52 protein-coding genes, 1 tRNA gene and 1 other RNA gene (1 of these 54 cut by a window edge) are annotated in these 57,671 nt (G+C 61.4%); 22 read left to right on the top strand and 32 right to left on the bottom strand.

The genetic code is table 11. The features are described from left to right. Nucleotides 1-3,242, bottom strand: partial view of a type I polyketide synthase gene (locus tag PCS43_RS13120; RefSeq protein ID WP_209911034.1) — the 5' portion only. The gene continues 2,869 nt to the left of window position 1, outside the view; 3,242 of the gene's 6,111 nt are visible here — the first part of the coding sequence; its start codon is at nucleotides 3,240-3,242; its stop codon lies beyond the left edge, outside the window. 677 nt (nucleotides 3,243-3,919) lie between these two features. After that, the gene (locus PCS43_RS13115; RefSeq protein WP_209911012.1) at nucleotides 3,920-6,133 is read right to left on the bottom strand and encodes a DNA polymerase III subunit gamma and tau; all 2,214 of its coding nucleotides are present in this window, start codon (nucleotides 6,131-6,133) and stop codon (nucleotides 3,920-3,922) included. Between the two features lie 162 nt (nucleotides 6,134-6,295). On the opposite strand from PCS43_RS13115, the gene PCS43_RS13110 reads away from it, so the two are divergent. Further along, nucleotides 6,296-7,609 (top strand): ammonium transporter, encoded by a 1,314-nt coding sequence (locus tag PCS43_RS13110; protein ID WP_003943791.1) that lies wholly within the window; start codon nucleotides 6,296-6,298, stop codon nucleotides 7,607-7,609. Nucleotides 7,610-7,615: 6 nt separating this feature from the next. Here the strand turns inward: PCS43_RS13110 and PCS43_RS13105 are convergent, their stop codons facing one another. The 7 genes from PCS43_RS13105 to PCS43_RS13075 form a co-directional block, all read right to left on the bottom strand. Further along, nucleotides 7,616-7,987, bottom strand: coding sequence for a carboxymuconolactone decarboxylase family protein (locus PCS43_RS13105; protein ID WP_003943892.1), 372 nt, complete (start codon nucleotides 7,985-7,987; stop codon nucleotides 7,616-7,618). Between the two features lie 8 nt (nucleotides 7,988-7,995). Beyond that, nucleotides 7,996-9,585, bottom strand: coding sequence for a long-chain-fatty-acid--CoA ligase (locus tag PCS43_RS13100; RefSeq protein ID WP_209911009.1), 1,590 nt, complete (start codon nucleotides 9,583-9,585; stop codon nucleotides 7,996-7,998). Further along, nucleotides 9,578-10,201: an RBBP9/YdeN family alpha/beta hydrolase gene (locus tag PCS43_RS13095; protein ID WP_209911005.1), complete on the bottom strand. Its 624-nt coding sequence runs from the start codon at nucleotides 10,199-10,201 to the stop codon at nucleotides 9,578-9,580. Before PCS43_RS13095 ends, PCS43_RS13100 begins: the two co-directional genes overlap by 8 nt. Further along, nucleotides 10,201-11,562 (bottom strand): MFS transporter, encoded by a 1,362-nt coding sequence (locus PCS43_RS13090; RefSeq protein ID WP_064443008.1) that lies wholly within the window; start codon nucleotides 11,560-11,562, stop codon nucleotides 10,201-10,203. Before PCS43_RS13090 ends, PCS43_RS13095 begins: the two co-directional genes overlap by 1 nt. A 97-nt stretch (nucleotides 11,563-11,659) precedes the next feature. Beyond that, entirely contained in the window at nucleotides 11,660-12,712 is a 1,053-nt protein-coding gene (locus tag PCS43_RS13085) for a 3-keto-5-aminohexanoate cleavage protein (RefSeq protein WP_003943988.1), read from the bottom strand. A 52-nt stretch (nucleotides 12,713-12,764) separates the two neighbouring features. Next, complete coding sequence (locus PCS43_RS13080) at nucleotides 12,765-13,664, bottom strand: TauD/TfdA dioxygenase family protein (protein ID WP_007731564.1); 900 nt, start codon at nucleotides 13,662-13,664, stop codon at nucleotides 12,765-12,767. A gap of 30 nt (nucleotides 13,665-13,694) precedes the next feature. Continuing rightward, entirely contained in the window at nucleotides 13,695-14,669 is a 975-nt protein-coding gene (locus PCS43_RS13075; protein WP_007731568.1) for a quinone oxidoreductase family protein, read from the bottom strand. A 200-nt stretch (nucleotides 14,670-14,869) separates the two neighbouring features. On the opposite strand from PCS43_RS13075, the gene PCS43_RS13070 reads away from it, so the two are divergent. Then, a complete protein-coding gene (locus PCS43_RS13070) occupies nucleotides 14,870-15,874 on the top strand; it encodes an AraC family transcriptional regulator (protein WP_007731570.1) in 1,005 nt (334 codons plus the stop codon). On the opposite strand, the gene PCS43_RS13065 is transcribed toward PCS43_RS13070, so the two are convergent. After that, entirely contained in the window at nucleotides 15,867-16,913 is a 1,047-nt protein-coding gene (locus PCS43_RS13065; RefSeq protein ID WP_007731571.1) for a YeiH family protein, read from the bottom strand. The genes PCS43_RS13070 and PCS43_RS13065 overlap by 8 nt on opposite strands. A gap of 101 nt (nucleotides 16,914-17,014) precedes the next feature. Between PCS43_RS13065 and PCS43_RS13060 the strand changes: the two genes are divergently transcribed. Next, complete coding sequence (locus PCS43_RS13060) at nucleotides 17,015-17,923, top strand: LysR family transcriptional regulator (RefSeq protein WP_007731572.1); 909 nt, start codon at nucleotides 17,015-17,017, stop codon at nucleotides 17,921-17,923. 7 nt (nucleotides 17,924-17,930) lie between these two features. On the opposite strand, the gene PCS43_RS13055 is transcribed toward PCS43_RS13060, so the two are convergent. The 4 genes from PCS43_RS13055 to ffs form a co-directional block, all read right to left on the bottom strand. After that, complete coding sequence (locus tag PCS43_RS13055; protein ID WP_003943868.1) at nucleotides 17,931-18,512, bottom strand: HhH-GPD-type base excision DNA repair protein; 582 nt, start codon at nucleotides 18,510-18,512, stop codon at nucleotides 17,931-17,933. An 18-nt stretch (nucleotides 18,513-18,530) separates the two neighbouring features. After that, nucleotides 18,531-19,886, bottom strand: a complete 1,356-nt coding sequence (locus PCS43_RS13050; RefSeq protein ID WP_007731573.1) for a glycosyltransferase 87 family protein — start codon at nucleotides 19,884-19,886, stop codon at nucleotides 18,531-18,533. Between the two features lie 98 nt (nucleotides 19,887-19,984). After that, complete coding sequence (locus tag PCS43_RS13045) at nucleotides 19,985-21,277, bottom strand: aminotransferase class I/II-fold pyridoxal phosphate-dependent enzyme (protein WP_007731574.1); 1,293 nt, start codon at nucleotides 21,275-21,277, stop codon at nucleotides 19,985-19,987. Nucleotides 21,278-21,318: 41 nt separating this feature from the next. Then, nucleotides 21,319-21,418, bottom strand: an RNA gene (ffs, locus tag PCS43_RS13040) — signal recognition particle sRNA small type. 136 nt (nucleotides 21,419-21,554) lie between these two features. Here ffs and PCS43_RS13035 point away from each other — a divergent pair. From PCS43_RS13035 to PCS43_RS13020, 4 genes are all read left to right on the top strand, one after another. Continuing rightward, nucleotides 21,555-21,642: transfer RNA gene (locus tag PCS43_RS13035), tRNA-Ser, on the top strand. A 532-nt stretch (nucleotides 21,643-22,174) separates the two neighbouring features. After that, nucleotides 22,175-23,266, top strand: a complete 1,092-nt coding sequence (locus tag PCS43_RS13030; RefSeq protein WP_230359432.1) for a Fic family protein — start codon at nucleotides 22,175-22,177, stop codon at nucleotides 23,264-23,266. Between the two features lie 80 nt (nucleotides 23,267-23,346). Next, a complete protein-coding gene (locus tag PCS43_RS13025) occupies nucleotides 23,347-23,565 on the top strand; it encodes a hypothetical protein (protein ID WP_230359431.1) in 219 nt (72 codons plus the stop codon). Nucleotides 23,566-23,621: 56 nt separating this feature from the next. Further along, nucleotides 23,622-24,440 carry a pentapeptide repeat-containing protein gene (locus PCS43_RS13020; protein ID WP_209911002.1) on the top strand — a complete coding sequence of 273 codons (819 nt, stop codon included), beginning with the start codon at nucleotides 23,622-23,624 and terminating at the stop codon, nucleotides 24,438-24,440. Nucleotides 24,441-24,475: 35 nt separating this feature from the next. On the opposite strand, the gene PCS43_RS13015 is transcribed toward PCS43_RS13020, so the two are convergent. Further along, nucleotides 24,476-24,784 carry a DUF6191 domain-containing protein gene (locus tag PCS43_RS13015; RefSeq protein ID WP_007731580.1) on the bottom strand — a complete coding sequence of 103 codons (309 nt, stop codon included), beginning with the start codon at nucleotides 24,782-24,784 and terminating at the stop codon, nucleotides 24,476-24,478. Nucleotides 24,785-24,918: 134 nt separating this feature from the next. Here PCS43_RS13015 and PCS43_RS13010 point away from each other — a divergent pair, with 134 nt between their 5' ends. Both PCS43_RS13010 and PCS43_RS13005 read left to right on the top strand, forming a co-directional pair. Next, the gene (locus tag PCS43_RS13010; RefSeq protein ID WP_007731581.1) at nucleotides 24,919-25,590 is read left to right on the top strand and encodes a response regulator transcription factor; all 672 of its coding nucleotides are present in this window, start codon (nucleotides 24,919-24,921) and stop codon (nucleotides 25,588-25,590) included. Nucleotides 25,591-25,629: 39 nt separating this feature from the next. Continuing rightward, complete coding sequence (locus tag PCS43_RS13005) at nucleotides 25,630-26,409, top strand: helix-turn-helix domain-containing protein (protein WP_003943809.1); 780 nt, start codon at nucleotides 25,630-25,632, stop codon at nucleotides 26,407-26,409. 22 nt (nucleotides 26,410-26,431) lie between these two features. Here the strand turns inward: PCS43_RS13005 and PCS43_RS13000 are convergent, their stop codons facing one another. Both PCS43_RS13000 and argE read right to left on the bottom strand, forming a co-directional pair. Then, complete coding sequence (locus PCS43_RS13000; RefSeq protein ID WP_003943831.1) at nucleotides 26,432-27,721, bottom strand: MFS transporter; 1,290 nt, start codon at nucleotides 27,719-27,721, stop codon at nucleotides 26,432-26,434. A gap of 26 nt (nucleotides 27,722-27,747) precedes the next feature. Next, nucleotides 27,748-28,935, bottom strand: coding sequence for an acetylornithine deacetylase (argE, locus tag PCS43_RS12995; RefSeq protein WP_007731582.1), 1,188 nt, complete (start codon nucleotides 28,933-28,935; stop codon nucleotides 27,748-27,750). 111 nt (nucleotides 28,936-29,046) lie between these two features. Between argE and PCS43_RS12990 the strand changes: the two genes are divergently transcribed. From PCS43_RS12990 to PCS43_RS12970, 5 genes are all read left to right on the top strand, one after another. Then, nucleotides 29,047-30,114 carry an Lrp/AsnC family transcriptional regulator gene (locus PCS43_RS12990; protein ID WP_064073653.1) on the top strand — a complete coding sequence of 356 codons (1,068 nt, stop codon included), beginning with the start codon at nucleotides 29,047-29,049 and terminating at the stop codon, nucleotides 30,112-30,114. Between the two features lie 51 nt (nucleotides 30,115-30,165). After that, the gene (locus tag PCS43_RS12985; protein ID WP_007731584.1) at nucleotides 30,166-30,726 is read left to right on the top strand and encodes a TIGR03086 family metal-binding protein; all 561 of its coding nucleotides are present in this window, start codon (nucleotides 30,166-30,168) and stop codon (nucleotides 30,724-30,726) included. Nucleotides 30,727-30,777: 51 nt separating this feature from the next. After that, nucleotides 30,778-31,386: a TetR/AcrR family transcriptional regulator gene (locus tag PCS43_RS12980; protein ID WP_007731585.1), complete on the top strand. Its 609-nt coding sequence runs from the start codon at nucleotides 30,778-30,780 to the stop codon at nucleotides 31,384-31,386. 1 nt (nucleotide 31,387) lies between these two features. Next, nucleotides 31,388-32,284 carry a tRNA glutamyl-Q(34) synthetase GluQRS gene (gene gluQRS, locus PCS43_RS12975; RefSeq protein WP_007731586.1) on the top strand — a complete coding sequence of 299 codons (897 nt, stop codon included), beginning with the start codon at nucleotides 31,388-31,390 and terminating at the stop codon, nucleotides 32,282-32,284. Between the two features lie 255 nt (nucleotides 32,285-32,539). After that, a complete protein-coding gene (locus tag PCS43_RS12970) occupies nucleotides 32,540-33,280 on the top strand; it encodes an EAL domain-containing protein (RefSeq protein WP_209910994.1) in 741 nt (246 codons plus the stop codon). Between the two features lie 28 nt (nucleotides 33,281-33,308). Here the strand turns inward: PCS43_RS12970 and PCS43_RS12965 are convergent, their stop codons facing one another. Next, complete coding sequence (locus tag PCS43_RS12965; RefSeq protein WP_007731588.1) at nucleotides 33,309-33,962, bottom strand: DUF4190 domain-containing protein; 654 nt, start codon at nucleotides 33,960-33,962, stop codon at nucleotides 33,309-33,311. Nucleotides 33,963-34,092: 130 nt separating this feature from the next. On the opposite strand from PCS43_RS12965, the gene PCS43_RS33450 reads away from it, so the two are divergent. From PCS43_RS33450 to PCS43_RS12950, 3 genes are all read left to right on the top strand, one after another. After that, complete coding sequence (locus PCS43_RS33450) at nucleotides 34,093-34,803, top strand: RDD family protein (RefSeq protein WP_007731590.1); 711 nt, start codon at nucleotides 34,093-34,095, stop codon at nucleotides 34,801-34,803. An 8-nt stretch (nucleotides 34,804-34,811) separates the two neighbouring features. Continuing rightward, entirely contained in the window at nucleotides 34,812-35,777 is a 966-nt protein-coding gene (locus tag PCS43_RS12955; protein WP_207624207.1) for a hypothetical protein, read from the top strand. A 117-nt stretch (nucleotides 35,778-35,894) separates the two neighbouring features. Beyond that, complete coding sequence (locus PCS43_RS12950) at nucleotides 35,895-36,629, top strand: queuosine precursor transporter (RefSeq protein WP_030535741.1); 735 nt, start codon at nucleotides 35,895-35,897, stop codon at nucleotides 36,627-36,629. Here PCS43_RS12950 and tgt read toward each other — a convergent pair. After that, nucleotides 36,620-37,909, bottom strand: coding sequence for a tRNA guanosine(34) transglycosylase Tgt (gene tgt, locus PCS43_RS12945; RefSeq protein ID WP_007731594.1), 1,290 nt, complete (start codon nucleotides 37,907-37,909; stop codon nucleotides 36,620-36,622). The genes PCS43_RS12950 and tgt overlap by 10 nt on opposite strands. 192 nt (nucleotides 37,910-38,101) lie before the next feature. On the opposite strand from tgt, the gene PCS43_RS12940 reads away from it, so the two are divergent. The 5 genes from PCS43_RS12940 to PCS43_RS12920 all read left to right on the top strand — a co-directional run bounded on the left by PCS43_RS12940 (nucleotide 38,102) and on the right by PCS43_RS12920 (nucleotide 44,884). Further along, nucleotides 38,102-38,893: an enoyl-CoA hydratase/isomerase family protein gene (locus PCS43_RS12940; protein WP_007731595.1), complete on the top strand. Its 792-nt coding sequence runs from the start codon at nucleotides 38,102-38,104 to the stop codon at nucleotides 38,891-38,893. Nucleotides 38,894-38,919: 26 nt separating this feature from the next. Next, the gene (locus PCS43_RS12935; protein WP_007731596.1) at nucleotides 38,920-39,891 is read left to right on the top strand and encodes an ABC transporter substrate-binding protein; all 972 of its coding nucleotides are present in this window, start codon (nucleotides 38,920-38,922) and stop codon (nucleotides 39,889-39,891) included. Between the two features lie 119 nt (nucleotides 39,892-40,010). Beyond that, nucleotides 40,011-42,347, top strand: coding sequence for a CaiB/BaiF CoA-transferase family protein (locus tag PCS43_RS12930; protein WP_230359430.1), 2,337 nt, complete (start codon nucleotides 40,011-40,013; stop codon nucleotides 42,345-42,347). A 50-nt stretch (nucleotides 42,348-42,397) separates the two neighbouring features. Further along, entirely contained in the window at nucleotides 42,398-43,345 is a 948-nt protein-coding gene (locus tag PCS43_RS12925) for a quinone oxidoreductase family protein (protein WP_007731598.1), read from the top strand. 15 nt (nucleotides 43,346-43,360) lie between these two features. Beyond that, entirely contained in the window at nucleotides 43,361-44,884 is a 1,524-nt protein-coding gene (locus PCS43_RS12920; RefSeq protein ID WP_209910991.1) for an AMP-binding protein, read from the top strand. Between the two features lie 11 nt (nucleotides 44,885-44,895). Here PCS43_RS12920 and PCS43_RS12915 read toward each other — a convergent pair whose 3' ends face one another. The 13 genes from PCS43_RS12915 to PCS43_RS12855 all read right to left on the bottom strand — a co-directional run bounded on the left by PCS43_RS12915 (nucleotide 44,896) and on the right by PCS43_RS12855 (nucleotide 57,618). Next, nucleotides 44,896-45,798, bottom strand: a complete 903-nt coding sequence (locus tag PCS43_RS12915; RefSeq protein WP_007731601.1) for an IclR family transcriptional regulator — start codon at nucleotides 45,796-45,798, stop codon at nucleotides 44,896-44,898. Nucleotides 45,799-45,965: 167 nt separating this feature from the next. After that, entirely contained in the window at nucleotides 45,966-46,790 is an 825-nt protein-coding gene (locus tag PCS43_RS12910) for an alpha/beta fold hydrolase (protein WP_209910986.1), read from the bottom strand. Then, nucleotides 46,790-47,110, bottom strand: a complete 321-nt coding sequence (locus PCS43_RS12905) for a DUF362 domain-containing protein (protein WP_007731605.1) — start codon at nucleotides 47,108-47,110, stop codon at nucleotides 46,790-46,792. The genes PCS43_RS12910 and PCS43_RS12905 overlap by 1 nt, the downstream gene beginning before the upstream one ends. A 3-nt stretch (nucleotides 47,111-47,113) precedes the next feature. Continuing rightward, nucleotides 47,114-48,124: an NAD(P)/FAD-dependent oxidoreductase gene (locus tag PCS43_RS12900; RefSeq protein WP_209910983.1), complete on the bottom strand. Its 1,011-nt coding sequence runs from the start codon at nucleotides 48,122-48,124 to the stop codon at nucleotides 47,114-47,116. A 150-nt stretch (nucleotides 48,125-48,274) separates the two neighbouring features. Then, on the bottom strand, nucleotides 48,275-49,060 hold the full coding sequence (locus tag PCS43_RS12895) for a class II aldolase/adducin family protein (RefSeq protein ID WP_054188628.1): 786 nt from the start codon (nucleotides 49,058-49,060) through the stop codon (nucleotides 48,275-48,277). 13 nt (nucleotides 49,061-49,073) lie between these two features. Next, nucleotides 49,074-49,910, bottom strand: a complete 837-nt coding sequence (locus PCS43_RS12890; RefSeq protein WP_019746502.1) for an ABC transporter permease — start codon at nucleotides 49,908-49,910, stop codon at nucleotides 49,074-49,076. Further along, nucleotides 49,907-50,770 (bottom strand): ABC transporter ATP-binding protein, encoded by an 864-nt coding sequence (locus PCS43_RS12885; protein ID WP_007731623.1) that lies wholly within the window; start codon nucleotides 50,768-50,770, stop codon nucleotides 49,907-49,909. The genes PCS43_RS12890 and PCS43_RS12885 overlap by 4 nt, the downstream gene beginning before the upstream one ends. After that, complete coding sequence (locus PCS43_RS12880) at nucleotides 50,767-51,750, bottom strand: ABC transporter substrate-binding protein (RefSeq protein WP_007731624.1); 984 nt, start codon at nucleotides 51,748-51,750, stop codon at nucleotides 50,767-50,769. Before PCS43_RS12880 ends, PCS43_RS12885 begins: the two co-directional genes overlap by 4 nt. Nucleotides 51,751-51,937: 187 nt before the next feature. Then, on the bottom strand, nucleotides 51,938-52,894 hold the full coding sequence (locus tag PCS43_RS12875; RefSeq protein ID WP_019746501.1) for an NAD(P)-dependent oxidoreductase: 957 nt from the start codon (nucleotides 52,892-52,894) through the stop codon (nucleotides 51,938-51,940). 109 nt (nucleotides 52,895-53,003) lie between these two features. Then, nucleotides 53,004-53,876, bottom strand: coding sequence for an alpha/beta fold hydrolase (locus tag PCS43_RS12870; protein WP_019746500.1), 873 nt, complete (start codon nucleotides 53,874-53,876; stop codon nucleotides 53,004-53,006). Nucleotides 53,877-53,906: 30 nt separating this feature from the next. After that, the gene (locus PCS43_RS12865) at nucleotides 53,907-54,863 is read right to left on the bottom strand and encodes a 3-(2,3-dihydroxyphenyl)propionate dioxygenase (protein ID WP_007731630.1); all 957 of its coding nucleotides are present in this window, start codon (nucleotides 54,861-54,863) and stop codon (nucleotides 53,907-53,909) included. Next, nucleotides 54,863-56,206, bottom strand: a complete 1,344-nt coding sequence (locus PCS43_RS12860; protein WP_007731632.1) for a M20 family metallopeptidase — start codon at nucleotides 56,204-56,206, stop codon at nucleotides 54,863-54,865. Before PCS43_RS12860 ends, PCS43_RS12865 begins: the two co-directional genes overlap by 1 nt. Nucleotides 56,207-56,328: 122 nt before the next feature. Next, nucleotides 56,329-57,618, bottom strand: coding sequence for an aromatic ring-hydroxylating oxygenase subunit alpha (locus tag PCS43_RS12855; protein WP_007731634.1), 1,290 nt, complete (start codon nucleotides 57,616-57,618; stop codon nucleotides 56,329-56,331). Nucleotides 57,619-57,671: the final 53 nt, after the last annotated feature.

Below are 57,671 nucleotides of genomic sequence, written 5' to 3'. Positions count from 1 at the left end.
GAAATAGCCTCTGCCGCACTGATCGAGTCGAGATTCAGATCATCGAGCAGACGCAGATCCGTCGTGATCGACTCGGCGGGGAATCCCGTCGTATCGGCGAGGATCCTGATCAGCTCACTCTCCACGGACCCAGCGCCCGCGACAGCCGGCTCTTCGACTACCGGAGCCGAAACCGGCGAAGGAGCTTTCGCTGCCACGGATTCGTGGCCGTTGGTGACTGCCCGCGAAGTCGGAGCAGATGGAGAAGACGGAGAAGTCGCTCCACTGCCTACATCAGCACGAATCACGTCGACGAGGAAGGTCCCGCGTCGGCTCAGGTAATCGGCCAGCGCCGCAGCCGGATCCCCGCCGGACGTACCAAGTGCGAGCGGTTCGGGAGCAGAGGTAACCGTCAGCTTCGCCTCGGCCAGGTTCTCGATGAACACCTTCTGATCGGCAGGAACGAATTCGCGCACGAACCGGCCGTCGAAAAGTTCGTTCCATCGGACCTGAGCGCCGTGGACGTACATCGCGGCCAGTGCGACATTGAAGTCCTCGTCGCGTCCGGACTTGGACGCAACGGGGAAGCAGCGCACGCCGTCGGTCCCATTGATCGCCTTGGTGAGCCCGGTCAGCACACGGCCGGGTCCGACCTCGACGAGCAGGTCCACGTCCTGCGAGATTCCACTTACCGTCTTGACCCAGTCGACCGGTGAGACAACCTGTTTGGTGACCAATTCGCGAAGTGCCAGTGGCGTCTGTACGCGTTTCCCTTCGACGCAGGAATACACGGGGCAAGTCAGCGAATCGACTTGCTCGTCAACGGGCGCAGTGGACTTCAGCTCCCGCTCGGCCTCGTTCATCATCTCGGAGTGGAAAGCATTCGACACGGCAAGCGCCTGAGCCGACACTCCGCGCGTCTTCGCGATGGCAACCACATCGTCGACCGCGTCTTTGGTGCCCGAAACCACGGTCTGTGTAGGCGTATTCAGATTCGCGACGGTCGCGTAACCCTTTGTTTCCGCGATGATCGCCTCAGCCGTCGATCGGTCGCAGGTCAGGCTCGCCATCGCGCCGTTTCCACCACCACTGACAGCCATGGCCGCACCCTTCGCCGCAGCCAAGGTGATCAGCGTCTTCTGGTCGTAAGCTCCTGCCGCGTAGAGCGCGGTCAACTCGCCGAGACTGTGGCCGGCGACAGCACTGGGTGTGACACCCAATCGGCGGAGGTACTCGAACCAGAGCAGCGAAGCCAAAGCGACGGCAGGCTGGGTGAACTGCGTCTGGGCGAGATCCCGCTTCCACTTCGCCAATTCCGCAGCGTCAGCGCTCTTGACCGGGTTCCGCAGAATTCGAGGCGTGATCGCCTCCGCTCCAACTCCCTCCAACCAGCCGTCCGCCTCGGTCGCCAGTTCGCGTGCCCACTCGAAGCGCTCGATCAGCACGCGCGCCATCTCTAGTTGTTGGGATCCCTGTCCCGGGAACAGGAATCCGATGTCGTGGTGGACGGCGTTCGAGATCGAGATCTCGTTGCTCACGACCTTCACCTGACCGGATGCAGGAGCGGAGTTCTCGCAGATCACGGCAAGCTGACGCATGCGTTCGGCCAACTGCGCGGGACGTCCGGCCACCACTGCGGCACGGAAGGGCGCGGTCGGCGAGATCACTCGAGAGAGTTTCGCCGAAAAGTCCAGCAGCTCGGCAACACTCAACGGAACCGCCAGATCTGCAACATCCCGCGCTCGGGTCGCCAAGTCCACCGCGGAATCTGCAGAAAGTACGAAAACCTCGGTGTCCTGATACGACGCCATCATCGTGCGGACGTCTTGCGAGGGTGTCAGCTTGCTGGATGGTGCATCAGCCGATTCGATCGCGACGTGGCAGTTGATACCGCCGAAACCCATGGCTTGCGCACCGGCACGCATCTTCTCGGACGGATCTCTGATCTCACCGTTGACGAGCGGAAAGAGTGCCGGCGCTTCGGTTCCGAACGCCGGGTTCGGGTCGGTGCAACCGGCGAGCGGCGGAAGGATTCGTTGATTGACGGCCATGGTCGCCTTGATCAGCGCAAGGATGCCCGACGCCGCCTTCGTGTGCCCGATCAACGACTTCAGTGACGTCATGCCGATGCTACGAGCCTCGACGGGCCCGTCCGTCTGAGCGGCCTGCTGGACGCCGGCCAGTTCGACGGGGTCTCCGACGGGAGTACCAGTTCCGTGTCCTTCGACGAAGGCAACCTCGCTGGCCGCGAATCCCGCTCGCGAGTATGCGCGACGGATCATCTCGGCCTGAGTTTCGGCGCGGGGCTTGGTGATTCCACCCTTGCCATCGGTGGAGATGCCCCAGCCGCGAATCGTCGCGTACACGTAGTCGCCGTCCGCCCTGGCGTCCTCGAGTCGTTTCAAGGCCACGAATCCGCAACCTTCACCCGGGATGAATCCGCTTCGGCTTGCGTCGTACACGTTCATGTCGCCACGGGTCAGTGCACCCAAACGGGCGAATCCCACCAGTTCCAAAGGATCCAAGCTGACGTCGACTCCCCCTGCCAAGACGAAGTCGGCCGCGCCGGACGCCAGCTTTTCGGCTGCAGTCGCCACCGCGAGCATTCCGGACGCGCACGCACCGTCCACGACGTACCCGCCGCCGTTGAAGTCGAGATAATTGCAGATCCGGCCGGCAATCGTATTCGACAACATGCCGGCGAGAGTGTCTTCACTCGGCTCCACCAATGGGCCCTTGTAGACCTCTTCCATCGTCTCGGCGAGAGCATCAGCGACGGAACTGTCCAACTGGCGCGCTTCGGCTGCCACAGCGAGTGCGCGCTTGACATAAGGCCAACGCAAACGCATCGACCACATCCGGGATTCTTCACCGGTGAGGGAGTTGCCGACGATTGCGGCGCTGCGTCCAGTGGGTACCGATCCTCGGCTGTAGCCCGCGTCCGTCAAAGCCCCGAGTGCTGTTTCCAGAGCCAACCAGTGTGTGAGATCTGTCGACTTGAAGGTCCGCTCCGGTATCCGGCGACCGACCCAGTCGAATTCGAAACCATCCATGAACGCGCCGCGATCGGCGTATGTCTTGTCGACGTCGTCAGGGCTCGCGCTCCAGTAGTCGTCGAGGGACATCCGTGACTCCGGAAACTTTCGGAATTGCATCCGACGCGCGAGGACGTTCTCCCAAAATCCTTGCAGATCATGCGCACCGGGGGACCACATGCTCATCCCGACTATCGCAATCGCAGGATTAGTTGAATCTTCAGTCATCTTACACTTCCTATTTTCGCGCGCATCCACGGGAGACTCAATCGACCGAAGACTAACCACGCCCTCATCGGCGTGTAAAACGCAGATTCACCTCAAGGCATAAACAAATAACAAAGATTGTTCGGCGCAATGAACGTGATTCAGCAATTTGACAGCAATCGAGAGTTAGCTGTAACTCGGAGTTACCTATTTGCTTCGTAACCGGTCATGCTCCTGCTTGAACATCCGTACCGGATCCCGGTTTCACGGCCGCCATTTTCTCGCGATCGGCAAATATTCAGTTGAATATGCACCAAAATGCCGCGATGCCGAATATGTGGCCAATTCGCCGAATGTCCCAAATTGGTCGATCCCCGCAAATCAAACATCCGACAACTATCAATCTGAACATTCGTGACACACCGAAATTTAACAGCAGCACTCGAATGCCCATCAGACAACGAGAAATTCCAGATATTCTTCGGCGACCATCGTCCGAATCGACGTTTCGTTACACCGGAACTGAGCGAACGAATGTGCCAGCAAACCAGCCACATACAATTCAGCTTTGCGAGGCCGAGCCGGCGCGCTTTCGAGACGCGCGCGCACAAAGGGAACGGCACTTATAACAATTCGATCACACAGTGGTGCAGCTGGATTCCCACAGCTGTTTCACGCACACGGACCGACTCGGCAACTCAGCTTTCGAGGCGGCGAGCTCCGAGGACGTCCTTGAGGAGTTCCTTTGCAACATCCTCGGGATCACGTCTGGCAGTCGGATCAGCGGGCTCAGCCGCCTCCGCAAACATCTCTTCCTCGTCCTCCGGCGTTGCAGGCGGAGGAGTTGCCTCGTAGTCGACCTCAGGAGCAGGGGCCGGTCCAGGGTCTTCCGGATAGTCGGGGGCCTCGGGCGGCGGAATGTCGTCCGAATCTCCGCGCTGGGGCTGCGGGGCCTTGGGCTGCTGCGCTGCGCGCTCCTGACTGGGCCGCGAGAAGCGGGGCGCAGCGGCAGGGCGGCTCGGAGCTTCCGTCGCCTTGGTTGCGCTCGATACTGTCGGCGCTGTAGGCGCACCTTCTTGATACTCGACCTGCCAAGTGCCACCGAACATTTCGGCAAGGACCTCGCAAATGACCGCCGCGTTGTGTGGTTGCGTCACACGAGCACCCAGGACCGGTGAGCCGTGAGCGATGACAACGACATGTCCACGCACGTCGTGAACCGTCGCAGCGGACAGCATGGCCGGAAGAACCTTGTTTCGTTCACCGACCTTGTTGCGCAAGGTGTTCCACGATTCACGGAGAGTCTCGACTGTGGGGCCTGCCGAGACCGGCGCAGCTTCGGCAACCGCCGGCTCGTCGAACTCGGGCTCGGGCTCGTAGTCGGGTTCCGGCTCGGCAAGCCCGATCAGCTCTTCCGCCTCAACAGAAGCAGTAACCGGTGGTTCAACCACAGGAGCTTCAACTATTGGAGCTTCGGCAACCGGAGCTTCAACCACCGGAGCTTCGGCAACCGGCGGTTCCACGATCTCGACAGTGGGAGTCTCGACGACGGGAACTGCCGCTACCGGAGGTTCGACGACAGGAGCCTCCACAACCGGCGGCGCCGCAGCTGGAGCAGGCGCGGCTGGTTCCGGCCGTGCCTCAGGCTCGGCCTTGCGTTGAGAGGGCCGTTGGAACTTGGAAGCAATCTCCGGTTCGAGCGGCGGCACGGTGGGTGCCGGCGTTGCTGCCGCGCGAGGAGCAGCCGCGACTCCGGCAGCCGGAATACCTTGTTCCAGGCGCTCCAGCCGCTGCAATACAGCTGACTCGGTGTCGGAGGCCGACGGCAGCAGCATTCGCGCGCACATCACTTCGAGCAGCAGCCGCGGCGCCGTCGCACCACGCATTTCGCTGAGTCCGGCATGGACAGTCTCGGCGAAGCGGGTGAGCGTGGCCGGGCCGACTCGTTGAATCTGCTCACGCATCGTGACCAGCTCCGCTTCCGGAGCGTCGACCAATCCTCGTTCGCTGGCGTCGGAAACAGCCTGCATCAAGATGAGATCACGCAGGCGCTCGAGAAGATCGAGCGCGAATCGGCGTGGATCGTGACCGGCGTCCATCACGCGATCGACAGTGCCGAACAACGCGGCCCCGTCACTGGCAGACAGGGCGTCTACTGCTTCGTCGATGAGCGCGACGTCGGTGACTCCGAGAAGAGAGAGCGCGCGCGGATACGTGACACCTTCTTCTCCTGCGCCCGCGAGCAGCTGATCGAGGACACTCAACGAGTCACGAGGGGAACCGCCGCCGGCCTTGATGACCAGTGGATACACCGCAGGCTCGACCGGTACGCCCTCCTGGGCGCAGATCTTTTCCAGGAGTCCGCGCATGGTCGACGGCGCCAACAGGCGGAACGGGTAATGGTGTGTACGCGAACGGATGGTCGGGAGAACCTTTTCCGGTTCCGTCGTCGCAAAGATGAAGATGAGGTGTTCCGGCGGCTCTTCGACGATCTTGAGCAGCGCATTGAAACCCGCCGCCGTCACCATATGTGCCTCGTCGATGATGAAGACGCGGTAGCGAGATGCGGCGGGTGCGTGGAACGCCTTGTCTCGGAGTTCTCGGGTGTCGTCGACGCCACCGTGACTTGCGGCGTCGAGTTCCGTCACATCCAGGTTGCCTGTGCCGCCCGGGCCCAGCGAAACGCACGAGTCGCACACGTTGCACGGCGTCGACGTCGGTCCCTGCTCACAGTTCAGCGAACGCGCCAGGATTCGCGCCGACGACGTCTTTCCGCAGCCGCGCGGGCCGGAAAACAGGTAGGCATGGTTGATGCGTCCGGTGTCGAGGGCCGTGCTGAGCGGTGCGGTGACATGCTCCTGCCCCACCACCTCGGCGAAGGACGCGGGTCGATACTTCCGGTACAGGGCCACGCGCAAAGACTACCGGCGACCCACGACAGGTGGTCCGGTGCGGGTGCAACGCCGACTTCTCCAGAAACATGTTCGCAACACAATCGCAGTGCGGAGGAAACCGCACGCACTCATCGTGGGTTCCGTGCACGCGGGCTGGTCCGCGTGCGTGAGGAGAAAACTGTGCCCGCCACCATCGATGCCGGAGCGACTGCCTGGTTGCTCGTCAGTACTGCACTCGTACTTCTGATGACGCCAGGACTCGCACTGTTCTACGGCGGCATGGTCCGCTCGACGGGCGTACTCAACATGATCATGATGAGTTTCGTCTCGATCGCACTCGTCACGGTTGCGTGGTTGTTCGTGGGCTACAGCCTCGTGTTCGGCGACGATCACGGTGGCATCATCGGCGGACTCGAGCACATCGGCATGGCGGGCATCGACCCGTCGACGGTGCACGGGAATGTCCCGGAAGTGTTGTTCGCAACCTTCCAATTGACGTTCGCAATCCTTACTGCAGCGCTCATCAGTGGTGCGATCGCCGACCGCGCGAAGTTCTCCGCCTGGATGATCTTCGTCCCCATCTGGTCCTTGCTCGTCTATGTCCCCGTCGCTCACTGGGTGTGGAATCCGCAGGGATGGCTCGCCCAGATGGGCGCACTCGACTACGCCGGTGGCCTCGTGGTCGAAATCGTGTCCGGAGCGTCGGGTCTGGCATTGGCACTGGTCCTCGGCCAGCGGATGGGTTTCAAGGCCGAGTCGATGCGTCCGCACAATCTGCCGTTCGTCCTGCTCGGCGTAGGCCTGCTCTGGTTCGGTTGGTTCGGATTCAACGCCGGCTCGGCCCTTGCGGCCGACGGTATGGCCTCGCAGATCTTCCTCAACACACTCGTCGCCGGTTGCACCGGACTACTCGGCTGGCTGTTCGTCGAGCAGAATCGTGACGGACACCCCACGACGTTCGGCGCAGCTTCGGGCGTCGTCGCCGGTTTGGTCGCGATCACCCCGTCGTGCGGAACGGTGAACATGTTCGGTGCGCTCGTCATCGGTCTGATCGCCGGCATCGTCTGCTCGTACGCCGTGGGATGGAAGCACAAGCTCGGCTACGACGACTCCCTCGACGTCGTCGGCGTGCACCTCGTCGGTGGAATCGTCGGCTCGTTGCTGATCGGACTCCTCGCGACGGCCGTGATGACGGGCGGTCCGGAAGGTTTGTTCTTCGGCGGTGGATTCGCGCAGTTGGGCAAGCAGTTCGTCGGCGTCGTCGTGGTCGCGCTCTATGCCTTCGGTGTGACCTACGGTCTCGGGAAGCTCATCGACAAGACCTTCGGCTTCCGCATTTCGCGGGAAGACGAGGCCCGCGGAATCGACGTTGCCCTGCACGCGGAGTCGGCCTACGAGCACGGAGTCCTCGGCCACGGTCCGATCGGCGGACAGAACCCGAGCCCGTTCCTCCAGCGTCAGCGTGAGGAACGGGAGAACCGCGAGCGGGACTGACCGCCCTCACCGGTTCGCGATTTCCTCCATCAGGATCGGAACGCCGACATTGCAGGAATGAATCCCGACGACGGTGGTCAGTTTCAGCACCTCGAGAATCTCCTTCGGGGTCACTCCCATGTCGAGCGCGGCGCGAATATGGCGTCGTACGCCGGGTGCGTACATGTGTGTGCTCGCCGCATCGACGGCTATGCACAGCAACTGGATCACCTGAGGTGACAGCACCCCACTGTTCCAGGGCTGCATTGCTGTCTTCATGTACAGCTCGGTCCACTCGGGATCCAGCTCCGAAAGGCCGTCCCACAACGGATTCCAGCCACCCGAATCCTTCATGGCCTGGGTGACGGGAAATGCTTCATTTGCTCGAACGTCAGTCATCGATCTCCTCAGACCATCGAAAATGCTTGATTCAGTTCACGTTTGAGGATCTTTCCGGTTGCCGTCATCGGCAGCGACGGCACGAACTCGATGCGGCGCGGATATTTGTAGGCGGCCATCTGTTCCCGCGACCATTCCACGAGATCCGATTCGGAGATCTCTTCACTCGGCTCTCGGATCACGAACGCGACAACTTCTTCGCCGAGGCTCGTGTCCGGCACCCCGACGACGGCGACGAGTGAGACGGCTGGGTGAGTGAGCAGAACCTCTTCGATTTCGCGTGGGTAGACGTTGAATCCGCCCCGCACGATCATGTCCTTCGCGCGATCGACGATGTAGTAATTTCCGTCGGTATCGACCCGTGCCAAATCCCCGGTGCGAAACCATCCGTCGCACATGACTTCCGCCGTCGCCTCTGGTCGGTTGAAATAGCCCTTCATGACGTTGTGCCCGCGAATGGCCAACTCTCCCACTTCATCGGGGCCGGCGATCGTGTGCCAAGAGTCGTCGACAAGCCGCGCTTCGACGCCCCAGATCGGCACGCCGATCGAACCGGGCCGGGGGTCACTCTCCGGGGCACTGAACAAGGCCAGCGGAGAGGTCTCGGACAACCCGTACCCTTCGAGGATCTGAACACCGAAGCGTTCCCGGAACTGTGTCAATATTTCCACGGGAAGCGCTGCGCCACCCGAGATCGCGCACCGCATGTTCTGTGCAACGGTCTCGATATCCACCCCGGATTTCACTACCTCGTCCAGCACGCCGAGCAGTCCCCAATACATGGTCGGGACGCCCGCGAAGACCGAGATCTTTTCGTGTTCCATGATCTCGAGTGCCGCGGTCGCATCGAAGCGCGGCATCAACACCAAAGTGGCACCGACGCAGATTCCCGCATTCATGGTCACTGTCTGGCCGAACGAGTGGAACAACGGCAAAGTCAGGAGATAACGCTCATGCATGGACGGAACGCTCTCGAACAACCGGTTGGTCGACAGTGCATTCAAGACCATGTTGCAGTGAGTGAGTTCGGCGCCCTTGGGCTTTCCGGTAGTGCCGCTGGTGTAGAGAATGACCGCGGTGTCCGTCGGTTCACGAACAACCGCGGCTGCAGGCGTTTCCGTGCCGGACACGGATGCCAGTGCTTCGCCTAGAGTCTCGACTCCGAGGATCGACGACGGTGCACCCGGTTCGGCGCTGATCACGATCAGGGCCGAACAGGTCTCGCTCTGCTCGAACCCGGCGATGGCGTACTCGGCGATCGGTAATTCGGGACTTCCCTCGAAACAGAAGTACAGCTTCGCTTCGGAATCAGCCAGGTGATAGGCAATTTCGCGCCCCTTGAGCAGGATGTTCAGAGGAACGACGACGCCACCGGCCTTGAGAATGCCGTAGTAGACGATCGGGAACTCGAGAACGTTCGGGCAGGACAACGCCACCTTGTCACCTGGCTCGACACCCCGCGAGACGAGCAGATGGGCGATGCGATTCGCGTACGCGTCGAACTGCGCATACGTCAGCCTCGCTTCCCCGAGAACCAGCGCATCCCGTTCCGGGTACCGCCGGGCCGAGTCTTCCAGCAGAGCAGCAAGATCAAGCATGACTGTGTTCCTCCTGCGCATCGGAATCCGTGGCATGAGACGAGGCAGCGCGCGACACCGACTCGAGCAGTTCCAACACCAACGATTCCGCCCGCGGCCAATACCCGTATCCGGACGCCGGATTGAGATGTCCGACCTCACCCAGATCCAGCAACCGACTCCCCCATCCTTCAGCCAAACCCACAACTCGGCGATACCCGGCCAGCGGATCGTTCCGACTCGCCGCGACCGTGCTCGGAAACGGCAGACGCTGACGCGGTATCGGTAGCCACCCGTGTCGGTCGAGATCTTCGAGAGACGGATAAGACTCGGGCAGCGGAAGTTCGAGATCCGCCGGCGTGACCAGAAGTGCGCCCGCAACCTCTCGATGATTCGCCCTCGCCCAGTGAGCAACTGTCATGACTCCGGCGCTGTGCCCGACCAGGACCACCGGCCCGCAGACACTTGTCAGCACCTCGTTCAATGCCGCAACCCGCGCATCGCGGCTGAGCTTGTCGGTCTCGAGGGGAGGAACCGTCAGAACGTTGTCGAGCCTGCGCGCGAGGTGAGTCTGCCAATGATCTTCGACATGATCCCGCAGACCGGGAACCATTACTACCGTAGTTGATTCATTCATCATGAGCTCCGAACGTCTGTTACTTCAGTGGCGCCGAGGATCTCGGGCCGATTCTGCAACGTCGCCAGCCGCCTCATCCCGGCGGGATAGGCACGCTTGCCGGCTACCAACGCGAGGGCCGCGACGACATAGACGAAGGGCGAAAGCTGTAGAGCGCCGAGAAGACCCAGGTGATCGGCGAGGATGCCGACAACGAAGGGACCGAGCGCCAGCCCGAGAAGGTTGTTGGCGACGGTGAGCGTTCCCATGGCCGACGCTCGAATCGAGTGATGGGTAAGGTTCGCGACCATAGCTGCCGTCGGCCCCGACGAACCGGCGGAGAAGAATGCACCGATACCGAGCAACACGAGTTGTGCTGTCCCCGTGCCCAACCGGAGCCCGATGCTCAGCGTCACCAACGAGATGGCGCAGTAGACGATGGCGGTGGTCCATTTTCGCGCCGAATCGTCGCGGCTGAATCTATCTGTGATGAAACCGCAGACCACCATCCCGCTTCCGACCAGGAGGACGAACACGGAAGCCGTGACGCCGGCCTTGTCCGGGGCCAGATCGTAGTAACGATTGAAGAAGCTCGGCAACCACGCCAGAAGTACTGCGGCGGTGAACATCTGGAGACCACCACCGATGTAGGCGAACAACACGGCTGGATTGGTGAACAGCGAGGACACCGGCGCACGAAAACCGTCGTGTCTCACCGCTTCCCCGGCGGCATCCGGCGCGGCCTCGACGGCGTAAGCGGTGAGCTTCTTCTCGGTGACGAGGGCACGGAAGAGCGCGACCAGAATCAGACCGAAGATTGCCATGGCGGCAAAAGACCACCGCCAACTGAACTGGACTGCGATGAACCCACCGATTGCCACACCGATGACCGAACCGAACGATCCACCGGCCATGAAGGCACCTGCAAGAGCTGCGTGCACGCGGGGCGCAAACACACTGAGGACCACGGCGATACCCACGCTGCCGTACGCCGCTTCACCGACACCGACCAGGAACCGGGCGCCCAACATCTGTTCGTAGGTCTGAGCGATTGCGCACAGCAACGTCGCGACACTCCACAACACCGCCATCAAGATCAAGCTCTTGACGCGGCCCCAGCGGTCCGCGAGCAGCGACAACGGGAACGTCAACAGCCCGACCATCAATGCCACCACGCTGCTCAGGGAGGCGAGGTGCGAATCGGAGAGATCCCAGTCCGCTTTCAGGATCGGGAAGACTGCACTGAGCACCTGCCTCGACATGTAGTCCGAGAGCAGAAGACCGAAAGCCAGGGCGAAAACGATCCACGGGTATAACTTTCGTCGTCCGCCGATTCCGAGCGCGGTGTCCACACGTGGCGTGGCGGGAGCTTGCAGTCCCATGACTCTCCTAGGAAGTACTCGAGGTAGACGGGGGGATTCGGGGGTACGAACCGTCGCGGTTCGTACCCCCGGAACTGTTGTACGAGAGGGTGCGAACTCAGGCGTGCTGCGTGAATCCCAGCTGGCCGATCCGGCGGTTGGGCGCGTAACCCAGCTTCGCCAACGTCTCGTCGGTGTCGGCATACGTCTCACCGATCCGGTAGATGTCCCGAGCTTCCTTCGCGGTAGCCACCTCGCGGCCCAATTCGCCTGCAATGCGCACCAACTGCTCGATCTGCTGCACCGACGTCATCTTCTCGCCCTTGCGGCCCCAGATGGTGTCCTCGTTGCCGCAGCGAGCGTGCAAGCCCATCGCGATGGCCATCGTGTTCACCGGCAGGACGCTACGCATCAGCGTTTCCAGCGTCAGGCACGCACCGTCGGGAACACGCTGGACGAAGTTCATCATGTTGTACGGGTTGGGTCCGTCGAAGCCGCCGCCGATTGCGACCCACGTGAGGTTGACCGGACCCGTGTAGATGCCGCGTCGGATCAACCGCTCCACCGTTTCGAGCTGCGGAATACTGGACAACTGGAAATGCGGCTGGATTCCGGCGGCCTGCAACCGGCGCAGGTGCTCTGCCACCCACTCCGGACCGGCGGGCACAGTCATTTCCCGATACGTATCGGCCAATTCCGGACGCTGCATCGACGTACCCGCGATGTCGTCGTCGGTCATCAGTTCCATGATGTTCATCTGGCTGGTATTGATCGCGATCGTCACCTGATCGGGAGCCGGCTCCAATTCCGCCAGCATGTGACGCACGTCGTCGGACAACCACTTCGCATCGGCACCTTCCCCCTCCGGGGCAAACGAAATCGACCCGCCGACCTGCAGAATCATCTCGGGAACGGCCTCACGCAAGCGACCGAGAAGCTCGTTGAACTTCGACAGACGCTTCGAGCCCTTGCCGTCGAGTTCACGCACGTGGATGTGGAGAACTGTGGCACCGGCGTTGAAACAGTCGACGGCTTGCTGGACGTGCTCGTCCATCGACAGAGGGAGGTCTTCTGCAAAATCGTCCGGCTCCCACTCCGGTCCGTAGGGAGCAACGGTGATGACAAGCTTGTCCTGGGTTTCGGGGAAAAGTGAATCGTCGTGGAAATGCATAGCGTGACTCCGATCGAGTGAATGAATTTATCTTCGGGGCTGGGAAGAGAGATCAGAACGGTGCGTCGCCGATGATTCCGGCGCGCTCCATCTTTCGAACCGCGGGCCAGTAGTCCTGCACCGCGTAATGCTGTGTCGAACGGTTGTCCCAGATCGCGACGCTGTTTTCGGTCCAACGCCACCGAACCTGGTACTCGGGAATCTGAGCCTGGCTCGCCAGGTAAGTGAGCAGATTCCCGGCGCCGGGGGCGTAATCGATTCCATAGCGGACGTTCTCGGGCGTGTGATAGTTCACGAGGTGTGTGGCGAACGAATTGACGAAGAGAATCTTCTCGCCGGTCTCCGGATGTGTTCGTACCACGGGATGTTCGGCGTCGGGAAAGCGTTCCTTCAGCTGGTGCCGCTGTTCGATCGGCATCCGAGCGCCGAAGGTCGACTCGATACTGTGCCTGGCACGCAGATCCTTGATCTGCTCCTTGACCCGCGCCGGCAGATTCTCGTAGGCGAGTGCCATGTTCACCCAAATCGTGTCGCCGCCGACAGGAGGTGTTTCCACACAACGCAATACACATCCCATGGGCGGGTTAACGCGCCAGGTGGCGTCGCAGTGATATGCATTCTCGAAATGCTCCGGCGGGCTGTCCAGATCCTTGTAGATGCGGACCAGGCCCGGGTGGTCGGGGTCGCTGCCCAGAGCCGGATGATCCTCGAGTTCACCGAATCGCTGGGCAAGTTCTACGTGCTCGGCTTTGGAGAAGGTCTGGTCGCGAAAGAACAGAACCTTGTGTTCGAGCAACAATGCCTTGATTTCGGCGAAGAGTGCATCATCTCGCGCGACCTCGCCGAGATCCACCCCGGACAACTCTGCCCCGATCGAACAGGTCAATTTCTCGACGCGGATCGTATTCCTCGACGAGGGAAGGTTTTCTGTGAGCGTTGCGGTGTTGGTCATGACAATTCCTCTGGGAAGTGCTGTTTCGGTTCAGACGGAGAAGACGGAGGAACCGATACTGCGACCGGACTCCATGTCGTGGTGCGCACGCACCGCATCTTCGAGGGGGTACCGCTGGTTGATCTCGATCTTGATTCGCCCGGACTCGACGTGTGAGAACAGTTCGCCCGCCAGTTCGGCACGTTCTTCGGGATCCGCGATGTAATCGGCGAGAGCCGGACGTGTGAGGAAGAGTGATCCCTTGACTGCCAACTGCATTGCCTGAATCGGCGGAGTCGGTCCGGACGCCGTTCCGAAGCACACCAGCAGCCCCCGCCTGGCAAGGCAATCGAGAGAGATGTCGAACGTGGAATGCCCGATACTGTCGTAGACAACCGGCACGCCGACGCCCCCGGTGATCTCCTTGACACGCGCGACGACGTCCTCGCGGGTGTAGATGACGACTTCATCGCAACCGTGAGCTCGGGCAACGCTCGCCTTCTCGTCGCTCGACACCGTTCCGATCACATTGATTCCCAACAGTTTTGCCCACTGGGTGAAGATCAGTCCAACCCCGCCCGCCGCAGCATGTAGCAACACGGTGTCTCCCGCTTTCAATGGGTAGATGCGACGTAGAAGGTAGGCGGCAGTCAGTCCTCGCATGGTCATGGCGGCCGCGGTGTCGAAGGCGATGCCGTCGGGTAGCGCGATCAGGTCGGACGACGCCATGATCCGCTCGGTGGCGTACGCACCCAGCGGACTGCCGGTGTAGGTCACACGGTCCCCCACTGCAAAATCGACTACTCCCTCGCCGATCTCTTCGACCACACCCGCGCCCTCGACGCCCATCCCGGCAGGCAATTGCGCAGGATAGAGGCCACTTCGAAAGTAGGTGTCGGCGAAGTTCAACCCCACCGCTTCATGACGAACCCGAACCTCTCCGGCGCCCGGTCGTCCTACCTCGATCTCTTCCCAACGCATGACGGACGGTGTGCCGATCTCGTGGAACCGAATGGCGTTTGCCATCAATGCTCTCCAATTCTGTGGGCGGGCTCGACTCGATTACGGTCGAGCTGTATTCGTACGCAACAACTTCCAGAAGTCGGTGCTCGGCTTCGTGGTCGTGCCGAACTGATGTGAACAAAACTATGTGAGATCCGGCTCACATGCTTAACTTGACGAGACACACAACACAACATTTCGGGACATCGAGTAAAGGGGGACCTATGAAGCCACTCGCCCGCTACGCGTCACTGAACCGATACGTCGACCTGTGCCGAACAGTGGACGTGGACGCTGTGGCCCTCATGAGAAGTGTCGGCCTGAGCCCGGCAAGCCTGGCGAACCCCGACCAATGGGTACCGGCCGCCTCCATCGCATCGCTCCTGGAGCGATCGGCAGCGGAGTCCGGACACGAAGACTTCGGGCTTCTACTCGCCGGCCTGCGTCGACTGTCCAATCTCGGCCCCCTCAGCTTGGTCATCAGGGAAGAGCCAGACGTCAGGAGCGCACTCGACGTATTGATGCGATACGAGCACACGTACAACGAGTCATTACGCATTCGATTGAACGAGGTCAACGGACTCGCCACCCTGCGAATCTCGCTCGAGGTCGGCGAACCGGTCGACACCAGACAGAGCGTCGAACTCGCAGTCGGCGCGACACTGCAGATCCTGCGGAGTTTCCTGGGTTCTCGATGGCAACCGGTCAGCGTGGGATTCACGCACAATGCCCCGAAAGACACGAGCACGCATCGGCGAATCCTCGGCGAGACGGTGGAATTCGATCACGAGTTCACCGGTATCGTTTTCTTCGCCGCCGACCTGGATGCGGCTAACCAACTTTCCGACGAGTTACTCCGGCCGTACGCTCGCCAGTTCCTCGACTCGCTTCCCGCCTCGGAAACCTCCGATACCCTCAGCCGCACCAAGGAATTGATCGAAGTTCTGCTTCCGACCGGCCGCTGCTCTGTCGAGCAGGTGGCACGCAGTCTCGGATTCGACCGGCGGACACTGCACCGTCATCTCGCCGAATCCGGAGATACGTTCACGGCCGTTCTCAATTCGGTTCGAAGCTCCCTCGCGGAACGATTTGTCTCCAACCCTCGCTATTCGTTGACCGAAGTGGCTGTGCACCTCGGGTTTTCGACGCAGGGTAGTTTCTCGCGCTGGTTTCGCACTCAGTTCTCGATGAGCCCGAGCGCGTGGCGGACTCAGCGCTCGATCAGCTGACCAGCACGACTCCGACGTAGGCGATCGTTGCCACCCACACAGTGGAAATCGCGGCCAGCACGAATGGCCGGGCGCCAACTCCACGAATGACGCTCAACCGCACCCCCAGCCCGAGTGCGAACATCGCGGCCGCCAACAGCGCCGTCTGCACCGTCTTCGCCAGCCCCAGAAGCTCATCCGGCAAGATGCCCGTGGAGCGCAAGCCCGTACAGCCGATGAACGCCACGACGAAAAACGGAACCAACGGAGGACGCTTGGTGGCGGTGCTGTCGACCATCCTGCGTTGCCGGATACTCAGAAACGCCATGACCGGCGCCAACATCAACACGCGCGCAAGTTTCACCACGGTCGCGACACCCAACGCGGTGGCGCCGAGAGCGCTGCCGGCAGCCACCACTTGCGCCACTTCGTGGATCGACCCACCGGCCCACATGCCTGCACCGACCTCGTTCATACCGAAAGCGTTGGCCAACAGTGGGATTGTCGGAATCATCAGAGTTCCGAAGATCACCACCAACGCAACAGCGGTGAGCAACTCTTCCTCTCGCGCATTCACCACACCGTCCGCAGCAGCCACGGCGGCAGCGCCACAGATCGAGAAGCCGCAGGCAATCAGAATTCTCTGCGACCAACTCAATCCGAGAAGTTTTCCGGCATACATGGTCCCGGCGATACCGAGGAACACAATCGCCACCACAACGGCGATCACTCCCCAGCCCAAACCGACGATGTCGGAGAACATCAATTGCAGCCCGAGCAGAGCGATACCCACCCGAAGTAGCCGTTTCGCCGAGAATGCCAGGCCAGGTTGGAATTTCGCCGGCAAAGAGACGGTATTCGCCAACACCGCACCCGCCACGATCGCAATCAGCAACGGACTCACGGCGGAGGTGAACTGACCGGCTATCAGCGCGACCGTGGCCCCCAAGGCGCACAACGCAACTCCGGGCACCAATGCAGCCACACTGGACCACCGTCGTACTTCTGACGAAGGGGCGACTGCGGGTTTCTCGGCCACGGACTTCACATCACGGTTCACTCATCCAGCGTCCTTGAGCCACCATCGCTCCGGTAGGGCGATTTCTACCATCACGGCATATCAAATCGATATGAACGTGAAGTTCGGTATAGCCTGTTTGCATGACCAGACGGTGGCCCGACCTCACCACTCTCGAGCTACTCATCGGCATCGATGATCACGGAAGTCTCAGTGCGGCAAGCCGTTCAGCAAACATTGCGCAGCCGAATGCCAGCCGCGCCGTCAAAGCCCTCGAGCGGCAGCTCGGGATGCCACTCATACACCGAAGGTCGACGGGGGCGGCTTTGACTCCGCAGGGGACCGTCATCGTCCACTGGGCGCGCCGCGTCCTCGCCAACTCGAGGCAGCTTCTCGACGTCGCCGAAGGGATGCGGACCGAACGATCCGCGGAATTGACCGTGTGTGCCAGCATGACCGTCGCCGAACATCTGATTCCGGCCTGGCTCGGTATCTTTCGGTCACTACATCCTGGTGTCACCGTCCACCTTCAGGTCTACAACTCGACCCGCGTCCTCGAGGCTGTCGAGGTGGGAATGTGCGACCTCGGATTCGTCGAGTCACCGACCGTTCCGAAGAGCCTGTCCAGCGTCACCGTCGCGCGTGACTCGCTGGTCGTGGTCGTTCATCCGGATCATCCATGGGCGCGTCGACGAAAGCCGCTGACCGTCGCCGAACTGGCAGCGACGCCGCTGCTGGTGCGCGAGCCCGGATCGGGAACCAGAACGACTCTCGACCTGGCGTTACACGAATACGAGCGCGGTGCACCGTTGTTGGAACTGGGTAGTTCGGCCGCGATTCGAACCAGCGTGCTCGGTGGCGTCGGCCCGGCTGTACTGAGCACGCTGGCCGTCGAGGACCAGGTGAAGCAGGGAGAACTTCGGGTGGTAGCCGTCGAAGGCTTGGAACTCGACCGATCCCTGCGCGCAGTGTGGCGCCCGCCGCGTCAGCTCGAGGGTCCCGCAGGCGACCTGATGAAAGTAGTGCGTGCCAGCGGGTCCCGGAAATCCTGAAAGCGACTTACTTCTTGTCGGCCTTCGCTGCTGCCTTTGCGGCCTTCTTGAACTCGCGGACCTCGAGCAAAGACTGTTCGTCGACCACGTCTGCAATCGAGCGCCTCGAACCTTCGAGCCCGTAGTCGCCGGCCGCTTGGCGCCAACCTTTCGGCTCGACGCCGATCTGTTTTCCGAGCAACGCCAGGAAGATCCGGGCTTTCTGATCCCCGTAACCGGGTAGGGCTTTGAGCCGCTTCAGTACTTCCTTGCCGTCGGGATTTCCCGAAGTCCAGATCGCCGCGGTGTCGCCGTCGTAGTTCTCGACGATGAACTGGCACATGAGCTGGATACGCTCGCCCATCGACTTGGGGAATCGGTGCACAGCCGGAGGCTCGGCGCAGACGGCGATGAACTCGTCGGTGTCCATGTCGGCGATACGCCTGACGTCGATACCGCTGAGCCGATCCGCCAGCTTCTTCGGACCGAGGAAGGCCGTTTCCATCGGAACCTGTTGATCGAGAAGCATTCCGATCAACAACGCCAACGGGTCCTCGGCCAGGAGGGCATCAGCTTCGGGGTCACCGACAAGGTTCAGTTGAAGTGCCATGAGTCCGATACTGCCACGTCAGGCGGCAGTTGTGACCGGCGCCGACGCATCCGGGGCCGGAATCTTCCACTTCTTCCAGCCGAACAGAACCAACGTCGAGACCGCGGCAAGCGTGAAGACCCAGAGGTAGACGCCGACGGTCGGAATCCGCAGATACTCGGGCGGCACGAACATGAACAGGCCCATTCCGATGAAGCGATCCGTACCCGGAATGACCGACGGGTCCCACCAGGTGTGAGACCAGTTCAAGACCGGGAGCAGGAAAACGAACGGCGCCACCCACGCCCAGCGCTTCTTCGACACCATCGCGTAGTGCGCGGCGAGGACGACCAGCGGGACGAACCACACCCAGTGATGGCCCCACGAGAACGGCGAGACAGTGGTCGCAGTCAACCCCGTCATGGTGAGGCCGAGCAATTTCTGGCCGTGCCGGTGAGCAATCCACGCGGCACCGAGTCCGAGGCATACCGCCAGCGCACTGAAGACTAGGACCAGGACCCGCGACGGCGTCGGAGTGTGAGTGAGCTGAGCGATCAGACCGGACACGGACTGGTTGCTCGGAGCATCCGTCGGTCCGACGCGTTCGCTGTCGACAAGAGTGCCGGTCCAGTACTTGTACGCATCGTTATAGATCACGACGAAGCCGATCGCAACGGTCGCAACGAACGTCACGACGGCCGTCACCAACGCACGCCATTGACGAGTGATGAAGAGGTACGCCCAGAAGAAGGCCGGAGTGAGCTTCACGCCGGCGGCGATGCCTGCCCCGATTCCTCGGAGCCGACTCTTCTCGTCCCGACCGAGGTCCCACACGATCAAGAGCAGCAGGAAGATGTTGATCTGCCCGAGCCAGAGCGTCGTACGTATCGGTTCCATGAACAGAAAGATCGTCGTCGCCAACGCACTCACGGCGTACGCCTTCACGTCGAGCCGATAACCGAGATACTTCCAGCACAACACGATCACTGCGAACAACGCAGCGATGTTCAAACCCGTCCACACGACAATCGCCTGTTTGAACGAGAGCACCGCCCACACCGTGAACAGCAAAGCCGCAAACGGGGTGTACGTGAACATCATCCCGTCCAGGACTGGCCCGTCGTACAACGGAAGGCCCTGAACCACAACGCTGCCGCCGTGGCGGTAGACGTCGAGATCGAGGAAATTTTCGAAGATGCCCCAGTACCGCGTATTCATCGGCACGGCGAAAAGAACCATCAGCACGGACGCGACTGCCAGAACACCGAGTACAGAGAATCCGAGAACACCGACACGGAGGGTGCGTCGCGGTATGTCAGCTTCGATGACCGACTCTGATTTCGCGGTGTGCGCCTCGAAAGAAGGCCCATCCGAAGCGTTGATCGCGCCCGTCACTACAACCTCCGGGATTTACACCCTATGTCGGGAATTGATGCTCCGAACGGTACAAGACGAGACCGAAAAGTACCGACCGGGCACGCCGCTTCGAGAACTCAGATCTCGGAGAGACGCGATTCGGTAGCTGCGAGCAGGACACACGTAGCCACGCCGTCCATGGCAACTTCGAGTTCAGCCTTGGACGGGAAGCTCGGGGCCAACCGGATGTTCCGGTCGTCCGGATCCGTGCTGTACGGGAAAGCCGATCCGGCAGCGGTGAGCGCGATACCCGCGTTCTTCGCCAGTTCGATGACCCGCTTGGCCGTGCCGTCGACCACGTCGAGGCTGATGAAGTATCCGCCCTTCGGCTCGGTCCAAGACGCGACCTTCGATGCACCGAGACGATCCTCGAGGATCCGCAGTACGAGCTCGAACTTGGGCGCGAGGAACGCGCGATGCTTCTCCATGTGCGCACGAACGCCGTCGGCATTGCCGAAGAAACGCAGGTGGCGAAGCTGATTGACCTTGTCCGGTCCGATGCTCTTCTTGCCCAGGAACTTCTGGTACCAGGCAAGGTTTTCCGCAGAGCTACCGAAGAAGCTCACACCGGCGCCGGCGAAAGTGATCTTGGACGTCGACGCGAACACGAGCGGACGGTTGGGGTGTCCGGCCTCCGCTGCCATCGAGAGAATGTCGTAGGAAGGCGCAGTCTCGCCGACAAGCGGATGTACGGCGTACGCGTTGTCCCAGTACAGGCGGAAGTCGGGCGCGGCCGTCGGCATCGACGCGAGCGTACGGACAATTTCTTCGGAGTACACGGCACCGGTGGGGTTCGCGTAAACCGGAACCGCCCACATGCCCTTGATCTGCGGATCTGACGCAACAAGTTCGGCGATCTTGACGACATCCGGGCCGTCGTGGTTCATCGGCACCGCGATCATCTCGATGCCGAGGGACTCGGTGATCGCGAAGTGGCGGTCGTAGCCCGGTGCGGGGCAGAGAAACTTGATCTTCTCTTCCTGTGCCCACGGCCGGACCGAATCCGGAGTGCCGTGCAGCAGTGAGAACACGACGTTGTCGTGCATGATCTCGAGGCTCGCGTTGTTTCCGGCGAGAAGGTTCGCAACGGGGATACCCAGCAGCTCACCGAAGATGGCGCGCAGTTCCGGCAGACCGGTGAGTCCGCCGTAGTTACGGCAGTCGGTGCCGCTTCCGTCACGGAAATCACCGTCGCCGGGCAGCGTCAGCAGCTCTGCGGAAAGGTCGAGTTGTTCCGGGGAAGGCTTACCGCGGGTCAGATCGAGTGCGAGCTTCTGCGCCTGGAGCTGCGCGTACTTCGCGCTCTGGCTCTCATGCTCGGAGGTGAGTTCTTCATGGCTCATCAACCCGATCTGGGTTTGGATAGGCATCCGGAGCGGCCTTTCACCGACGAGGCGGGGTCGGGTATGTGAAAAAATAGAGGACCCCGCGCACCCGGCAGAGCCCGTTGACCCTTGCTGCCTTCCGGCCCTGGGGGAGTTCACAGGATGCGCGCCGCGCGGGATCCAATGAACAGTGTAGACGGCTTTCGCCGGCCGCTGCACACCACCTACCGGGGCCGAGATGCAAACCTCGAGTTCCACCGGTTCTTCGCAGGTCAGGTACCCGTTTAACGCTTCGCGCCCGCAATTGGGTATGCTGCTCCACGGAGGATTCGCCTAGTGGCCTATGGCGCTCGCCTGGAACGCGGGTTGGGTTAACGCCCTCAGGGGTTCAAATCCCCTATCCTCCGCCAAAGGAACCCCTGTGAACTGCTGAGAAGCGGTTCACAGGGGTTCTTTTCTGTCCTCATGCAACGAGTAATGCAACAGGGTCTCGGTTCAGCTCGATGTTCTGCGAGCTCAGACGGTCTGCCGACTCGTGGTGGTTTCGATCCCGCAGCGCGCCGAATCGGAATGCTGCTGCGTGACTTCGAGTGGCCCGCCGATGGCCTGAACCCGATTCGGGAAGCTATGGCCACATCTGCTCCTGCAGCCCGCGTTGGTCATGAAATGACACCCGCGCCGCAAGTCTTATTTATCCAAATCCCATTCTGGATAAGATAGGCATGGAAAGCAAGGCGGCAATATAGCGTGGATACAGGGAGAGACCAGATGGCGTACAGGACGTTGAAATCGATCTTTCACCAACGAGATCGTGCTGGTGCCGATGCTGAGGAGCGAGCGCGACGCGATTCTCCCGCCGCCGTCCACTGGGACCTACTGATCGGCGAACACTCGACGTTCGCACTGATGACACCCGAAGTCGCAGCGCTGATCGAACGGATCATGAGCTTCGAGCCGAAGATCCGGGCTGAGTGGAACGGGCTGCCGGCCCTCGCGCGCACCCACTACCTGCATCGCATGGTGATCGACGAGATCCAGGCAACGAACGAGATCGAACAGGTCCGCTCAACCCGGAAGGAGATCAGCGAGGCAATCGAGATGGTGTGGGCGGAGCAACCCCTCGCGAACAAGCGGTTCGCCGAGATGGTGCGGCTCTATCTCAATATCGGCAACGACCAGGCCGAGAGTCCACAGACGCTCGACGACATCCGAGACGTCTACGACGCGGTAACTCGGGGCGAGATTCGCGACGAGGACGCCCCCGATGGGAAGCGGTTCCGGCAAGGGCCAGTATCGATCACGTCAGGAATCAAGGTCGTGCACACCGGTGTGGTACCCGAGTCAGCGATCGACGACGCGCTGACCCTCATGCTGAGCCAGGGGGGCGACGACTCGATTCCACGACTGATCAGGGCAGTGGTCGCGCACTTCATCTTCGAGTACACGCACCCGTTCTACGACGGCAACGGCCGAACCGGACGCTACCTTCTCGCGCTGGACCTTCGACAGGTGTTGGCTCCGTATGCGAGCCTGGCATTGTCGGCGACCGTCGCCGACAACAAGGATCGTTACTACAAAGCATTCTCTGACGCGGAGAATCCATTGAACCGCGGAGATCTGACGCCCTACCTGATCGATATGCTGGAGATCATCGCCGAGGCGCAACATCGACTGCTGCTCGACCTCTCCGAGAGGCGGCATAAGATCGACACACTCGAGGCGCGTATCCGCGTTCTGGTGGAGGATGAGGAATTTCCGCTGAACTTGGGACTCGATCGCGAGTCGACGCCGCCGGTTGATAGCAACCACATCGGCGCAGTCCTGTTCACCCTGGGTCAGGCCCACTGCTTCGAGGCGAACCGCGCCATCAAGTTGAACACCCTGGTCGAGGTGGTGGGTCGATCCAGCCAGTTCGCCCGCCCGCGACTTCAGCGCCTGGACGATGCCGGGATCATTGAGACGGTTACGAAGAGACCGCTGCGCTTCCGGCTCACGGCACGGGGGGTATCGCTCCTCGATCTGGATGGGGCGTGATTTTCGCCAGGTCGCAGATGGGCTAGGTGGCGATTGGGCGCACGATCGACGTTTCCATTCCCACTCGCGAATGGAGTGCAGTGGCCGCAACATTTGTGGTCTTCGTCGGCGCACTGGTTCTGCCGCCGGGTACCGCACGGCGATTGGTTGCAGCGAGCTGGGCCGTCCACCCGATTTTCGACCTACTTCACGAGCGTGGTCCAGAATCACGTCTGCCGGATTGGTACCCCGCAATTTGCGCGGGATACGACCTCGGAGCCGCTGGACTTCTTGCTGCCGAACCACGCAATTTCGTTTGACAGACTCACAAACCCGAGGACAGACTTTCCGTCCAACCCAACCATCGGGAGTACGCGTGATTGCCGGCCAGACCAATCTGCTCGCAGATTGCAGCAGTTGCTTCGGTCTGTGCTGCGTCGCACTCCCCTTTTCCAAGTCCTCCGACTTCGCGACCAACAAGAATGCCGGCGACCCCTGCAAGAACCTGCAGCAGGATTTCCGTTGCGGCATTCACACCGGATTGCGAAAGAAGGGCTTCACCGGTTGCACCGTCTACGACTGTTTCGGTGCGGGACAGAAGGTTTCACAGCAGACCTACGACGGCGTCAGCTGGCGTGATGCCCCGGAGACCGCGTCAGACATGTTCGAAACCTTCCCTGTCATACGCCAGTTGCACGAACTGCTCTGGTATCTCGCCGAAGCCCGCTCGCTGAAGCAAACCCACTCGATACGAAAGGAACTCGACGCTGCACTCGTAGAGACGGAAAGCCTGACCAACGGCACACCTTCGCAGATTCGAGCCGTCGACGTCTCAGCACACCGAGCGGCAGTCAACACACTGCTCTTGCAGACGAGTAACCTTGTGCGCTCACCGATCTCAACCAAGAAGGGTCGAAAACTCGACCACCGCGGCGCAGACCTCATCGGCGCCAAATTTCGTGGTTCCGATCTACGTGGGGCCAACTTTCGCGGGAGTTACCTGATCGGTGCAGACCTCCGCGACTGCGAACTCGATCGAGCCGATCTGATCGGTGCAGACTTACGCGGCACCGACATTCGCGGCACAAAACTCCGCGGCAGTATCTTTCTCACGCAGTTCCAGATCAACGCGGCGATCGGCGATTCGGCTACCACGCTGCCCGATTCACTGACCCGCCCCAGCCACTGGGCCTGAACCCGACTGTCAACTCCGTCGTCTGTCGGCGACTGTCAACTCCGTCGACGGAGAACGACCTTGTTAGCTTCCGGATCGACAGACACCCACGGCGGGTCACCGTCCGTTCCGTCCTCACGATGCATCAATGCGCTCTGACGCTGTTCGAATTCATGATGCTTGGACCCCTGAAACAGGGCAGCAACCTCTTCGAAGCCCGCGGCCGAGACCGGACGAGTCGTACGTCCCCGAGTCCACGGCAGTGCCCGGCCGCCGGTGAGCCGGTTCCAGAGAGTCTCGGCGAAAGCGAACAGGACCAGCAGCACGAGCAAGCCTGGCAGCGTCAACGCGAACAGAGTGCCCATGAAAGAAGTCTAGCGACGAACGCCCCCGGTCCCCTCGACTTCCGATCGGCCGCCCTATGTCTGGTCCCGCGGTCGATGATCTGCCAGAATGCAAGCTGTTACGACTAGTAACACCTTCGGGGGGAGGATTTCACATGAGCTTGATACTTGCAGCTACCGACCGTTCGGAGCTTGCCCAGACACTCGGTACCGAATTAATACATTTCGGGCACCAGATACAGCTCGTCCGCACCGGGCGCCGCCTACTCGATGACCTGGACACCGACAGTTTCGATATCGCCGTGATCGATCTCCTGTTGCCGGACATCGACGGCTACGAGATCGCACGGCAGATCCGCTTGCGCAGTTCGATGCCGATCATGATGCTGGTGGATACCTACGAGGACATCGACGAAGCACCACATCGCGCTGTCTCGGACTTTGTGCTGAACCCGATCGATTCTCACGCGCTCGATCTTCGGGTCACCGCAATCCTTCGTGAAACCGCACATCCCGCCCCCGGCAAACACCAACGTCACGGTGACCTGCTCCTCGATCGACGTGCGATGACGGCGACGATGGGCGGAAAGCTGCTGGTCCTCAGCCGGACAGAATGGCGGGTGCTCCTGGAGCTGTCGACCGAGCCTGGGCGCGTGTACTCACGTGATCACCTGATCCGAAACGTGTGGGGTTCCGACCACGAAAGGACGCGTGTAGTCGATGCAACCATTCTCAGCCTGCGGTCCAAACTCGAATCCGATCCCGCGAAACCGAAGTACATCAAAACCATCAGGGGATTCGGATACCGCTTCGGCCCGGTCGACTGAAGTCGCCTTCGTGTCGGTGCCGCTCGATAAGCTCTTGTCATGGGTTGGTACACACCACAATCGGTCGCCCCGGATCTCTCCGACATCCTGGTGTGTGGCTGGACGGCGTGCGCAGAAGGAGAACACCTCCTCGTGCCCGATGCTTGCATGGACGTGCTGTGGATACGCGGCGTCGGCATACGCGTCTGTGGCCCCGAAACCGCTGCATGGTCATTCACTCTTCCGCCCGGAACACGCTCCGTGGGTGTTCGATTCCGCCCTGGATCGGCATCGCCGATGTTGCGAACCTCGGCGTCCGAGCTTCGGGATTCTCGCGCCGATCTCAGCGATGTAACCGACGCACGCACGGAACGAATACTGTTGAACCGCTTGGAAAATTCCGAAGACCACGAACAGGTCTCCATCCTCGAAAGCGCTGTTCGGAGTTGGGTAAGTTCGAGTTTCCGTCACGATCCGGTGATCAACCACGTTCGCACCGCACTGTCCGAACATTCGTGGAATGTCAGCTCTCTCGCCGACGCGGCGGCACTGACTTCGCGCCAACTCCAACGTCGATGCAACGACGCCTTCGGATACGGCCCGGCAACGCTGCGCTCGATCCTGCGCCTCCAGCGCTTCATGGCGCTCGCTCGCAGTCGACCCGCGCTGGGACTCGCTGAATCCGCAGCGCACTGCGGATTCAGCGATCAGGCCCACTTGACCCGTGAATGCCGCCGAATCTCGTCGCTGACCCCGGCGGCTCTACTCCGCACCCAAGCCCCCGACTGGCACGGGTCGGATACCGTTGTCGCGCTGGCGGAGGGAGACGCGGTCGCGTAATCCCGACCGCGCTCCCCCGCCGTCACTTCTGGCTGAAAAGCGTCCTTGCCGACCACAGCCCACCGAGGGAAAGAACTGCGACCGTCATGTAGTAGTAACTGGGGGCGTCGAGCGAGCCTGTTGTACTGATCAACCAGGTCAAGACCAACGGCGCGATTCCGCCGAGCAAAGTCACTCCGAGGTTGTACGACAATGACATGCCGGTAGCCCGGATCTCTGCCGGGAACAGCGAACTCATCAGGGCGGGCAAGGGACCGAAGGCAAACGCCATGATGACACCCAGGACCGAAACAACCAGGACGAGGGTCAGAGTCGACGGGTGATCGACCATCAATTTGAAGAGCGGCCAGGCCAAGACGATTGCCGCAACGGCGGCCCAGGTCATAACTCTCGCCGGTCCGACCCGGTCTGCAAGATGCCCGATCAACGGCACGGTGATCAAGGTGACCAGTCCGGCGACGATGCCGCCGAGATAGCCGGCCGAGGCGGAAACTCCGAGGTTCTTCACGGCAAACGTCGGCATGTACAAGATGAGGTAGATCGAGATAGTCGCGACGCCCACTACTGCGGCACCGGTCAGCACCCGGCCGAGATGCCTGGTCAGCGTCGTCTTCAGCGGAGCCTTTTCCGGAACGCTCGTCTTGAAATCGTCCGTTTCGTCAAGCTTGGCACGGATGTAGAGTCCGACCGGCCCGACGATGATGCCGAAGAAGAACGGAACGCGCCAGCCCCACGAGTAGAGCGCTTCATGCGAAAGGTGAGTGTTGAGCACGTATCCGAACAGCGATGCCAGGAAAACCGAGGCACCCTGGCTGGCAACTTGCCAGGAAGAGTAGAACGCCTTCTTGTGTGGCGCAGTCTCCACGAGGAAGGTTGTAGCAGTACCGAATTCACCGCCGGCGGAGAATCCTTGAATGAGACGTGAGACAAGGATGACGACGCCGGCCCACGGTCCGATCATCGAGGTCGTCGGCGCCACGGCCATGATGAGCGTGCCGATCATCATCAGCATCATCGTCAACGTCAAGGCGTTCTTGCGCCCGCGACGATCGGCGTAGCTACCGAGAACCATCCCGCCAAGCGGCCGGATGACGTACGAGATCGCGAACGTCGCGAACGTCAGTATCAAACCGAGCGTGTTGTCGCCGCCGGGAAAGAAATTATGGGCGATCACCACTGCGAATGATGCGTAGACGATGACGTCGAACCATTCGAGCGCAGCGCCGAGCGAACTGCTGATCACCGCCTTGCGAGCAGCGGCCAGGCGTTCCGGGGTGACTGTTCCGGAGGTTGGCGTAGTTGCCGTGGACATGGTTTTCCTTAGGGGGTCAGGGTGGGTCAGGCGCGGGCGTGAGCGATGACGTTCCGAACGAACTGCTCGCACTGTGCCAATTGGTCAAGTGTCACGTACTCGTCAGGTGCATGCGCCTGAGTGATGCTTCCCGGCCCACACACGACAGTGGGGATACCGATAGTCGCGAACATCCCGGCCTCGGTGGCGTACGCGACCTTTTCGTCCGAGGCCCGACCACCCCATTGTTCGACCAGTGCGGCCGCCGAAGCATTCGCATCCGTCTCCAGGGGAGGGACCGAGGCCGACACGTGCATCGTCACGGAGGCTGACGGGTTTTCTTCCCGCATCAGGTTCTCGATCCGATTCGTCTCGGCGGCAAAGCGTTCGAGCAAATCTGCGGCGCCAGCTGAGCTGATGCTCCTGAACTCGAAAGTGATGGAGCAATCCTCGGGGACAGTGTTCACTGCGATCCCGCCGGATACGAGATTGACCGAACACGTCGTCCAGGCCACGTCGAATGCGTCGTCGTACGGGCCGGACGCACGGAGTTCGTCGGCCGCGCTTCTGACGAATCGAATCAACTCGGCGCCGTATTCGATCGCGTTGACTCCTTGCGGAGTGAGCGACGAGTGCGCCGAAACACCATGCAGATCAACACGTATGACGTTCATCGACTTGTGTGCGCGAATGACCCGCATCTCCGACGGCTCTCCGACGACGCACACATCAGGGCGCAGGTTCCGGGAAACAACCTCCTCGACCAACCCGGCCGCACCGATGCAGCCGACTTCCTCGTCGTAGGAGAATGCAAAGTGAATCGGCTTCGCCAGCGGCCGAGCAACGATGTCGGGGATCGCAGCGACGACGATCCCGATGAACGACTTCATGTCGCACGTGCCACGTCCGTACAGGCTTCCGTCGCGAACGTCGGGCGTGAAAGGCTCGCTACTCCAGTCTTGATCGTCGACCGGCACTACGTCTGTATGGCCGGAGAACATCACGCCGCCGGCAGTACTTCCGTCAGGAGGAGTGAACGTTGCCAACAAGTTGAGCTTCGTTCCCTCGTCATCGGCAACAAGTACCGGCTCGACCCCATGGCGACGTAGTTCCGCCGCAATGAGATCGATCAACGGTCGATTGCTCACGGCACTCGTCGTATCGATTCCGATGAGGCGTTGCACCCACTCGAGGCTTCTCTCGGTCGGAACAGCGGGCAACGTGGTCGATGACATCTGGTTTCTCCTTTCACAGCGTGAACGCGGTGGGCACTCGCCACCGCGTTCTGCCCTTCGAGCATGAATGAAGTGATCCCAGACACAATGAAGATGCACGATACTTGCACCATGATCGAAGAAACGCAGGATTCCGCCGTACTGGACGACGTCGACCTCGCCCTGATCAATTGCCTGCAACTCGACCCGCGAGCGTCGTGGCGCACGGTTGGCGACGCGCTCAAAGTGGATCCGGTTACCGTGGCTCGCCGCTGGCAGCGGTTACAGGATTCCGGCACCGCTTGGGTCTCTGCCAGGGCAACCGGCCATGGCCGTCCGGAATCGTGTCTGGCTTTTGTCGAAGTCGACTGCACGACTTCGAACGCGTTGACGATTGCAGAACGACTTGCCCGCTGGCCGCACGTACTGAGCGTCGAACACACAAGCGGCCCAGGCGACTTGACACTTCTCGTCGAGGTCAGAGACATGGCTTTCCTGTCGCGCTTCCTGCTTCGGTCGCTCGCGTCGGTACCCGGGATCGTCAGTTCGCGTGCACACCTCGTCACCGAGGTCTTCGCGATCGGAGACGACTGGAAATTGCAGGTACTCGATGCCGCGCAGCGAGCGACGATGACAGACCGGCCTGTGCGATACAAATACGCGCCGACGGATCAGCGCCATCACGGGAAGACGTTCGACGCTGTCGACCGACAATTGATATTGAAGCTGGGCGAGGACGGTCGATCCTCGATTGCCGAGCTCACGGTCGGTACCGGCCTCAGCGAAAGTACGGTCAGGCGGCGACTTGCCGAATTGACGTCGCGCAACCAGATCGTGTTCCGCTGCGACGTGTCTCTGCCACTGTCCGGCTGGCCCCTCGTGACCTGGGTGTGGGGATATGTCGATCCCACGGACCGGTCGACGATTCGTGCCCTGGTGGAGCGAGTGCCGGGAACGCGGGTGTGCATGCGGATATCCGGTGGACGCGCCAACACACTGCTCGCGATCGCCGCACACTCCCTTCGCGAAACTCCCATTACCGAAGTACAACTCGCACAAGAGGCACCGGGCCTGGTGGTGCTGAACAGGTCAGTGGTGCTGCGATCGATGAAGAGGGTGGGCCGACTTCTCGACGACGAGGGCAAGAGTGCCGGGGTTGTACCGATGGACATCTGGGCGGAAGCCCCGGAGATCGAGTGAATGTCCGAAATAATCAATCACGATGCGCTGTGGCGGTGAAGGATTGTTGTCATGACTTCAACAGAGATCTCCCCCGCCCAGCGTTATCGGGATCTGGCCGCCGGATTCACGGCCCGGATCGACGCCGTACCCGCCGACCGCTGGGACGACGATTCCCCCTGCGAGGGCTGGACCGCCCGCGACGTGGTGAGACACGTGCTCGACAGCGAACGAGACATGGTCAAGGTAGTCGGCCTGGAATTGGCACCCGGTCCGTCGGTCGACGACGACCCGTCGGCAGCCTGGGCGGCCGTCCGCGATTCGATGCAGGAAATTCTGGACGATCCGGCAAAGTCCACCCTGGAATACGACGGACACTTCGGCAGGACCAACCTCGGGGCCACGGTCGAAGGGTTCTTGTGTTTCGATCTGGTCATCCACGGTTGGGACCTCGCGGCCGCAACCGGCACCGATACGACGATGCGAGACGCGGACGTGGAGTGGGTGTCGGAGATCGCCGCGGGCCTGGGCGAGTCGATCCGCATGAGCGGTGTGTGCGGCCCGGAAATACAGGTTCCGGACAACGCTGACAAAGCGACGAAACTCCTTGCCTTCCTCGGCCGGAAGGCGTGAAAAAGCACCCCTGACGTGGGCATTACTTCCATACGCATGTAATGTCGCGGTATGCCGGAACGCCGAAAATCCTCCACGAGTCCAGACCTGCTTGCGGCGGCATTGTTCGATGTCGCCGCGGAATCCGGACTGGAAAATGCCAGCGTTCGCGAGGTCGCAAAACGGGCGGGTGTCTCGATCGGCGCAGTGCAACATCATTTCTCGACCAAGGACGAGATGTTCGCATTCGCACTGCGAACACTCGTCGATCGATTGTTGACGCGACTGGCCGAATCGTCCGCCGACGCGGACCCGCATACCGCCCTGTTCCAGGCGCTCTCGCAACTCCTGCCCCTCGACGAGCAACGCACGCGTGAGGCGCATGTGCTCGCCGCGTTTGCCGTGCGCGCCGCAACCAGTGAGTCACTCTCCGAAATCCGCCGGACAACCCTGTTCACAATCCGCACCGGCATCTCGACAGTTCTGATCGGCATCGGAACTCCGGAAGCGGAAACCAGAGCGGCACTTCTGCTTTCAACCGTCAATGGATTGGCACTCGACGCACTCGGATGCCCCGCCATGTATCCGCCGCAGTACCTCGATCACGCTTTGGAAACCCAGATCCGCCTCACCCTGCACGACGCCGAGAACCCGCTCGCCTCCGTCGGGCTCGCCAGCTGACGTGGAAGGAGCAGGGCGTTTCGCGCCGAGTCCGTCCGGCGATCTCCATCTGGGAAACCTCCGGACTGCCCTCCTGGCCTGGCTTTTCGCCCGCACCAGCGGGCGCGACTTCCTCATTCGGGTAGAGGATCTCGACCGTGTCCGCCCCGGCGCGATGGAACGACAACTCGACGATCTGCGCAGGCTCGGCCTCACGTGGGACGGCCCAGCCGTATTGCAGTCACACCGTCTTCCCTTGTACCACAAGGCTATCGACCAATTGCGCGAGCGTGACCTGGCCTATCCCTGCTTCTGCACACGCAAGGAGATCCTGCAGGCACCGTCAGCGCCCCATGCTCCAGACGGCGCCTACCCCGGCACGTGTCGGAACCTTTCGGAGGCCGAACGCGCCGAGAAATCGGCAAGTGGCCGATCTCCCGCGCTGAGGCTACGGGCCGGCATCGACTCGTTCACCGTCCATGACGAACTGTTCGGCGAGGTGACGGGACCAGTCGACGACGTCGTCCTGCTCCGCGGAGACGGGGTGCCCGCTTACAACCTTGCCGTTGTCGTCGACGACGGTGCACAGAACATCGACCAGGTGGTTCGCGGCGACGACCTCCTGACCTCGGCTCCACGTCAGGCATACCTTGCCCAGCTGCTCGACATCGAACCACCGTCGTACGCCCACGTTCCTCTTGCCTTGAACAGTGAAGGCAAGCGACTCGCGAAGCGCGACGGCGCAGTGACTCTGGCAGATCAACTCGAGGCCGGACGCAGTACCGAGCAGGTTCTGACGATGATCGCGTCGAGCATCGGTCTCGCCGAACCCGGCGAGGTTGTCACACCACCCCAATTGGCGGATCGATTCGACTCTCGCAAGATCCCCCGGACCCCGTGGGTTTTCCCGGCGAAGTAAGTGACGTATCAATCGGTGCCTCGTCGGAACAAAACTACGATTGTCCGATATGACAAAGCCGTCCGCAATAGCTATTCGTTGGCAATTCTCGAATAGTGAAGTACGGTCGAGACTGGCGAAGGAAATTCAGGGCGAGTTGTTCCTGCAAAACCACGCCCGGGATCTGAACCTGGAATCCGACCACAGTACCCACTTGCAGCATCCACGCTGACACGCACGTGCGGCACGGGCGACTCAGGACGAAAAGGAATACGCATGGTCCGCGAGCTTCGCGAGGCACTCGACGACCATCAATTCGAGGTGTTGTATCAACCCCAGGTCAATCTGAACTCGTCAGCAATTATCAGCTATGAAGCTCTTTTGCGTTGGCGCCATCCGCTGCGAGGGTTGATCGAACCTCAAGATTTCATGCGCTCCGCCGAATCCTCTGGGCTCATCATTCCCATCGGGCTACAAGCTCTGGAAATTATTTGTGCCCAAACAGCGTCGTGGCCTGAGCACATGATGGTCGCGGTCAACTTTTCGCCTCGCCAACTCGCTACCCCGCACGCCGCTCACGAGATCCTCGGAGCCCTCGACAGTTCACAAACGCCACTGAGCAGAATAATCGTGGAAGTCACCGAGCTCGGCGTCGTAGGCCGGCATGCCGCCGAGACTCTTCACGTCTTGCACAACGAGGGAATTCGAATCGCGCTGGATGATTTCGGGGCGGGCTTCGCGTCTTTCTCCGCATTGTCGGAATTGCCGCTCGATATTCTCAAGATCGACCAATCCTTGACCTGGGCCGTCAGCGCAGCGGGTCGTGCTGGAGACCGTGCCTGCATGGTCATGGAGTCCATCGCCGACATCGCTCGGAAGCTAGGGCTTGATTCGATCGCAGAGGGCGTCGAAACCGCGGAACACGCAGCCAACGTCTTGCGGGCCGGCTGCGACATGGGCCAGGGCTATTACTTCGGCAAGCCACTTCCTGCGTCGTCCGTCGTCACTCCCGTGTGAGCGCTCGCCACTTCAGCACGACGACACTTCAGTACGACGACGATGCACTCGCTATGAGTGCGACCACGAGAATCACGGCAAAAATTGCCAAGAAGGCCGCGCCGACCGCAATTCCGGCTATCGCAAGCCCGCGCCCCTGTTGACCTGTCTGCTTGATCTGATTGAGCGCGACAATTCCCAGAATGATTCCGACGATTCCGCCGAGACTGTAGAAGCAACCACCCGCAAGCGATACAACCAGCGATGCAATTGCGAGACCATTGGTGCCGACCGGCTGCATCGGCGGTGCGTACCCACCCGCGAATTGATTCGGTTGACCGTACGCATTCGGCGGCTGAGCGTACTGAGCCTGTCCGTATTGAGCTTGTCCGTATTGTCCGGGTTGCTGATATTGATTCTGCTGATATTGATTCTGCGGTCCGAAATTTTGCGGCGGCAGGTACGGGTTCGGTTCACCGATTCCGCCCGGCTGGGGGTTATTACCGGGCGGGTTGTACGACGGCGGTGGATAACCCGGGTACTGCTCGTTGGGAGTGGTATATCCGGGAACTTCAGGTGAAGACTGCGTTTCGGACGGGGACACGCCGTACCCCTCAGGAGGCAGGCTCGGAAATTCTCCGTACCCAGGTTTTGCCTGGTAATCGCTCGAAGAATCGTCGTTGTTGCCCCCGGAACTCGTCATACAACGCAGCCTAAACCACAGGTGACCTCCGAATCCAAGTGAGCAGATGTCATCCACATCGCTCTTTGATCCCAGTAGGGTCATATCCACTGTCACACTCGAGCGCGATATTTACGACTGAGGGGAACACATGACAACCGGTGGGTACGACCCCAACCAGAATCCAGAAGGCGGGAAGCAATTCCCACCCCAGGATCCATATGGCCAGCAGGGAACACCTCCTCCCGGAAGTTACCCCCCTCCCGCCGGCCCCCCGCAAGGCGGAAGCTACCCGCCCCCGCAGGGCGGAAACTTCCCGCCCCCTCAGGGTGGCAACTACCCGCCTCCCGGTGGATACCCGCCGCCGCCCCAGGGAGGAAACTTCCCGCCGCCTCCGCAGTTCAACGACCAAGGTGCGTACGGCGGAGGAAACCGGCTGCCTTCGGGTGCCGAAGCCGGTGGACTGGGTATTCGATTCGGCGCTCGCCTTATCGACTACATCATCCTCGGCCTAGTGGTCGGGCTCCTGATCATCTTCGTCGACTCGGGATACTGGATAACAGGCCTGCTGACTGCCCTTCTGACATTCGCATATTTCGTTGGGTTCGAGGTCACACAAGGTTGGACCCCAGGCAAGAAGCTCCTTGGGCTGTCGGTGAAGGCCCCGGGAGGCGCGGGCCTTCCCACTCCGCAGCAGTCCGCAATTCGCAACGCATTCAACCTCTTGTCGATCATTCCGATCATCGGAGGACTTCTCTCGCTCGTTGCGTACATCGTCATCGCGGTCACCATCAACAACAGCCCCACCAAGCAGGGCAAGCATGACGAGCTCGCTGGTGGAACTCAGGTAGTCAAGGGTTAGGTGCGCATATGACAACCGGTGGGCACGACCCCAACCAGAATCCCGAGGACGGAAAGCAATTCCCGCCCCAGGATCCCTACGGCCAGCAGGGAACGCCTCCTCCTGGGAGCTATCCCCCGCCGGCGGGGCCTCCGCAGGGCGGAAGCTACCCGCCGCCTGGTGGATACCCCCCACCTCCTCAAGGTGGCAATTACCCGCCGCCAGGTGGATATCCGCCGCCTCCGCAGGGTGGAAGCTATCCCCCTCCCGGAGGCAACTACCCACCGCCCGGTGGATACCCGCCACCTCCCGGAGGCGGTAACTTCCCACCGCCGCCCGCCAACGACTACGGCGCAGGATTCGGTGGACCGCAGCTTTCTGTGGGTGCGGCAATTACCTACGGCTGGAACAAGTTCAAAGACAACGCATTGGTTTGGATCGGAATCTCGATCATCGCGTTCTTGATCGCCGGACTGATCCAGGGCGCTTTCAACGGCTTCGACTACACCAACACAGAGTTCAGCGCGCTGTCCATTGTGGGTGGATTGGTCACCGCTATCGTCGGCTACATCATCCAAGCCGCATTCCTCCGCGGAGCATTGAGCGAATTGGACGGAATCAAGCCGGCTTTCGGCACCTTCTTCCAATTCACGAACATCGGTGCAGTTGTACTCGGCGGTTTCCTCGTAGCCGTAGCCACTTACGTCGGTTTGGCCCTCTGCATCATTCCCGGCATCATCGCGGCGTTCCTGCTCTACTACACGCTGACCTTCATCGTGGACAAGAACCAGGATGCGATTTCGGGAATCAAATCGAGTTACGCATTGACCTCGTCGAACGTCGGAACGTTGGTCCTGCTGGCGCTCGCTCTGATCGGTATCAACATCATCGGCGCGCTGCTGTGTGGAATCGGTCTTCTGGTGACGGCGCCCGTCGCACTGATCGCCAGCACCTACGCATACCGCGTGCTGACCGGCGGTCATGTAGCTGCCTGATCAGTTCGTTTGCATCACCGAAGGCCCTGCGGTTCCACGTGAAACCGCAGGGCCTTCGGTGTGTTCTGCGCAACTGGACGGTCGCCAACTCGCATCCGAGCGCCTTGTGGTGCTTGGATGACGGACGTGACAGCTCAGGATCAGCAAGACGAATCGACCCACGAAACCAAATTTGCGCACGTCAGCCGGGGTTATTACCCGACGATCGTCGCGCTCTTCACCGCAACGCTGCTGATCTCGAACGTGGCGGCGACCAAGGGGGTCGCCTTCTTTGCGGATTCCGACTTCTCGCTCGGTCCCTTGCAGATTCTGCCCATCATCACCGATGGTGGATTCTTCTTGTTCCCGCTCGCCTACGTCCTCGGTGACGTGCTCAGCGAGGTCTACGGCTTCAAAGCGACCCGACGCGCGATCTACCTGGGCTTCGGCGCACTGATTCTTGCCGCTGCGTGCTTCTGGATTGCAGTGCAACTCCCGTCGGCAGAGTTCTACGAGAACCAGGCCGCCCTCGAAACCGTGGTCGGTGTCATTCCCCGACTCCTGGTCGCAGGCTTGGCCGCCTACCTCGTCGGACAGCTACTGAACTCACTGGTCCTGGTCATGATGAAAAAGCGCATGCAGGAGAAGCATCTGTGGGCGCGGCTGATCGGCTCGACCGTCGTCGGCGAATTCGCCGATACCCTCATCTTCTGTTCCATCGCGGCCGGTGTCATCGGCATCAGCACATGGGAAGACTTCATCAACTACGTGCTGGTCGGCTTCCTGTGGAAGACGCTTGTCGAGGTTCTGGTCATGCCGATCACCTACCGCGTCATCGCATACGTGAAGAAGCGCGAACCGACCTACGCCTGAGGTGCAGGCGTCTTCGCCGCGTAGAACTTTCCGAGCATGTCTGCCTTGAAGTCGTGGAAATACCCACCTTCGATGCTGGCTCGGATATCGTCGACCAACTTCACGGTGAATCGCTCGTTGTGGATGGTGCAAAGCGTCGACGCGAGCATTTCCTTCGCCTTGAAGAGGTGATGGATGTACGCGCGGGTGTAATTGGCGCACGTGTAGCAGTCGCACTCGTCGTCGATAGGCGTGAAGTCACGACGGAATCGGCTGGTGTTGATGTTGAACCTGCCGGAGCGGACGTAAATCGCAGCATTGCGAGCAACACGCGACGGGTTGACGCAGTCGAAAGTGTCCGCGCCGTTCTCGATTGCGACGAAGAAGTCGTCCGGTTCACTGATGCCGAGCATATGACGCGGCTTGTTCTCGGGTAGTTCCTCGTTACACCAACGCACGATCGTTCCGAGGTTCTGCTTCTCGAGGGCGCCGCCGATGCCATAGCCGTCGAAGCCGTATCCGTTCTCGCCTTCGATCGACTCGAGTCCGCGGCAGGCTTGACGACGTAGATCTTCGTATTGCGCGCCTTGAATCACGCCGAAGAGAGCCTGATAGGGCTTGTCAGCGCGTTCGGCGGTGAGCTTCTCGTGTTCATTGATACAGCGGATCGCCCAGGCCTGCGTACGCTCGACCGATCGCTCCTGATAGCCGCGGGTGTTGAGCAACGTGGTGAGCTCGTCGAACGCGAACATGATGTCGGCGCCGAGCTGATGCTGAATCTGCATCGACACCTCGGGGGTGAAGCGATGCTTGCTGCCGTCGAGGTGCGATTTGAACGTCACGCCCTCGTCGTCGACCGTCGCCAGACGCTCTTTGCCCTTTGCGATGACGTCGTCGGACTGCACGCCGACGGCCTCCATCGCGAGCACCTTCTTGAACCCGACGCCAAGAGACATCACCTGGAAGCCGCCGCTGTCGGTGAAGGTGGGGCCGTCCCAGTTCATGAACTTGCCCAGCCCCCCGGCCTCGTCGACGATGTCGGGGCCCGGCTGCAGGTACAGGTGGTACGCATTGGCGAGCAACGACTGCGCACCGAGTTCCTTCATGGACTCGGGCAGCACGGCCTTGACCGTGGCCTTGGTTCCGACAGCCACGAACGACGGCGTCGCGATATCGCCGTGCGGTGTGTGGATGGTTCCGGTTCGTCCGAGCCGGTCCTCGAGCCTGGTCCCAATGGTGAAAATCGACTCGGGACGCTTGTCGACGGAGGGCGCGGGCGGTGTCGGTACTGCAGAAGTCACGGGCTCAATCCTGTCACAGGAGCAAATATCGCCGTGATCACAGCGAAGAAAGTTCCTACGCGATCAGCATCCGACATTGGTCTACTGACCGAACCCGAGCGGTACCGCCGCGTGAGGGTCCCCACCATACTTCCCACTACACATCCCCCGGCTCGACCGGTTTACCCCGCCAACCCGCTGACAGGAGCTCACTTGACGAGACAGACCGGCCAGACCTACAACTTCGTCACCGTCGACGTCACAGACTCGATTGCCACCGTGACTATCGACAAACCTCCAGCCAACGCATTCAACCCCAGCATGATCGCCGAGCTTCTGGAGATACTGCCGGTACTCGCGTCGGACCAGACCGTCCGCGCCATTGTAGTGACGGGCACTGGACGGTTCTTCGTCGCCGGTGCGGACATCACCGTGATGCGCGAGCTGACGGAAGAAACTCAGCGCGCGATGCGCCCGTGGGTCGACGTACAGCGGATCCTCGAGTCGGCTCCCAAACCTGTCGTCGCGAAGATCAACGGGCACGCACTCGGCGGCGGAGCAGAACTGACGTTGGCCTGCGACTTCCGCATCATGGCGCAGTCGGCGACCATCGGCTTCCCCGAGATCGGACTTGGGCTTTTTCCGGGTGCCGGTGGCAGCCAGCGACTTCCACGCCTCATCGGTGCTCACCGAGCCAAAGTGCTCATGATCGAAGGCAAGCGCCTCAGCGCCGAGCATGCACTCGATATCGGCCTGGTCGACACCGTCGTTGCGGACGCCGACCTCGATGCGCATTGCGCTGACCTCGCACGCGAACTCGCGACGAAACCCACTGCCACCATCGGAATGATCAAACGCATTGTCGACGAGGGCATGTCGTTGCCGCTCGATCAAGCGCTGGATCTCGAATTCGAGGCAGTGCTCGACCTGATCAAGACGGACGACGCTGCTGAGGGACTTCAGTCATTCCTCGACAAGCGGTCCCCCACCTTCACGGGACGCTGACAGCTCCCATTTACCGAGAGGCCATCATGCTCAACAAATTTCAGAAGAAATGGGTGGGCGCAGTCGCTTCTCTCGCCGCCCTGACGATCGCCGTCAGCGGATGCACCCGCCCCGCTACCGACAACTCCGCCGAAAGTGGTGGCCTGGTACGGATCGCGGTTGGTGTAGACCCGTCGTACGCCCCGATTTTCCTGGCCGACCACGAGGGCATGTTCGAGGCCGCCGGCCTCGACGTCCAGGTCATCCAGACGGAAGGCGGGGCGGCGGGCGCCCAGAACGTCGTAGCCGGAACTTCGGAACTCTCCGGCAATGCCGACTCGACGGCACTGTCCGTCATGGCCGCCAATCCGAGCCTGCGGGCGCTGGGCGTATTTCAGGAATCCGACCGGTACTTCCAGGTTGTACTGAGGAACGGCGTCGAACCGAAGTCGATCAAGACCATGGGCGTCTTCCCCGGCATCGGTCTCTACTTCACGAACCAGTACCTGGCCAGTCTCGGCATCGACCCCACGACGGTCACACTCGTGAGCACAAGCCCGCCCGAACAGCCTGCTTTGCTGGCGCGCGGTGACATCGACGGCTTCCTGTCCTTCGACCCCTGGGTGACGCAGAGTGTCAATACCGGCGGGCGCGTTGTTGCCACGACCGGCGACTTCGGCGCCAAGTACGCCCAATGGATCATCGCTTCGGACAACTGGTTGTCCGCGAACGAAGAAACCGCAGGCAAGGTGTTCAAGGTGATCTCGGAAGCGTCGGCAATCGTGAACTCGGATCCGGATCGGGCTGCAACCGCAATTGCCGCGTCTATCCAGATGGACCCGGCCGAGGCCGCAGACCGGGTGACCCAAATCGATTTCGGTGGACGCGGATTCACCGAGGACGACGTGGAGCGCGCAAACGAACTTGTTGCATTCTTCCGCGAGCAGGGCAAGATCTCCGCGGACATCGATCCGTCCGCTGTCCTCCTCTCGGGATGGTTCGAGCAGAACGCCGCCTGAGCGGAGAGTGAGAACGGGTCCGGTGGGCAGACCGAAATCATGTCGCCCACCGGGCCGCAGAACTACGTTCGACACCAGTCGGTTCGGCGATATCTTTCGATTGAAACGGAGTAGTTGTGGTGCATCCCCCGGTACGGGTCGTAGAGATTTCCAGTCCGTTTGCGCGATTCGCCGGGCGCATCCTGGTCGGGCTGGGTTTCGAAGTCATTCTGGTAGAACCACCCACCGGTGACCCCAGTCGCACCGAGTCCCAGGGTGATTCGTACTTGCATTGGCACGCGGGCAAGAAGTCCGTTGTCCTCGATATCGACGACAGCAACGATCGCCTCGCTTTCGAAGCACTGCTGCGCAGTGCCGACGTCCTGCTCGACGGCAGCGCGACCGGCGCTCTACGCGACAACCGAGGATCTCTCGTTCACGTACGAGTGACACCCTTCGGCACAACCGGACCGCGAAGTGACTGGAAGGCAACAAATCTGACCGTCGCGGCACTCGGCGGGATGATGGCCCAGGTCGGCGATCCCGAGCACCCTCCACTGCTGCTCCCCGAACTCCAGGCTGAGCAGCTCGCCGGAATCAATGCCGCAATCGGCGTGCTTCTCGGACTGCGTTCGCGATCCAAGGGCCACAACCCGTTGCTGGAGATCAGCGCTCAGGAATGTGTTGCCGCCGCGCTGGAAGCGGGCACTCTTGCCTACATTCACGAGGACCGCGTCCCGCCGCGTCCGGGCCGGGTACATCCGCTCGTTCCGCACGGACTGTTCCAGGCCGCCGACGGTTATGTCGGTGGCGGCCTCGGCGGTAGCCCCCGCATGTGGGACGGCATGTTGGCCTGGCTGATCGACAACGATGCTCAGGACGATCTCGATCAACCGGAGTGGTCCGACGCGGTCTACCGAAAGACGCATCAGGAACACATTTTCGACGTTCTGTCCGCCTTCATCGCGAAGTGGCCGAAGGAAGAATTCGCGGTCAGCGCGCAGTCACGCAAGTTGCCGTGGGCAGCGGTCGACCGGCCCGAAGAACTGCTGCGTAACCCGCAACTCAACGACCGGGACTTCTTCACCGACGTGACCGGAGATCACGGTACCTACCGCGATCTCGGGTTCGGCTTCGCTTTCCCCGAAGGCCGGCGCATCGGAACGCTCGAGGCTGCCCGGTTGGGCCAGCATCAGGAACTCTTGAAGGCCACCTCGCCTGTGGCAGTGAACGAAACCCACGAGTTCAGCGGTGGCAGCACGCCCAGCCTCGAAGGTGTCCGCGTCCTGGATCTCACGTGGGTGTTGGCGGGCCCGTACGGCACCAGAATCCTTGCCGACCACGGTGCCGATGTCATCAAGGTCGAATCGATCGGACGCCCGGACCCGACTCGCTTTGCACCGTTCATGCATCTCTCGCGAGGACCGCACGACAATCCGAACACCAGCGGGTACTTCAACGACGTCAACCGCAACAAGCGCAGCATCACACTCGATACCCGATCCGCAGAGGGCCTTTCGGTACTGCGCGACCTGATCAGGAACTCCGACGTCGTGGTCGAGAATTTCAGCTCGTCGGTCATGGACAAGATGGGGCTCGGCTACGAACAACTCCGGGAGCTCAACCCGGACATCATCTACGTGTCGATGTCCGGGATGGGTCACACCGGTCCTCGCAAGGACTGGGTGTCGTATGCCGACATCGTTTCGGCAAGTACCGGTTTGACCGCACTGACCGGCTGGAACGCCGATGACGTTGTCGGAGTCATCTACGGCCATGGCGACATCGTCGCCGGACTGCAAGCCGGCGTCGCGATGCTGGCAGCCCTCGACTACCGCGACCGGACCGGCCGGGGACAGCACGTAGACCTGTCACAACTCGAAGCCATGGCAGCGCACATGGGTACCAGCGTTCTCCGAGCCGCCCGGTCACAGTCCCCCGATCCGATCGGCAACAGCCATCACGAACTGGCACCACACGGCGTGTACCCGTGCCTCGGCAGCGACCGGTGGTGCTCGATTGCCGTTCGCGATACCACGGAATGGAATGCATTGTGCCGCATCATCGAAGCAGAGAAATGGATCGGCAATCCTGACTTCGCGAGTGCAGAAAGCCGCCAAGCCGATCACGAACGTATCGACGACGCCATCGCCGACTGGACCAGGACTCTGTCACCCGAAACCGTCATGGAACGCTTGCAATCGGCGGGTATCGCGGCCGGCACCGTCCAGGACGGACGCGACCTGGTCGAGAGCGATCCACATCTTCGGGCACGCAGTTTCTATTCGGCACAGGAACATCCCCTCGCCGGAACATTCCTCCACGAAGGCATCCCCGTTCGCCGGAACTCCGAACCCGGCTCGATCCGACGCGCTGCGCCGGTGCTGGGCGCGGACACCGACGACGTCCTCGAGTCGGTGCTCGGATACAGCGACGAACTGATCGCCGGACTTCGCGACCAGTCGATCCTGTCCTGACCGCACTCATATTCAGTACATCCATTCACAGATCGCTACTAGGAGACACAATGCGCGCGGCCCGACTCCATCAGTTCGGCACTTCACCGGTCATCGACGACATCGACATTCCCACACGTGAATCCGGTCAGACGCTCGTGCGCATCGACGCTGCCGCGCTCGGCCATCTCGACATCACCGTCGCGAGCGGAAACTTCGGAGTCAAGCCGAACCTGCCACATATCGGTGGAACAGACGGAGCGGCGACGGTAATCGAATCCGACACCTATGAGCCTGGCACCCGCCTTCTGGTCCGAGGCGGCGGAGTCGGCCTGTTCAAGAACGGTTGCTGGGCTGAGTATCTGGTAGCGGCAGACAAGGCGTTCACACCCTTTGATCCCGCACTGTCGCCGGCCGTCGCCGCAACCTTCTTCCTGCCCAGCACAACCGGCTATGTTGCCGTCAACGACATTGCAGCCGTCGCTCCCGGCGAACGAGTTGTTGTCGCCGGAGCATCCGGCGCTGTCGGATCGATGGCAGCACAGTTCGCTCTGCTTGCCGGAGCGTCCGAGGTAATCGGTGTTGTACCGCGCGAAGATCAGGCTGCCTTGCTTCCGGAGGGTGTGCGTCCCGTCGTCGGGCAAGGCGACGAACTTGCCGGAGTGGTGGGATCCGAGCCTTCCGTCGACGCCGTGATCGACACGCTTGGCGGCGACGGCTTGCCGCACCTTCTGGCGAGTGTTGTCCCCGGTGGCCGGGCTGCCCTGATCGGATATACCTTGGGTAAGAGCCTCACCCTGGACTTACCGAACTGGTTGCTCAGCGATGTCCGGATCCTGCCCGTCAACATGATTCGCAAGACTGCCCGGCAAGCCGAACTGGCACCTGAAATGATCCGGCTGCTCATCGAAGGCAAGATTTCCGTTGCAGTGCAGGAGTTTCCGCTGGATGACATCGCAACGGCACTGCAGTTGATGGGTGAGGGCAAGGTTGCCGGCCGGGCCGTCGTCGTACCCTGAGGGATACAATTACCCATGCACCACGACGCACATGCCATTCCGCGCTCGCTTCCGGATTTGATCCGGAGGCGAGCTTTGGAGCGTCCGGAGCACCCGGCGCTCGTCGTCGACGGGATCACGGTCACCTACCGCGAATTGCGGGATCGTGCAGCGTCGATGGGGGCGGATCTCCATAATCACGGTGTCGGCCGTGGGGAGCGCGTGGCGGCACTGTCCGGCAACAGGATCGAACTGGCAGACCTTGTTCTCGGATGCGCGTGGATCGGTGCGGTTGTCGTCCCACTCAATACGGCCCTCCGAGCCGACAGTGTTGCCAGCGCACTCGAACAGGCTGGTGTACAACGGATCCTGGTTTCACCCGAATACTCAGGCGCTGTAGCCGGATTCGACGGCACCGTGTGGGTCATGGGTGAACAGTGCGTCCCCACTGCCGGTTCGCATCCGGGCTGTGAGCCCGAGACCCTCGATCCGCTCGACCTGGCCGCGATACTCTTCACCTCCGGCACCACCGGTCTGCCCCGAGGCGTCCGATGCCCGCACGCGCAGTTCCTGCAGTGGGGCAAAGGCGTCGGCGCCTCACTCGGGCTCACCGGGGACGATGTGCTGTACAACTGCCTGCCGCTGTTTCACACCAATGCTCTCAATGCCTTTGTTCAGTCCCTTTGGGCCGGGTCTACTTTTTTCCTGGGACAACGCTTTTCGGTCCGCAATCATTGGCGCGAAGTTCGCGAGATCGGCGCAACTGTCGACTACCTGCTGGGTGCGATGGTGGCCATGTTGATGAACGCGGACCCATCGCCGCAAGACCGACAGCACAGCGTCCACGTGGCACTTGCCCCCGCAACGCCGGCTCATCTGATCGAACCGTTTGCCCAGAGATTCGGTGTAGAACTCGTGGACGGATTCGGAAGTACCGAAACCAATCTCGTGATCGGCACACTTCCGGGAGATCGGCGGGCCGGGTACATGGGGCGGGTGATGAGTGGCTACGACGCCGCAGTCGTCAACGACGGTACTGCTGCCGCAGACGGGGAGCCCGGCGAACTGGTGGTCCGCAGCACGATCCCCGGCGCCTGTTCACTGGGCTATCTGGGCGAGGAGATTCCGGCGACGGAGAGTTGGATACAGACCGGTGACAGGGTGATTCGGGAAGCAGACGGCTGGTTCCGATTTGTCGATCGCATCAAAGACGTGATTCGGCGCCGCGGTGAAAATATTTCCGGGGCCGAAGTGGAAACCGTTCTGGCGTTGCATCCGTCGGTCGGTCAGGTTGCCGTCTTCCCGGTACCGTCGGATCTGGCCGAGGACGACGTCATGGCAACTGTAATACTGCGCCCCGGAGTATCTTTCGACCCCATTTCGATTCTGGAGTTCTCCCAGCAACAGCTGCCGTACTTTGCACTTCCCCGGTACATCGACGTCGTGGACACGTTGCCACTCACCGAAACCGGCAAGGTACAGAAAGCAGTGCTACGTGAGAGGGGCGTCGGCCCACACACCTGGGACTGCGAGAAGAGCGTGTTCCGCGCCCGGCGATAGACCGCGCCTCGCTACTTGCCGCAACCGTTGAACGAACACATCACCGGACTGCAGATCGTGCGCAGAGCCAGCGGGTCGCTCGGCGAATGTGTGCACTTCATGGCATGAAGTTTTCGGGTAATTCCGGCGCCGGCAGTGCGCAGGGCCCCGGTGATGCGGCTGACGTTGAGGCGAGCCGTCGGCGCTGTCACAGACAACGCGCCGGCCAGAGTGCGCGGGCCGCTGAACACCGGCACTGCGACGCTCATGTACCCGAGCCGTGTCTCCTCGACCTCCACCGCGAGTTGTTCCTTACGCATCCGCTCGGTTTGCTGGCGCAGCACGCTGACGGACATCGTCGTTCGACTGGTCAAGGCGGTGAAACCCTGCTCGACTACCTCGTCGAAGACCGATTGCGGGGAGAAGGCAAGGATGATCTTGCCGGTGGCGGTGCAGTACAGCGGGAGCCGACCGGCCACCCGCGACTGCTGATTGAGCCCGCGGTGTCCGATGATCTTCTCGATGTAGAGGACGTCGATGCCGTCACGAACCGCAAAGTGAACCGTCTCCTGCGTCGCCAGCAGTAGGTCCTCCATGTACGGCAGCGCCGCGTCGCGCAGAATCCGCTGACGCGGCACCAATTGGCCCAGCTCGAACAATCGCAGGCCGAGCCGGTACTTGGTACCCGCGCGCTCGAGCAATCCCCACTCGACCAGCTCGCCGGCCAACCGGTGAACCGTCGCTTTCGCGACCCCACTGCGCCGGGTGAGCTCCGTCAGAGACAGGTCACTGTGGTCGGTGTCGAAAGCGTCCAAGATCATTCGAGCCTTGCCCAGGACCGAGGACAGTTCACCTGCAGGCTGCGATGCAGCGGTCGTTTCCGACGCGATGGGTAGTACGGATCCGAACCCGACGGATTGTTGTGGAGCGGCCATGAGTGTCCTCCTGAACGATCTGTGACAGCCTGCCGAGACCGAGTGCCACAACGACCGAGATCGGTCGGGGTCCTCGTTAGGTGCAGGTGCTTCGAGACTGACACTATGGTGACGACACGATGAGACGCACGCCACACGGTCCGCTCAGTGAACCCGTCCCGCAGAGTTTACACGGGGCGCCTACCTGCGTAATTCTCCAGAAACATGCGGACGGCGGATGCAATCTGCGGAGCGTGCTCCTCGACGAGTGCGACGGTCCCCGATTCGACGATCTCCGTTTCCACCACTGCCGCACCCGTCAGGTGTGCACGCAACGGCGCAATGTTAGGCATCGAGAAGGGATCCTTCTGCGCGCCGATCAGCAAAACCGGCGCAGTCACCGAACCGACTCTCGCCTCCATGACGTAGCGGGCGCAGGCTTTGTGCCCCTCCGCCGGATCTACCCGGTAGGCAAGCGCGTCTCGGATGAACCTGTCGAGCAGTGCGGTGCCTGGTTCGGGGTAGTAGGGGCGACGCATCTCCCACAGCCTGGTGAGATGGCTACCGTCTGCGGCCCGGTCGACGCAGTCGATCCCACCGGGTCCCGAGTGCCCCTCGCGGTAGTTGCGGTCGGTCCACGGGCACGACGAGAGCACGGCAGCGTGCACCCTCTCGGGGCGTGATGCCGCCATCTCGAGCGCCACTGCCGCACCGGTGTGGTGACCGATGACCGTGACTCGATCGACGCCCAGGGTGTCGAGCAATTCCCACGCGCCTCGCGCATAGGTCTCGATGGTCTGCGGGCCGGGCACCGGAGCACTGTTGCCGTACCCCGGCATGTCCATCGCGACAACGCGGAAGTCTTCGGCAAGGAGTGGAATGAACTCGCGGAACTCGTCCCACGACCGGGGCGCCTGATGAAGCAGGAGAATCGCCTCACCCGAACCTTGCTGCGCGTAATGCAATTGCCCGAAAGACGAATCAACGTATCCGAGTTGCAGGCCGCCAGCCATCAGAACGCCGCAACCATCGGGGTATCGACGCCGACGATGTCGATCTTTGCCGAACCACCCGGATTTCCGACGGGCTCGCTACGGGTAGGCAAGACCTCGAGGAAGAAGCGCTTGTTGTCTTCCTTGAAATCCGGGTCTGCTTTCCGGTCGACGGTGATCGCCTCCACCGGGCAAGCCAATTCGCAAGCGCCGCAATCGATGCATTCGTTCGGGTTGATGTAGAGCTTGCGATCACCCTCGTAGATGCAATCCACGGGGCATTCTTCCATGCACGATCGGTCCGTGTAGTCGATGCATGCTTCACCGATGACAAATGCCATTGCCTAGCTCTCCTGTTCGGTGGAGTGTCCAGGGAAGATTTCTGTTTCCGGATCCAGCACTGCCGCAGCGTTGTTCACCGCAGTCGCGGCCTCGCCGAAACCGACGGCGATCAAGCGGACCTTGCCGGGATAGTCCGTGATGTCCCCGGCGGCATACACACGCGGAACATTCGTCTCCATCCGTGTGTTCACCGCGATGTGGCGATTGTCGATCTCGATTCCCCACTCCATCATCGGACCGAGGTCGGCCGTGAATCCCAATGCAGCGATGACGGATTGAGCGGGCAGCGTGGACGTGCTCTTGTCTTGTTTGTGGGTGATGTCGACCTCGCCGATCCACCCGTTTCCACGTACCGCCGAGACATCGGCGTTGACGAGAACCTGGACACTGCTTTCCTGCACCTTGGCGACTGTGGATTTGTGTGCGCGGAAACGATCTCGCCGGTGAACCAGGGTGACGGACTTGGCAATCGGTTCCAGGTGAACGGCCCAGTCGAACGCGCTGTCGCCGCCACCGACGATGACAACGTCTTTCCCGGTGTGCGCCGACAAATCCGGGACGAAGTAACTCAGCCCCCGATCCATGAACTCCGAACCCTTCGCCAACGGACGCGGGGTGAAGGTTCCGATGCCGCCGGTGATGACAACCGCGCCGGCCACCACGACCTGGCCCGTGCTGGTGGTGATCCGCACCCGGCCGTCGTCGTCATGCGACAGCTCACGAGCCTGCATGCCCAGAAGGTACACCGGATCGAACGGGGCAGCCTGCGCCATCAAACCCTCGATGAGGTTGCGTCCCTTGACCGAAGGGAATCCCGCGATGTCGAGGATCGCCTTCTCCGGGTACATCGCACTGACCTGTCCCCCCGGTTCCGCAAGGGCATCGATCACGGCAACCGAGAGGCCGCGGAAGCCTGCGTAGTACGCGCCGTACAGCCCGGCGGGGCCGGCACCAATGATCAGAATATCGACGCCGATCTCGTTGTCGGTCGCCGTGGAAGACGTTTTGTTCACACTCGATACGGTATTGCGCCGACGGACTCACGCAAATGAAACCGGTCCGCTCAACAGACCTCGGTAACAGTTGCGGGACACCACGAAAAGGGCCCGCCGACCTCTCGGTCGACGGGCCCAATGCTCGCAGGAATTCAGTGCGCGAAGAATTCAGTGCGCGAATACCTCGGGCTCGTCTGCTGCGATCTTCTGGATGATGGTCGAGTACGCAAACCACCCCACCTTCTCGGTGCCGACTGCTTCGTAGGTCTGCGCCGCGATCTTCTCGTGCAGGACAACCGGATCACCGGCGGCTCGCGCCGTCAACTCCGCCTGCATCGACCGCTCCATCGACACATACCACCACACTGCGCTCTCCACGGAAGTTCCGACGGTCAGATGACCGTGGTTGGTGAGGATCACGGCCTTGTTCGATCCGAGGGCATCCGCGATGCGAATCCCCTCCTCTTCGTCCAGCGCCACCCCGTGATACTCCTCGTAGATCGAGTGATCCTCGTGAAAGGCGCACGCGTCTTGAGTGATCGGTGTGAGGCGGGTGTGCAGCGAGGAGAACGCCTTACCGTTCAAACCGTGAGCGTGAACAGCTCCGATGACGTCGGGACGAGCCTCGTGAACCTTGCTGTGGATGACAAACGCTGCTCGGTTGAGCGGTCCGTCTCCGGAAATGACCGCGCCGTCCGACGCCACATGCAGCAATTCCTCCGGCTGAACCTGGGAGAAGTGCCGCCCGAACGGCGCAGTCCAGAAAGTCTCCGGATCTTCTGGGTCTCGGGCGGTGATATGTCCCGAGATTCCCTCGTCCAAGCCGAATTTCGACAAAATCCGATACCCGCCGATGACAGCGGTCTTGCGACGACGCCGCTCACTCTCGATATCGGTGAACTCGGGCGGTCCCGGAATTCCGGCCTGCTCGGCAATGCTCAGCGGGTGATTCATGCTGCGCTCCTGACTATTTGACGCCGTAACGGGCGAGGTACCGCGAGGACAGAATGCGGAGAATCCGGTCGAAGATGAAGCCCATGATGCCCAGGACGATGATGCCGACGAACGTCCAGTCGATCCGGCCGTAGTTTCGAGCCTGCCAGATCATCGAACCGATACCCTGGTCGGCGGCGACGATCTCCGCCGACACGATGGTGAGGAAGCTGTTGCCCATCGCCAGGCGAGCGCCCGTGACGATGCCGGGGATCGACGACGGCAAGACCACCGTCTTCATGATCTGAAGTTTGTTGGCACCAAGATTTGCCGCTGCCTGCAGTTTGTTCTCGCTGATCGCTACAGTCGCGGCAATCGTGCTGACCGTGACGATGAATACCGAGGTGTAGAAGATCAGAACAACCTTCGACGTCTCACCGATGCCGAACCAGACGACGGCGAGAGTGACAAACGCAATAGGCGGAATGAACCGGAAGAACTCGATGTACGGATCGAGGAGCTGTCGCACGATGGAAATGCGGCCCATCAGAATTCCGACGGGAGCACCGATCACGACACCCAGGAACCAGCCGATGAGAATTCGCTGACCCGATGCGGTGATCGACGACCACAGAACGCCGCTCTCCCACAGTTCCTGTGCCGCCGACCATACTTCGGCCGGTGATGCAATGGTGGTCGGCCCGTACCACCACGCCAGGAACGACCAGATGCCCAAACCGATTGCCGCTGAGGCTGCATACATCAGCGTCGCTTTGACAATCTTGGATCGCCGCGCCGACGAACGCTTTTTTGTCTCCGCCACCTTCGCTGTTCTCACACCGGCTGAACCACCGGTCACTACAGCCGTCACAGCTCATCCTCCTCAATACCTTGGTTCCGCAGCGACGCAACCACTTCTGCCCGAATGTCGTCCCGCAGCTTCTCGTAGAGCTCGATCACCTCGGGATCGTTGCGGTCTCGCGGACGAGCCGCATTGACCTCGTAGACGCTCTTGATCCGGGCCCGCGGGCCGGCCGACATCACGATCACACGGTCAGCCAACGTCAGTGCCTCGTCGATATCGTGAGTCACGAATACCACGGTGCAGCGGGTGTGCCGCCAGATACGGTCGAGTTCGGTCTGCAGAACCTGACGAGTCTGAGCGTCCAACGCACCGAACGGCTCGTCCATGAGAACCAACGACGGCTGGTTGGCAAGAACTCGTGCGATCTGAACACGTTGCCGCATACCGCCGGACAGCTGCGAGGGGAACTTCGCACCCGCGTGGGGCAAGCCGACCATCGCGAGGTACTCGGCCGCGATACTCGCCTGCTCGCTGCGGTTCGCTCCACGCATCCTGGGGCCGTAGGCCACGTTCTGGCTCACGGTCATCCATTCGAACAACGCTTCGGAGCTCTGAAACACCATGCCGGCGTGGCGGTTACTGCCGGCGACGACATCTCCGTCGCACACGATCTCGCCGGCGCTGGGTTCCACGAAGCCGGCCATGGACGACAGCAGCGTCGACTTGCCGCAGCCACTCGGACCGAGCAGACAGACGAATTCACCTGGCTGCACGTGCATGTCGATTCCGGCGACGATCTCCGCCGCGCCGAAGCTGATTCCGAGGTCGACCACGTCGATGGCAACACCGGTGTTCTTCTTGCCGGGGCCGGCTGTCCCCGCGCTATTCGTCGAGCTGGTCGTTGACCCACTTGTTGCGATACTCACTGTGCACCATCCTTGTACCAATCCAGAAGCATTGCCGATTCGAGATCCGGCTGGTCGCTGAGAACACCGATCGACTTGTAGAAATCTACGATCGACTGAGCCGACTCGACATCCGCAGCTTCGAGATTCACCACGGCGAAGTCGATCTCGTCCACCGCGGCAATAGTCTGATCCTCGCTGACGTTCACAGCCGCCTTGGTCGCGGACGCTGCCACGCCCGGATCCGACTCGACCTTGCGCGTTGCCTCGTCGAGCACCTTCGCGACGGTTCGCGCTGTCTCTTCGTTGGCCGACAACCACGGAGCCGTCGTGATCGCCCAATGATGATAGAACCAGCCGTAGTCTCCGGTTACTGCCACCACGTGGCCGGTTCCCTGATCCAGGGCGGTGGCCGGCCACGGCTCCCACAGGACAAACCCGTCGATGTCGCCGCGACTGAGCAGTGCGGGCATGTCCGTCGGGGTCGCCGAGATCATCTCGACCGAACCGGGGGCAATGGAATTGGCAGCGAGGTACTTGTCCGTCGAAATCTGGCTGAGACCCGGGACGATGCCCATCTTCTTGATCGCAGCCGGTGAGTCGACACCGTTACGCAGCACGACCTTGATGTAGTCACCCGACGCCTCGTACGAGTACATCGCGCGCAACGACGGATTCTGACGCAACTGGGCGATCGTTGTCGTATCGGAGCTACCGGCGATCTGGACCTGCCCGGTCGAGAGTGCGTCGACGGCCTCGCCACCACGACCGAACTGGACGAGTTCGACGTCCAAACCGGCAGCGTCGAACATGCCTTCCTGATCCGCTACGAAGAACGGAGCGTAGGAAGCATCGATTCCGACTGCGATACGCAGTGGTCCACTTCCGGCAGAATCAGCTGTGCTTTGCGTCGCCGGGCGGCTGCATGCGCCGGTTGCAACGGTCAGCAGCAGCGCAGCCGAAACAAGAGCAGTCCTTCCAAACTTTGACAGCGAGGCCATCTACTCACACCTTTGTTTGTGATCTGTGCCGCAGTTGCGGGTCGTGGAGAGCAAACCTAGCTGTGTGTACCTACACCCGAGAACCAACCGGGTCCACCGTGCGGACCGGGGACAGGAACTTACCTCGGCGAAACACTGCACCTGGAGGAACGTGCGGACCGAAATACTTCGGTAACACGGCCCTCGATCACAATGTCCACCGAATTGTCTGCGAGCGCAGCGCACTGGCGACATTCTGCGCCGTCATCGAATAGATCGACGCACGCGCTCCGGCGCTGCCGCCGGCGACGTGCGGGCTCAGGAGGGTCGAATCGAATCCACGGAGCGGGCTCGAAATCGGTAGTGGTTCAACGTCGAACACATCGAGGGCAGCGCCGCCGACATGCCTGGAACGCAAGGCACGCGCCAATGCCGCGTCGTCGACGACAGCGCCGCGCGCCACATTGACCACGATCGCTCCGGTGGGCAACTGCGCAACTCGATGGGAATTGATCAGTCCCCGAGTTGATTCCGTAAGCGGGACGGCCAGCACCAGGACATCCGCGAGAGGCAGTAACTCGTCGAGTGACACAAACGTCGCAGCCACAGTGTCACGCGGTCTCGAACGCGCGGTGACGTAGACGTCGCAACCGAAGGCGGCAAACAATTCTGCACACCGGCGGCCGATCGAACCGACACCTACGACGCCGACCCGGCGCTGCGCCAGATCGCGGCAATCGCGCGTCAGGATGGATTCCTGTGGCCATCGACCATCGGTAACCTCGTTGTGCGCCCAGAACATGGAGCGGCACAACACACCTGCCGCGAGCACTGCCCACTCCGCAACCGAATTCGCGTTTGCACCGGGAGTATTCGCCACCGGAACTCCGGCGGCGCGCCAGGCTTCGGCATCGATGAAATTGGTTCCGGCACCAGGCTGTTGGACGAGGAGCACATTCCGGCCGAGCTCTGCTTCCTCCTTGCCCAGTGGCAGATCACCACTCCAGTCCCCCACCACGACGTCGCATGTCGGCAACTCCGCACGGAGCGCCCCCGTGGTGCGCTCAGGTAATCGAACTACCTCCGCCTCACCCCTGACGGCGTCACGGATTGCGGTACCGAGTCCGTTGTCGGCGTCGGCCGTCAGCAGAAGTACTTTCTTCACGAGAACTCCTTCGCTGTAAGACGATGACTGTACCTTCGAAAACGCGGAAGCCGGCCTCCCAATCGAGAGACCGGCTCCATTACGCAGCAGCATATTTGGCAGGAACTTCTCAGATAGCTGCCTTCGCGCTGGCTGATGCCTTTGCCAAGAACTCGAGGCTCAGCGGGTTGTACTTCGCTGCCTGCTCGTGCTGCGGCCAGTGACCGCACTCCGAGTAGAGTTCGAGCTGAGCGCCCGGAATATCCTCGGCCATCTTCTTCGCTTCCGGAACATCACCGAACGGATTTTCCTGACCCCAGACCACAAGAGTCGGCGCCTTGATGAGTGCCATTCGATCCGGGCGCAGCAGGTTCCGCTGGCGAACCTCCATCTCCTGCAAGGAAAGGAGGTTGTGGATGTTGGCGACAAAGTCAGGCTGATGGTAGATCCGGTGACGAGCCTGAACCAATTCCTCGGTTGCATCGGCGGGATCATGCATGAGCAACTGCATACGTGCGCGGGTCAATTCGATGTCGTCACTCTGGACGGCCTTCGCGGTCGACGTCTTGATGCGCTCCATGACTACCGGGTTCGCGACTGTTCCGCCTGCTGCCAGCAACTGCAGCGACAGAACACGTTCGGGCTGCTCGCTGGCCAGGTAGGCAGCGACCCAACCACCGAGGCTTTCACCCACCAAGTGCACACGGTCCAGTCCGACCGCGTCGAGGTAGTTCACCAAATGCTCGACGTAGCGCGGAATCTCGTACGGGTAGTCAGGCTTGCCGGTGTAACCATGGCCGAGCATGTCGATCGCGTGAACCCGGTAAGACTCGGCGTGCGGTGCAATATTGCGTGCAAATGCCTCGAGGTGTCCGCTGGTGCCGTGCAGGAAGATCACGGCCTCGTCACCGGATCCTGCCTGCAGAGAGCGCGTGGGCACACCGCCGGCGTCGACGGTCGTCAACTCGAAATCGAGCCCGGCAAGTTCGTTCCAGATTGTCATCAGAGAAACTTCCTTTACTGAAGGTGCAGATTATGTTGTTGCGCTGTCTGTTCCAGCTGGATCGAGAATCGTGACACCCATACCGGTGAGCCACTCGGGAATCGCTTCGTAGGCAAGGCGTTCACCCGGAACGTAGTCGAGCATCGCGGCCATCATGAGCCAGGTCCGCAACTCCTGCGCACCGTTGCCCGCCTCGTCTTCGATCTGCTGCGTCGTGAACTCGGCAAGCTCACTTGCCTTGCCGCTGGCAAACAGATCAAGAATTCGGTCATCGAACTCCGGAGTGATCGCGGCATCGGCTGCGCGGATGATCTGGCGTCGCCGGACGTCGTAGTCGGACCAGTTCTCCCGGCCGTCCAGCCAGGCTTGAACCATGAAATCCTCGTCCTCACCGTGCGGATCCCGCCAGTCCGGCCAGGGCAGACGATGAGACAATCCACCGGACGCGATCACCACGACCCGGGTATCCGCCGGATACGACGCAACGGCATCCCGCAGGGCCTTCGCCACTTCCTCACATCGCTTGAACGTCGGGAGGGGCGGCGCGAATACGTTGACCACCAACGGAACTATCGGAACATCGATTCCGTCGAGAAGGTACTGAATCGCGTGAGACTGACCATGATCGATCTGCAATCGCGCCGAGTAGGCAAGATCGAACCGGCCACCTTCGATCAGCTCGTTTGCAAGGTGCCTGGCGAACTCCACGTCGACCCGTTGCGGCCCCTTGGGTGTTCCTGACTCGCCACTGGAAATGCACTCTCCGACGCCGAGAGTGAACGCCGGAATCAGATCCAGCCAGAAACCGCGAAAGTGGTTGGAGCCGAGAATCAAGACAACATCGGGTTTCGACGCCGCGATCTTCTCCCGGCTCAGATACAGCGCGTCCCGGAAGCGTTCGGCCTCCGCCTTGTGCGTCGTCTCTTCCCAATGGGTGTTCATCAAGGTGCTGTGGGAGGCACCGATACCCAGAACTATCTTCGCCATCAGTCGATTCCTACTTCCTCGAGCGAGCGGGTGACGGTGTCGAGGGCCACTCGGATCAGATACTTCGTAAATCTCTCCGCCGCAGCCAGGTCCACAGTGTTCATCCCCATCGCGAAGTCCACCTCGAACGGTGCGTCGACCACCTTGGGCATACCCACCCGAATCGTCGGGATGCCGCGGCTGCGCAGGATGTTTGCGTCAGTGGCTCCACTCGCGTCGAAGAAGTCCTGATGCGGCTCTCCTTCGGCAGCTTCCCACGCGTGGACTGCGGCGCGGCGCAACCACATTCGAGGGTCGGAACCCTCACCGGGGATGGCAAGAACCTGTTCGACGTCGATCTGCAGATCCAGCGATTGTGCGATCTCCGCAACGACGGCTTTGAGTTCGCGCTTGGCCGCGGTGGGCGTCGTCCGCGGGCTGAGCCGTAGATCAACGGTAAGGCGCACCTGCTCGGGGGTGAACGACGCTGTTCGCTCCCACCCGCCGCGGATGTTGGCAACGATCCCCTGAGGCGCAACCAAACCGTCCTGATGCGCCGCCGAGTACTTCGGGAACCATTCCTCCAACTTGGCGACCACCTCGCCGGCTGCGGTAATCGCGTTGCGGTACGGCAACCGGTGGCGCGAGCCGACGTAGGTGTGCAGACCGTGCACCGTGATCTCGAACCAGGCCAGTCCCACTTCTTCCCAGGAAACCGTCCAGCCGGGCTTGGCGATCAACGCGCAGTCCGCCCACACTCCCTGTTCCAGGAGGAACGAGCAGCCGACGCCCTGGCCGGTGTTGCGTCGGGGGTTTCCGACACCGGGGCGGGCATTGGTCGGCATACCACCGGCGCCGAATCCGAGCACCAGGTCACCGCGGAGCGGAATACCGGCTGCGGCAATTGCTTCGGCCGCCGCGACAATGCAGACGGCGTGGCCTTTGGGGTTCGACGCACCCAATCCGATCACGTAGTTCTCGTCGAACTGGGCGTGCGGCGTCAGATCCGCTCGCAGCTCATTTCCCACCCACGGCAGGTCTTCCGCCGGATCGCCGGTCGTGACGGTGTCGATCGGCGCATACAGCAACAGGTCCGGTCCGGACCCGTCACCGCGGAGCCTTCCCCACGAGTTCGCTTGCCGATCATCGAGATCCATTGTGTGGGCCTCGATGCCCGACGCTGCCAGGACCGCCGTGATGTGGCGGGCCAGCGGTGCTTCGTCACCCGTCGGACTGGGAATGTTGACCACCGAAGTGGCGAGATCCCGCAATCGCGCACGATCGACATGGGCGTAGGCTCGTTCGACCCATTCCCGGCGCTCGTCGCCTAGGCCTGCGAGAGCATCGGCCCTCGCAGTGGTCATGGATTGACCTGATGTACCTGAGTATTGCTGCGCTCGCCGGCCAGCTGCCACAGCTTGGGAACTGCCACTGCAACAGCGGCACCGATAGCGACAGCCGTCAGAATCTTGAACATGTATCTCTCCTATTCGCTGGTGCCGGTGGGAATCTGAGCGTCGGCGACAGGGGCCGAGCGGGGCGTTGGCGTCCGGCGCTCTCGGGTGGGCCTGACCGGCGCCTTGGGGGTGTGCTTGGCCGCGTCGGCGATCTTCTCGGCGTACTCTTCCTCTGCCAGATTTCGCCACGTCGTCAGCGACACGTCCGGTCGGTACAGCTTCTCCGGCGGTGCGTCGGTGACCTCGACCATCCACGCATCCTGACCCGAGAACTGACCGTGGAACAGCCAGCGGATCGCGCCGAGGTACTTGGCGTAGAAGCCCAATTTTGCTGCGCCGGAGACGAAGTTGACCATGAGGCCGACGTACTTGTGGTTGTCTTCGTCCACCGGGACGTAGAACTCGTAGTGAATGAACTTGGGGTACGCGATGCGCAGGACACCCGGCATGGACAGTGAAGCAAAACCGGGGAAGTTCTGAGCTGCGATCACAGGATTGACGTCCAGACCGGCGCCGACGTTTCCGATCTGCGAAATCTGGGTCTCGTCCGGCTTCTTCTTCCACCACCGCTTGTTCGTCCAGGTTCCCACGCCCGGGAATTCCGCCTCCCAGTACACCTCTTCCTGCACGCGGTAGATCCAGCGTCCCTCCGGAACGATGCTCGTGATGTTCCACGTCGGCATCGGCTTGAACAGACGCCACAATGCGGTGCGGTGCAGGTACTTCGCATGTCCCTCGTCGAAACCGTTCTCACATGCGAAGCGCCAGTTGCCTTCTCGGGGCTGAATCCGACCACCGACGATACCCTTGTTCTCCACCAGCTCACGCGGCAACTGGTCGTCGATGGACGGCGCCGGCTCGTTGGCGATCGGGATGTACACCCACACCAGACCGAGTCGCTCCTCGATCGCATAGGTCTGGACGTTCAGCTTGCCGCAGATCTTGGAATCCGGACCGTCGGTGATGACCGCGGCCAGCTTGCCGTCAGTGAGCCGGTACGTCCAGCCGTGGTACGGGCAGCTGACAGTTCCCGGGAACTGCTGATCGCCCTCGGACAACGGAACGCCGCGGTGCGGGCACCGATCGTGCAGGGCATATGCCTTGCCTGCGTCGCGGATGATCGCCAGCTTTTCACCACAGATGGTGAAGCTCTTGGGGTCTTTGGTGATGTGGTTCGACCACGTGACCGGGTACCAGTAACCGCGGTATCCGCTGCCGGCTGCGTTGTAACCCGGCCATGCCGTCCAATCCTGCCGACCGGCCGCTCGTGGCCGCTCGGGCAGCGCGAACGTGGCTTCCGACGCCTCGACACCAGTCATGTGAAGTCCTCTCGACACTGAACGTTTGAATGAAACAGATCTTGGGTGAGATT

The sequence above is a fragment of the Rhodococcus sp. C-2 genome (genome assembly GCF_027854095.1).
Classification (GTDB): Bacteria; Actinomycetota; Actinomycetes; order Mycobacteriales; family Mycobacteriaceae; genus Rhodococcus_F; species Rhodococcus_F qingshengii.
Note: the sequence above shows the minus strand (reverse complement) of the source record. Positions and strands in the feature narration are given on the sequence as shown.

Excerpts from the sequence above, each read along its gene's own strand:
- PCS43_RS13105 (WP_003943892.1), bottom strand. The coding sequence starts at position 7,987 with ATGACTGACGTTCGAGCAAATGAAGCATTTCCCGTCACCCAGGCCATG.
- PCS43_RS13100 (WP_209911009.1), bottom strand. The coding sequence starts at position 9,585 with ATGCTTGATCTTGCTGCTCTGCTGGAAGACTCGGCCCGGCGGTACCCG.
- PCS43_RS13095 (WP_209911005.1), bottom strand. The coding sequence starts at position 10,201 with ATGAATGAATCAACTACGGTAGTAATGGTTCCCGGTCTGCGGGATCAT.
- PCS43_RS13090 (WP_064443008.1), bottom strand. The coding sequence starts at position 11,562 with ATGGGACTGCAAGCTCCCGCCACGCCACGTGTGGACACCGCGCTCGGA.
- PCS43_RS13085 (WP_003943988.1), bottom strand. The coding sequence starts at position 12,712 with ATGCATTTCCACGACGATTCACTTTTCCCCGAAACCCAGGACAAGCTT.
- PCS43_RS13080 (WP_007731564.1), bottom strand. The coding sequence starts at position 13,664 with ATGACCAACACCGCAACGCTCACAGAAAACCTTCCCTCGTCGAGGAAT.
- PCS43_RS13075 (WP_007731568.1), bottom strand. The coding sequence starts at position 14,669 with ATGGCAAACGCCATTCGGTTCCACGAGATCGGCACACCGTCCGTCATG.
- PCS43_RS13070 (WP_007731570.1), top strand. The coding sequence starts at position 14,870 with ATGAAGCCACTCGCCCGCTACGCGTCACTGAACCGATACGTCGACCTG.
- PCS43_RS13060 (WP_007731572.1), top strand. The coding sequence starts at position 17,015 with ATGACCAGACGGTGGCCCGACCTCACCACTCTCGAGCTACTCATCGGC.
- PCS43_RS13055 (WP_003943868.1), bottom strand. The coding sequence starts at position 18,512 with ATGGCACTTCAACTGAACCTTGTCGGTGACCCCGAAGCTGATGCCCTC.
- PCS43_RS13045 (WP_007731574.1), bottom strand. The coding sequence starts at position 21,277 with ATGCCTATCCAAACCCAGATCGGGTTGATGAGCCATGAAGAACTCACC.
- PCS43_RS13030 (WP_230359432.1), top strand. The coding sequence starts at position 22,175 with ATGAGCTTCGAGCCGAAGATCCGGGCTGAGTGGAACGGGCTGCCGGCC.
- PCS43_RS13015 (WP_007731580.1), bottom strand. The coding sequence starts at position 24,784 with ATGGGCACTCTGTTCGCGTTGACGCTGCCAGGCTTGCTCGTGCTGCTG.
- PCS43_RS13010 (WP_007731581.1), top strand. The coding sequence starts at position 24,919 with ATGAGCTTGATACTTGCAGCTACCGACCGTTCGGAGCTTGCCCAGACA.
- PCS43_RS13005 (WP_003943809.1), top strand. The coding sequence starts at position 25,630 with ATGGGTTGGTACACACCACAATCGGTCGCCCCGGATCTCTCCGACATC.
- PCS43_RS13000 (WP_003943831.1), bottom strand. The coding sequence starts at position 27,721 with ATGTCCACGGCAACTACGCCAACCTCCGGAACAGTCACCCCGGAACGC.
- argE (WP_007731582.1), bottom strand. The coding sequence starts at position 28,935 with ATGTCATCGACCACGTTGCCCGCTGTTCCGACCGAGAGAAGCCTCGAG.
- PCS43_RS12990 (WP_064073653.1), top strand. The coding sequence starts at position 29,047 with ATGATCGAAGAAACGCAGGATTCCGCCGTACTGGACGACGTCGACCTC.
- PCS43_RS12985 (WP_007731584.1), top strand. The coding sequence starts at position 30,166 with ATGACTTCAACAGAGATCTCCCCCGCCCAGCGTTATCGGGATCTGGCC.
- PCS43_RS12980 (WP_007731585.1), top strand. The coding sequence starts at position 30,778 with ATGCCGGAACGCCGAAAATCCTCCACGAGTCCAGACCTGCTTGCGGCG.
- PCS43_RS12970 (WP_209910994.1), top strand. The coding sequence starts at position 32,540 with ATGGTCCGCGAGCTTCGCGAGGCACTCGACGACCATCAATTCGAGGTG.
- PCS43_RS12965 (WP_007731588.1), bottom strand. The coding sequence starts at position 33,962 with ATGACGAGTTCCGGGGGCAACAACGACGATTCTTCGAGCGATTACCAG.
- PCS43_RS33450 (WP_007731590.1), top strand. The coding sequence starts at position 34,093 with ATGACAACCGGTGGGTACGACCCCAACCAGAATCCAGAAGGCGGGAAG.
- PCS43_RS12955 (WP_207624207.1), top strand. The coding sequence starts at position 34,812 with ATGACAACCGGTGGGCACGACCCCAACCAGAATCCCGAGGACGGAAAG.
- PCS43_RS12950 (WP_030535741.1), top strand. The coding sequence starts at position 35,895 with ATGACGGACGTGACAGCTCAGGATCAGCAAGACGAATCGACCCACGAA.
- PCS43_RS12935 (WP_007731596.1), top strand. The coding sequence starts at position 38,920 with ATGCTCAACAAATTTCAGAAGAAATGGGTGGGCGCAGTCGCTTCTCTC.
- PCS43_RS12925 (WP_007731598.1), top strand. The coding sequence starts at position 42,398 with ATGCGCGCGGCCCGACTCCATCAGTTCGGCACTTCACCGGTCATCGAC.
- PCS43_RS12920 (WP_209910991.1), top strand. The coding sequence starts at position 43,361 with ATGCACCACGACGCACATGCCATTCCGCGCTCGCTTCCGGATTTGATC.
- PCS43_RS12915 (WP_007731601.1), bottom strand. The coding sequence starts at position 45,798 with ATGGCCGCTCCACAACAATCCGTCGGGTTCGGATCCGTACTACCCATC.
- PCS43_RS12910 (WP_209910986.1), bottom strand. The coding sequence starts at position 46,790 with ATGGCTGGCGGCCTGCAACTCGGATACGTTGATTCGTCTTTCGGGCAA.
- PCS43_RS12905 (WP_007731605.1), bottom strand. The coding sequence starts at position 47,110 with ATGGCATTTGTCATCGGTGAAGCATGCATCGACTACACGGACCGATCG.
- PCS43_RS12895 (WP_054188628.1), bottom strand. The coding sequence starts at position 49,060 with ATGAATCACCCGCTGAGCATTGCCGAGCAGGCCGGAATTCCGGGACCG.
- PCS43_RS12880 (WP_007731624.1), bottom strand. The coding sequence starts at position 51,750 with ATGGCCTCGCTGTCAAAGTTTGGAAGGACTGCTCTTGTTTCGGCTGCG.
- PCS43_RS12870 (WP_019746500.1), bottom strand. The coding sequence starts at position 53,876 with ATGACAATCTGGAACGAACTTGCCGGGCTCGATTTCGAGTTGACGACC.
- PCS43_RS12865 (WP_007731630.1), bottom strand. The coding sequence starts at position 54,863 with ATGGCGAAGATAGTTCTGGGTATCGGTGCCTCCCACAGCACCTTGATG.
- PCS43_RS12860 (WP_007731632.1), bottom strand. The coding sequence starts at position 56,206 with ATGACCACTGCGAGGGCCGATGCTCTCGCAGGCCTAGGCGACGAGCGC.
- PCS43_RS12855 (WP_007731634.1), bottom strand. The coding sequence starts at position 57,618 with ATGACTGGTGTCGAGGCGTCGGAAGCCACGTTCGCGCTGCCCGAGCGG.